The sequence below is a fragment of the Ignavibacteria bacterium genome (assembly GCA_041649015.1).
GTDB lineage: Bacteria > Bacteroidota > Ignavibacteria > Tepidaquicellales > Tepidaquicellaceae > CAIKZJ01.
Genome location: JBAZNU010000004.1, coordinates 288358 through 345154, shown reverse-complemented (window position 1 = coordinate 345154; position 56797 = coordinate 288358). Strand labels below are relative to the sequence as shown.

55 protein-coding genes and 3 tRNA genes (1 of these 58 cut by a window edge) are annotated in these 56797 nt (G+C 35.7%); 7 read left to right on the top strand and 51 right to left on the bottom strand.

The window, feature by feature from the left end:
* The 4 genes from WC644_09280 to WC644_09265 all read right to left on the bottom strand — a co-directional run.
* Positions 1-333: hypothetical protein (locus tag WC644_09280; GenBank protein MFA5012126.1), on the bottom strand; the 333-nt coding region annotated here is incomplete at its 3' end.
* 339 nt (positions 334-672) lie between these two features.
* Positions 673-1536, bottom strand: coding sequence for a transketolase (locus tag WC644_09275; GenBank protein MFA5012125.1), 864 nt, complete (start codon positions 1534-1536; stop codon positions 673-675).
* A 68-nt stretch (positions 1537-1604) separates the two neighbouring features.
* Positions 1605-2228 (bottom strand): glycerol-3-phosphate acyltransferase, encoded by a 624-nt coding sequence (locus WC644_09270; protein MFA5012124.1) that lies wholly within the window; start codon positions 2226-2228, stop codon positions 1605-1607.
* A 3-nt stretch (positions 2229-2231) separates the two neighbouring features.
* Positions 2232-3104, bottom strand: coding sequence for an N-acetylmuramoyl-L-alanine amidase-like domain-containing protein (locus tag WC644_09265; GenBank protein MFA5012123.1), 873 nt, complete (start codon positions 3102-3104; stop codon positions 2232-2234).
* Positions 3105-3155: 51 nt separating this feature from the next.
* Here WC644_09265 and WC644_09260 point away from each other — a divergent pair, with 51 nt between their 5' ends.
* On the top strand, positions 3156-3617 hold the full coding sequence (locus WC644_09260; GenBank protein MFA5012122.1) for a GNAT family N-acetyltransferase: 462 nt from the start codon (positions 3156-3158) through the stop codon (positions 3615-3617).
* Between the two features lie 12 nt (positions 3618-3629).
* Here WC644_09260 and dnaB read toward each other — a convergent pair whose 3' ends face one another.
* The 30 genes from dnaB to rpsL all read right to left on the bottom strand — a co-directional run bounded on the left by dnaB (position 3630) and on the right by rpsL (position 33821).
* Positions 3630-5090 carry a replicative DNA helicase gene (dnaB, locus tag WC644_09255; protein ID MFA5012121.1) on the bottom strand — a complete coding sequence of 487 codons (1461 nt, stop codon included), beginning with the start codon at positions 5088-5090 and terminating at the stop codon, positions 3630-3632.
* Complete coding sequence (locus WC644_09250) at positions 5062-5892, bottom strand: uracil-DNA glycosylase (GenBank protein MFA5012120.1); 831 nt, start codon at positions 5890-5892, stop codon at positions 5062-5064. The genes dnaB and WC644_09250 overlap by 29 nt, the downstream gene beginning before the upstream one ends.
* A gap of 150 nt (positions 5893-6042) precedes the next feature.
* Positions 6043-7254: a bifunctional phosphopantothenoylcysteine decarboxylase/phosphopantothenate--cysteine ligase CoaBC gene (gene coaBC, locus WC644_09245; GenBank protein MFA5012119.1), complete on the bottom strand. Its 1212-nt coding sequence runs from the start codon at positions 7252-7254 to the stop codon at positions 6043-6045.
* 17 nt (positions 7255-7271) lie between these two features.
* Positions 7272-7562 (bottom strand): DNA-directed RNA polymerase subunit omega, encoded by a 291-nt coding sequence (locus tag WC644_09240; GenBank protein MFA5012118.1) that lies wholly within the window; start codon positions 7560-7562, stop codon positions 7272-7274.
* Positions 7543-8121 carry a guanylate kinase gene (gene gmk / locus WC644_09235; protein MFA5012117.1) on the bottom strand — a complete coding sequence of 193 codons (579 nt, stop codon included), beginning with the start codon at positions 8119-8121 and terminating at the stop codon, positions 7543-7545. Before gmk ends, WC644_09240 begins: the two co-directional genes overlap by 20 nt.
* 2 nt (positions 8122-8123) lie before the next feature.
* Complete coding sequence (locus WC644_09230; protein ID MFA5012116.1) at positions 8124-9008, bottom strand: YicC/YloC family endoribonuclease; 885 nt, start codon at positions 9006-9008, stop codon at positions 8124-8126.
* Positions 9009-9014: 6 nt separating this feature from the next.
* On the bottom strand, positions 9015-9842 hold the full coding sequence (locus tag WC644_09225; GenBank protein MFA5012115.1) for a TIGR00730 family Rossman fold protein: 828 nt from the start codon (positions 9840-9842) through the stop codon (positions 9015-9017).
* Positions 9843-10583, bottom strand: coding sequence for an SDR family oxidoreductase (locus tag WC644_09220; protein ID MFA5012114.1), 741 nt, complete (start codon positions 10581-10583; stop codon positions 9843-9845).
* Positions 10584-10590: 7 nt separating this feature from the next.
* Positions 10591-10664, bottom strand: a tRNA-Arg gene (locus WC644_09215).
* A 404-nt stretch (positions 10665-11068) separates the two neighbouring features.
* Positions 11069-12136, bottom strand: coding sequence for an Omp28-related outer membrane protein (locus WC644_09210; GenBank protein MFA5012113.1), 1068 nt, complete (start codon positions 12134-12136; stop codon positions 11069-11071).
* A gap of 494 nt (positions 12137-12630) precedes the next feature.
* Positions 12631-13683: a T9SS type A sorting domain-containing protein gene (locus tag WC644_09205; protein MFA5012112.1), complete on the bottom strand. Its 1053-nt coding sequence runs from the start codon at positions 13681-13683 to the stop codon at positions 12631-12633.
* A 171-nt stretch (positions 13684-13854) separates the two neighbouring features.
* Entirely contained in the window at positions 13855-15897 is a 2043-nt protein-coding gene (locus WC644_09200; GenBank protein ID MFA5012111.1) for a T9SS type A sorting domain-containing protein, read from the bottom strand.
* 106 nt (positions 15898-16003) lie between these two features.
* Positions 16004-17038: a T9SS type A sorting domain-containing protein gene (locus WC644_09195; protein ID MFA5012110.1), complete on the bottom strand. Its 1035-nt coding sequence runs from the start codon at positions 17036-17038 to the stop codon at positions 16004-16006.
* Between the two features lie 40 nt (positions 17039-17078).
* Positions 17079-18812 (bottom strand): agmatine deiminase family protein, encoded by a 1734-nt coding sequence (locus WC644_09190; protein MFA5012109.1) that lies wholly within the window; start codon positions 18810-18812, stop codon positions 17079-17081.
* Between the two features lie 90 nt (positions 18813-18902).
* Positions 18903-19880 carry an ADP-glyceromanno-heptose 6-epimerase gene (gene rfaD, locus WC644_09185; protein ID MFA5012108.1) on the bottom strand — a complete coding sequence of 326 codons (978 nt, stop codon included), beginning with the start codon at positions 19878-19880 and terminating at the stop codon, positions 18903-18905.
* A gap of 2 nt (positions 19881-19882) precedes the next feature.
* Positions 19883-20347 (bottom strand): NUDIX domain-containing protein, encoded by a 465-nt coding sequence (locus WC644_09180; GenBank protein ID MFA5012107.1) that lies wholly within the window; start codon positions 20345-20347, stop codon positions 19883-19885.
* A gap of 17 nt (positions 20348-20364) precedes the next feature.
* Positions 20365-23232: a DNA polymerase I gene (gene polA, locus WC644_09175; protein ID MFA5012106.1), complete on the bottom strand. Its 2868-nt coding sequence runs from the start codon at positions 23230-23232 to the stop codon at positions 20365-20367.
* A gap of 3 nt (positions 23233-23235) precedes the next feature.
* Complete coding sequence (locus WC644_09170) at positions 23236-24726, bottom strand: amino acid permease (GenBank protein ID MFA5012105.1); 1491 nt, start codon at positions 24724-24726, stop codon at positions 23236-23238.
* Between the two features lie 84 nt (positions 24727-24810).
* Positions 24811-25905, bottom strand: coding sequence for a CapA family protein (locus tag WC644_09165; protein MFA5012104.1), 1095 nt, complete (start codon positions 25903-25905; stop codon positions 24811-24813).
* Positions 25906-25986: 81 nt separating this feature from the next.
* Complete coding sequence (locus WC644_09160) at positions 25987-26226, bottom strand: zinc ribbon domain-containing protein (protein MFA5012103.1); 240 nt, start codon at positions 26224-26226, stop codon at positions 25987-25989.
* A gap of 147 nt (positions 26227-26373) precedes the next feature.
* The gene (locus WC644_09155; protein ID MFA5012102.1) at positions 26374-27231 is read right to left on the bottom strand and encodes an RNA polymerase sigma factor RpoD/SigA; all 858 of its coding nucleotides are present in this window, start codon (positions 27229-27231) and stop codon (positions 26374-26376) included.
* Positions 27232-27353: 122 nt separating this feature from the next.
* Positions 27354-27656, bottom strand: coding sequence for a 50S ribosomal protein L23 (gene rplW / locus WC644_09150; GenBank protein MFA5012101.1), 303 nt, complete (start codon positions 27654-27656; stop codon positions 27354-27356).
* Positions 27657-27665: 9 nt separating this feature from the next.
* Positions 27666-28295: a 50S ribosomal protein L4 gene (gene rplD / locus WC644_09145; GenBank protein ID MFA5012100.1), complete on the bottom strand. Its 630-nt coding sequence runs from the start codon at positions 28293-28295 to the stop codon at positions 27666-27668.
* Positions 28296-28297: 2 nt separating this feature from the next.
* On the bottom strand, positions 28298-28921 hold the full coding sequence (rplC, locus tag WC644_09140) for a 50S ribosomal protein L3 (GenBank protein MFA5012099.1): 624 nt from the start codon (positions 28919-28921) through the stop codon (positions 28298-28300).
* Positions 28922-28954: 33 nt separating this feature from the next.
* A complete protein-coding gene (gene rpsJ, locus WC644_09135; GenBank protein ID MFA5012098.1) occupies positions 28955-29263 on the bottom strand; it encodes a 30S ribosomal protein S10 in 309 nt (102 codons plus the stop codon).
* 69 nt (positions 29264-29332) lie between these two features.
* The gene (tuf, locus tag WC644_09130; protein ID MFA5012097.1) at positions 29333-30541 is read right to left on the bottom strand and encodes an elongation factor Tu; all 1209 of its coding nucleotides are present in this window, start codon (positions 30539-30541) and stop codon (positions 29333-29335) included.
* A gap of 66 nt (positions 30542-30607) precedes the next feature.
* Positions 30608-30681 (bottom strand) — tRNA-Ile (locus tag WC644_09125).
* 134 nt (positions 30682-30815) lie between these two features.
* On the bottom strand, positions 30816-32906 hold the full coding sequence (fusA, locus tag WC644_09120; protein MFA5012096.1) for an elongation factor G: 2091 nt from the start codon (positions 32904-32906) through the stop codon (positions 30816-30818).
* Positions 32907-32939: 33 nt separating this feature from the next.
* Complete coding sequence (rpsG, locus tag WC644_09115; protein MFA5012095.1) at positions 32940-33407, bottom strand: 30S ribosomal protein S7; 468 nt, start codon at positions 33405-33407, stop codon at positions 32940-32942.
* A 27-nt stretch (positions 33408-33434) separates the two neighbouring features.
* Positions 33435-33821 carry a 30S ribosomal protein S12 gene (rpsL, locus tag WC644_09110; protein ID MFA5012094.1) on the bottom strand — a complete coding sequence of 129 codons (387 nt, stop codon included), beginning with the start codon at positions 33819-33821 and terminating at the stop codon, positions 33435-33437.
* 366 nt (positions 33822-34187) lie between these two features.
* Here rpsL and WC644_09105 point away from each other — a divergent pair, with 366 nt between their 5' ends.
* Complete coding sequence (locus tag WC644_09105; protein MFA5012093.1) at positions 34188-34910, top strand: hypothetical protein; 723 nt, start codon at positions 34188-34190, stop codon at positions 34908-34910.
* A 4-nt stretch (positions 34911-34914) separates the two neighbouring features.
* Here WC644_09105 and WC644_09100 read toward each other — a convergent pair whose 3' ends face one another.
* The 15 genes from WC644_09100 to WC644_09030 all read right to left on the bottom strand — a co-directional run bounded on the left by WC644_09100 (position 34915) and on the right by WC644_09030 (position 48243).
* Positions 34915-35994 carry a hypothetical protein gene (locus WC644_09100; GenBank protein ID MFA5012092.1) on the bottom strand — a complete coding sequence of 360 codons (1080 nt, stop codon included), beginning with the start codon at positions 35992-35994 and terminating at the stop codon, positions 34915-34917.
* Between the two features lie 82 nt (positions 35995-36076).
* Positions 36077-36676, bottom strand: coding sequence for a YigZ family protein (locus WC644_09095; GenBank protein MFA5012091.1), 600 nt, complete (start codon positions 36674-36676; stop codon positions 36077-36079).
* Positions 36677-36693: 17 nt separating this feature from the next.
* Positions 36694-37347, bottom strand: coding sequence for a protein-L-isoaspartate(D-aspartate) O-methyltransferase (locus tag WC644_09090; GenBank protein MFA5012090.1), 654 nt, complete (start codon positions 37345-37347; stop codon positions 36694-36696).
* A gap of 4 nt (positions 37348-37351) precedes the next feature.
* Positions 37352-38185 (bottom strand): diadenylate cyclase CdaA, encoded by an 834-nt coding sequence (gene cdaA, locus WC644_09085; protein MFA5012089.1) that lies wholly within the window; start codon positions 38183-38185, stop codon positions 37352-37354.
* Between the two features lie 89 nt (positions 38186-38274).
* Positions 38275-40335, bottom strand: a complete 2061-nt coding sequence (locus WC644_09080; protein ID MFA5012088.1) for an oligopeptide transporter, OPT family — start codon at positions 40333-40335, stop codon at positions 38275-38277.
* A gap of 153 nt (positions 40336-40488) precedes the next feature.
* Positions 40489-41214 carry a 7-carboxy-7-deazaguanine synthase QueE gene (locus WC644_09075; protein ID MFA5012087.1) on the bottom strand — a complete coding sequence of 242 codons (726 nt, stop codon included), beginning with the start codon at positions 41212-41214 and terminating at the stop codon, positions 40489-40491.
* A gap of 1 nt (position 41215) precedes the next feature.
* Positions 41216-42028: a DUF3108 domain-containing protein gene (locus tag WC644_09070; protein ID MFA5012086.1), complete on the bottom strand. Its 813-nt coding sequence runs from the start codon at positions 42026-42028 to the stop codon at positions 41216-41218.
* 59 nt (positions 42029-42087) lie between these two features.
* Positions 42088-43062, bottom strand: coding sequence for a glycosyltransferase family 9 protein (locus WC644_09065; protein MFA5012085.1), 975 nt, complete (start codon positions 43060-43062; stop codon positions 42088-42090).
* Between the two features lie 36 nt (positions 43063-43098).
* Positions 43099-43599 (bottom strand): hypothetical protein, encoded by a 501-nt coding sequence (locus tag WC644_09060; GenBank protein MFA5012084.1) that lies wholly within the window; start codon positions 43597-43599, stop codon positions 43099-43101.
* Between the two features lie 32 nt (positions 43600-43631).
* Positions 43632-44192, bottom strand: a complete 561-nt coding sequence (locus WC644_09055; GenBank protein MFA5012083.1) for a hypothetical protein — start codon at positions 44190-44192, stop codon at positions 43632-43634.
* Between the two features lie 11 nt (positions 44193-44203).
* The gene (locus WC644_09050) at positions 44204-44968 is read right to left on the bottom strand and encodes a superoxide dismutase (GenBank protein MFA5012082.1); all 765 of its coding nucleotides are present in this window, start codon (positions 44966-44968) and stop codon (positions 44204-44206) included.
* 19 nt (positions 44969-44987) lie between these two features.
* A complete protein-coding gene (gene erpA, locus WC644_09045; GenBank protein MFA5012081.1) occupies positions 44988-45353 on the bottom strand; it encodes an iron-sulfur cluster insertion protein ErpA in 366 nt (121 codons plus the stop codon).
* A gap of 92 nt (positions 45354-45445) precedes the next feature.
* Positions 45446-46573, bottom strand: coding sequence for a cysteine desulfurase family protein (locus WC644_09040; GenBank protein ID MFA5012080.1), 1128 nt, complete (start codon positions 46571-46573; stop codon positions 45446-45448).
* Between the two features lie 13 nt (positions 46574-46586).
* Positions 46587-46985 carry an Rrf2 family transcriptional regulator gene (locus WC644_09035; protein MFA5012079.1) on the bottom strand — a complete coding sequence of 133 codons (399 nt, stop codon included), beginning with the start codon at positions 46983-46985 and terminating at the stop codon, positions 46587-46589.
* A gap of 418 nt (positions 46986-47403) precedes the next feature.
* The gene (locus WC644_09030; GenBank protein ID MFA5012078.1) at positions 47404-48243 is read right to left on the bottom strand and encodes a hypothetical protein; all 840 of its coding nucleotides are present in this window, start codon (positions 48241-48243) and stop codon (positions 47404-47406) included.
* Positions 48244-48861: 618 nt separating this feature from the next.
* Here WC644_09030 and WC644_09025 point away from each other — a divergent pair.
* The 5 genes from WC644_09025 to WC644_09005 all read left to right on the top strand — a co-directional run bounded on the left by WC644_09025 (position 48862) and on the right by WC644_09005 (position 55027).
* Positions 48862-48933, top strand: a tRNA-Glu gene (locus tag WC644_09025).
* Between the two features lie 370 nt (positions 48934-49303).
* Positions 49304-52516: a PAS domain S-box protein gene (locus WC644_09020; GenBank protein ID MFA5012077.1), complete on the top strand. Its 3213-nt coding sequence runs from the start codon at positions 49304-49306 to the stop codon at positions 52514-52516.
* Positions 52517-52598: 82 nt separating this feature from the next.
* The gene (locus tag WC644_09015) at positions 52599-53039 is read left to right on the top strand and encodes a response regulator (protein MFA5012076.1); all 441 of its coding nucleotides are present in this window, start codon (positions 52599-52601) and stop codon (positions 53037-53039) included.
* Positions 53040-53072: 33 nt separating this feature from the next.
* Positions 53073-54674 carry an ATP-binding protein gene (locus tag WC644_09010; protein MFA5012075.1) on the top strand — a complete coding sequence of 534 codons (1602 nt, stop codon included), beginning with the start codon at positions 53073-53075 and terminating at the stop codon, positions 54672-54674.
* 44 nt (positions 54675-54718) lie between these two features.
* Positions 54719-55027, top strand: coding sequence for a response regulator (locus tag WC644_09005; GenBank protein MFA5012074.1), 309 nt, complete (start codon positions 54719-54721; stop codon positions 55025-55027).
* A gap of 72 nt (positions 55028-55099) precedes the next feature.
* Here WC644_09005 and WC644_09000 read toward each other — a convergent pair whose 3' ends face one another.
* Both WC644_09000 and WC644_08995 read right to left on the bottom strand, forming a co-directional pair.
* The gene (locus WC644_09000) at positions 55100-56200 is read right to left on the bottom strand and encodes a hybrid sensor histidine kinase/response regulator (GenBank protein MFA5012073.1); all 1101 of its coding nucleotides are present in this window, start codon (positions 56198-56200) and stop codon (positions 55100-55102) included.
* Positions 56200-56797, bottom strand: the end of a protein-coding gene (locus WC644_08995; GenBank protein ID MFA5012072.1) for an ATP-binding protein. 2408 nt of this gene lie beyond the right edge of the window; the window shows 598 of its 3006 coding nt (coding positions 2409-3006); its start codon lies beyond the right edge, outside the window; the stop codon is at positions 56200-56202. Before WC644_08995 ends, WC644_09000 begins: the two co-directional genes overlap by 1 nt.

Genomic DNA, 56797 nt, shown 5'->3' with positions numbered 1-56797 from the left:
GTAACCTGCATCTGTTGTGGAGAAGGTTATTGGCATTGTGTTGCCTTCGTTTGTTAAATTCGTTGGCAGTGTGAATGCGATGCTGATCTGTCTGTTTGGCTGACCTGCGAGAAGGAATTTACCTGCATTGGTGGCTCCTTTATCGACTGTTGTGGCTACACCTGCAACGATGTCGTTACCAAAATCAAGATCCTGTGTACTGGATACTGTAATGTGTGTTATTACTGTTCCCTTTGCATTAATTTGTGATGTTACGGGAACCTGCTGAGCAAAAATGTCTTTAGAGACTACTAATGCTAAGACTACTGCGATTGCTAAGAAGAACTTTTTCATTTTGTTACCTTTCAATTTATTTTTAATTTTTATTTTAATTTTAAGTGTCTACATATCACATTACAAACACCGTGCCATAAAAATACTGCGAAAATGGATAAAAATTGAGGTTTCTTATTTACGTACTATAGTCATACCACTATGTATAAAGTAAGGAGACTATGTTATGTTCAATCAGTAAAAAAATAGTAATTAAAATATGAAGATTGATATTTTTAGAAGTACGAGAAATGTCAAATTTAGGCTCTAAATCGGCAATAGATTAAGAAAGTTGAGGTGTGATAAAAAGAAAACGACCTGAGTTCAGGTCGTTTTCTTATGTAAATCAAATTATACTAACTAAACGAAGTCACCATACTTCGTTTCTATCAATTCAGTTAAAGCAATCTTACCCTGCTCGTCATTCGGCGGTACACCATGCCATCTGTAATCGTCTTCCATGAATGATACGCCGCGTCCCATTTTTGTTGTTGCGATTATTACTGACGGTTTACCTTTTACGTCTTTAGCTTTTTTAAAAGTATCAAGAATATCCTTCATATTGTGCCCGTCCATTTTAAAAACTTCCCAATTGAATGATTTAAACTTGTCCGCCATTGGGTCAAGATTCATAACCTTCTGTACTCTGTTGTCAATCTGACAGTCATTCTTATCAACAATCATAATCAGATTATCTGTTTTATGATGAGCCGCTGTCATTATTGCCTCCCAAAGCTGCCCTTCCTGAAGCTCGCCGTCGCCGTTAATGCAAACAACTTTGTTAGGTTTATTTTCCAGCTTTAAAGCTAAAGCAGTTCCTACTGCTATAGAAAGTCCCTGACCGAGAGAACCCGATGCAATTTCAATTCCAGGCAAACCGTGAGTCTTTAGAGGTGCAGGATGCCCCTGCAATCTTCCGTTTACTTTTCTTAGCGTCTTGAGCTCTTCAAGAGGATAATAACCTCTGCGTGCAAGTGCTGCATACCAAACTGGGGCTATATGCCCTATTGATAGGTAAACATAATCTCTTCCTTCAAAATAAGGATTTTCATTGTCTATGTTTAACAAGTTGAAATACAGGGCTGTGAATATATCCGTCATTCCAAGCGGCCCGCCTGAATGTCCTGATTTTGATATTAAAAGCATGTTTATAATATCACGTCTTATTTGTCGTGCCATTACATTAAGTTCATCTGTTGTCTTTAGTCTTGGATTCTTACTCATTATAAGTTTAAAATTTAATTAATTTGATTTGATTTAAAATAAATAAACCAAAAATAAGTGATATTAATTCATTTGCTTTTTTGAGATTTTGATGATTTAATAATCGCAAGAAACGGTCTTATGTGCTTAAGTAGTATTATAAGCGATAACACAATAATTAAGGTTATCATAATATTTGTATCAGAAACCGCTTTATTTATTAGAGGATTCAAAATATAATATGCGACGGGTAATAAAAGCGTAGCTGCAATATTTCCAATATGTATATTCCGTTTTACACCGTAAGAAATCATAAAAAGAACACACCAAATTAGTAGTGCCCATGGTTCAACCGCAGCACATATTCCTGCTGCTGTTGCAAGCCCCCTTCCACCTTTAAACTTAATCCAAACAGAAAAATTATGTCCGATAATAATGAGTGCTATCGGAATTAGAATTGTTTCTAAACTGTAACCTGCAACTGATAGAAAGATAAATGCCGGTATAAATCCCTTTAAAAAATCAACGGCTAAAACTATTCCGCCTGTTAATTTTGAATTTGTTACTTCGTATGAATTAAGCGCTCCAACATTTCCCGACCCCTCTTTAATTATGTTTTTTCCGTGGCTGAATTTAAGTACCAGATATGCTGTCGGAACAGAACCTATCAAATAAAACAGGATACACAAAAGAATATATTCGGGGTAATGCATTATTTATATCGGTCTGACGACGATTATCCCTGTTTGCTTCTTATTGATTTTAAGATATTCTTTCAGTTCTTCGTTTGAAATAACTATTTCACCCTTTGTTATTGAAGCATGCATAAACTTTGTCTTTCCGTCTTCTTTGAATATAAAACCTGTATGAGTAACATCAAGCCCTTCGATGTTCGTTGTCGTTGCAACTATATCACCTGTCTGAAACTTATCATAATACTTATCAACCTCACCCTTCTTAATATAATAAAGGTTTCTTTTATTCATGTTTTCTTCTATTAATTGCATCTCGTTTATATAATCGCCATTCCCTTTTAGTTGCTTATAAGCATCTGTATGTGTTGTCATGAAGTCAATTTCCTTATCGTAAGGCTCACCTCCGATTTCTTCCGTAATATCCTTTACAAGTCCCTTTTCCTGATTATCGAAAATCCAGTCAGTAAAATAATGAAGTCTTGAAGGGTAACCATTTATCTCGCCGTTTCTGTATCTTATCTTTTGGAGTTCGTTTTTATAACTTTCAAAGTTTATTGTTCCTTTCTTGATAATGTTTGATATGGCAAGCACATTTTCTACAAATGTTACACAGTCAAGCCCTGAAATCTTAATAACAAGTTTTTCATTGTTTACATCTTTGTCAAGCGTCCCTGCAGTATATTCTACACCAAGAAATGATTTTCCTACTACTGCTATTATTTCCGAAATATCTGAATTTCCCAATGAGGCGTCAAAACTATTCAGTTTCTTCTTCACTTCTTTTATCTCATAATCGTCATCCGCAACGGAATTCGAACTTAAAACAAAGACGGATGCTGTTATTATCACGCAAAAATAAAAAGTCTTTATAATGAATTCTTTTATACTTATCATATTCTTGAAATTTTACTAATTTACAAACAAACAAATTAAACTTAAATGAACATGCGCAATAATAATCTGTATATCCGTAAAGCCCAAAAATCAGATTCGAGATACATAATAAAACTTATAACCGAACTCGCCGAATTTGAGAAACTTACTCCACCGGAAAAACAGGCACAAAAACGTTTAATCTCTGATGCCTTCAAAGCAAAGCCGTTATTCAATATTCTAGTTGCAGTTGAAAAGAATGAGATTGTTGGTTATGCTTTTTATTTCTTCACTTATTCTACTTTTCTTGCTAAACCAACTTTATACCTTGAAGATATTTTTGTAAGCGAAAAATACAGGTATGAAGGAATCGGTAAAATGCTATTTGATAAATTATTAAGAATTGCAAAAAGTAAAAAATGCGGAAGACTCGAATTTACAGTCCTTGACTGGAACAAAAATGCAATTAGATTTTATAAAAATTATAACGCTAAGATAATGAAGGAGTGGTTGCCGCACAGAATCACACTGTAAAAGTTTTCTTTCTTAGAATTCGGATGCATCCCTTTGATACTGTGAAGGACTACCAATAATCGGTTCTTTTGTCAAATCCTCGAACCTCGTTATCTCCTCGAGAAATACAAGTCTGAAGTCTCCGGGAGGACCGTTCCTTTGTTTTCCTATCACTATATCTGCTCTTCTTTTTACTTCTTCATATTTAGCCATGTCATCTTTTGGTGGAGGTGAAACTAAGAATTCCCTGTGAATAAATATAACTACGTCAGCATCCTGTTCTATTGCACCGGATTCTCTCAGGTCCGAAAGTTGAGGTCTTTTTTCCTTCTTCTGTTCTATCCCCCTGTTTAGCTGAGCAGCTGCAACAACCGGTATATCAAGCTCTTTTGCAAGTGCCTTCAGACTTCTTGATACGTGAGCTACCTCAAGGTCTCGTCTTTCATACTGTCCTTCTCCTTTTAACAACTGCAGGTAGTCAACTACGACCATGTCTATTTGATGCTCATGCTTTAAGCGTCTTGCTTTTGCCCTCAGCTCAAGTACATTCATCTCGCTGGTATCATCGATGTACATTTTTACTTTAAGCTTATCCAGAGAATTTACAACCCTTGCCCACTCTTCGTTTGAAGTTCTTCCGCTTTTTAATTTCTGTCCGTCAACTCTCGATTCAACCGATATAAGCCTTGAGATAATTTCCATCTTAGTCATTTCGAGAGAGAAAAAAGCAACCTTATAACCCCTCTGAGCCGCATTTCTCGTTATGTTCAGCGCCAATGCAGTTTTTCCATGCGATGGTCTTCCCGCAATTATAATAAGCTCTGACTTTTGAAAACCAAGTGTTAAATCGTCGAGAAGTTTGTATCCTGTCGTCACACCCGGAAGATTCTTCTTGTCTCCGCCCCTTCTCGAGCCTAACTGTTCAAGTACGTTATTAATTTCTTCTTCTACTGAAACTACCCTTTTCTTCGAAAAAGATTCCGATGTGTCAAGAATATCCTTTGAAGCATTTGCAAGTATTGCATAGGGTTCTGATGATGGGTTAAAACAATTATCGAGTAATTCTTTTGCAATATTTATTAGCTCTCTTAGTACGTATTTTTCATATATAATTCTTGCATACCTTTTTGCACTCGCAGAAGATGCAATGCTTTCGGTAATTCTAAGTATGTATTCTACACCGCCCGCAGAATCGAGCTTACCCATCCTCTTGAGTTCTTCAATTACTGATAGTGCGTCAAGGTCTTCGTTTCTTGTGTCAAGGTTTACCATTGCTGAAAATATCACTCTATGTGCAGTCTTGTAAAGGTATTCTGACTTCAGTATTGATGCTATGTCTGCAAACACCATACTATCAAGCATAATGGCTCCAAGCACTTGTATCTCAAGCTCAGTTGCATTCGGAGGAAGTTTGCCCTCAAAAACTTCTACCATTGAGTCCTCAGCGGTTCTTTCCAGCTTCTTTTTATCCTGTATTATTTTTTTCCTTGTCATACTCTTTTCTGAATAATTGTACGTCTTCCCATGTCGGTTTCTTCCAGTTTGGATTTCTGAGTAGTGCAGCCGGGTGGTAAGTTACCATAGCCTTTACTTTAATATCGCCAAAAGTGAGTTTGTAGATTTTACCCCTCATTCTTCCTAGTGTCTCTTTAACCCTCAGCATCGTCTGTCCTGCAAACGTACCTACACATAGAATTAACTTTGGCTTTATAAGCTCGATTTGTTTAAGTAAATACGGCTCGCATTTTAGTATTTCCTCAGGAGTCGGATTCCTGTTTTCAGGTGGTCTGCATTTTAAAATATTGCAGATGAAAACTTCTTCTCTTGAAAAATTAATAGCTTTTAATATATCTGTCAGCAGCTTACCAGCTCTGCCTACAAAGGGTTCTCCCTTCTCGTCTTCGTCTGCACCCGGTGCCTCACCGATGACCATCACATCTGCATTCGGACTACCTGTTCCAAAAACAAAATTCTTTCTCGTTTCGCAAAGATTGCACTTTATACATTTGTTTATCAGTGAATCCAGTTCGCTGATTTTCTTTACATCCATCCATTCTTCTCTCAGTAATGTCATCGGAGATCCTTCCCTCACTATATTCTCACTTTCAACTTTTTCTTTATATTCAGTCTCGTGATTATGAACAGCAATTTTTATTTTCAGTTCTTCCACATCAGTATCCTCATCTGGTACTTCAAGGTCATACTCTTTTAGTAATTCTCTGGGAATGTGAATTTCCTTCTCGCCCTGAACATACTTCAAATAATTTATACTATCTTCTAATAATTTTCTTTTCAACTTATCTTTGTGCTTTGCTGTAAGAAATATTCTTAATTAATATATTTATTGTTCTACTTGCTCTTCTTTACGACCTTTGCGGTAAAAAATGTACTTCGAAATAATTTATTCTCTTATCCGAACAAATCAACGTTCTATAAAAATAATAATCTATCTCTTCCCAAACAAACTGTCAAGTATCTCATTCGCCAGCTCAAATTTCGTCATCTTTGCCAGCTCCTTCACCGTTGTCTTGTTAATCAACGTTGCAACATTAGTGTCCGTACCGAATCCCGCTCCCTCGACATTCGGATTGTTCAATACTATCATATCAAGATTTTTATTCTTCATTTTCTTCTTTGCATTTTCTACTCCATTATCTGTCTCGAGAGCAAATCCAACAAGTCTGTATCCTTTTTTATTCTTTCCCATATAACCTAAAATATCAGTCGTCTTTATAAGCTCAAGATTATACTCTTTTCCTGTCTCCTCTTTCTTCATCTTATGTTTCATCACAACCTTTGGTTTGAAGTCGCTGACCGCAGCTGACATTATCCCGGCAGTTATCCCTTTCATATTCTTCTTTACTGCATCAAGCATATCATCACCTGTTTCAACATCAATTCTTGTCACACCTTTCCTGTGCTGTAATGCAGATGGTCCTGTTATCAGCACAACTTCCGCTCCACGTAGATATGCTGCTTTCGCAATTTCGAAACCCATCTTACCCGAAGAGTAATTCGACAGGTAACGAACCGCATCAATCGGCTGTCTTGTAGGTCCGGCAGTTACGAGTATTTTCTTTCCCTTTAAATCTTTTTCATAAAACTGCTCTTCAACAAATTCAATAATTTGCTCAGGCTCAGGCATTTTTCCCATTCCGTATATTCCGCTCGCAAGCTCCCCTTCGACAGGTTGCATTATTCTGTAACCGTCATTTTTCAGTGACTTAATATTTCTTTGAGTTACTTTGTTGTTATACATGTCTTCATCCATTGTAGGTACTACTACAATGGGACATCTTGCGGCAAGTATTGAGGAAAGTAAAAAGTTATCAGATATTCCTGCATTTATTTTAGCAATCGTGTTTGCTGTTGCCGGAGCAAGCACAAACATGTCTGCCCAGGTTCCGTTTGTTATATGCCACGTGCCTGCGTTGACTGTTTCAACTTTTGACATGTCTCCCTCTGGAAACATATTTATTATGACGGGATTTCTTGAAAGTACTGAAAGAGTTAAAGGCGAAACAAAATTTACTGCTGATGGTGTCATTATCACTCGTACTTCCGCACCGGTTTTAATGAAAAGTCTAACCAGATTGTTTATCTTGTATGCTGCTATACCAGCACTAATGCCGACTATTATTTTCTTTCCCTTTAACAAAGTTCAATATAATATTATTACTTTAGTCCTTTGTACCTGAAGCTCAGCTTTTTACTTATCAGTTCATCAACTGCCTGAATTGTAGGTTTAATCCTTTTTTCAAACTCAAGAGATAAGTTAAGCTTGTCCTGATTCGTTCCTGAATCTTCATCTGTTTCTTTCATAAGTACAGGCTCAAGTCTCTGGCTTACTTCAATCCTGGTTTCGTCATTGATTTGTCTTGCCCTTTTTGAAGCTACTACTGTAGCTTCGTAAATATTTTCGGCACTTTTCTCGAATTTGTCTAAATCAACTGTTGTTATTGCCATTTTGTATTCCTTTATATTTTTTAATAATATTTTTTGCTTCTTCTACTGCTGTTTTTAATTCAAAATTGTCCAGCACAACATCAAACTGGTCTTTCTGCTTCATTTCAAAATCTATCCTTGCAATTCTTTTCTTGAGATATTCATCGCTTTCCGTTCCTCGGTTTATTAGTCTTTCTATTATTGTATTCTTGTCAGGTGGATTTACGAATATTAACAATGCCTTGTCTTTATAAATTCTCTTTATCGAAAGTGCACCCTTCACATCCATGTCAAAAACCATCGACTTTCCGGAAGTAAGGCATTTGTCAACTTCACTCTTTAACGTTCCGTAATAATTATTATCGTATATCAGTTCGTATTCCACAAACTCATCATTCTTAATCTTGCTTTCAAACTCTTCCTTAGTTATGAAGAAATAATCTTTCTTGTCTGTTTCGTTTTTTCTTTTCTGCCTAGTAGTTGCTGAGATTGAAAACATAAACTCTGGATATTCTTTCAGTACCTCTTTTACTATCGTTGTCTTGCCGCTTCCCGACGGTGCTGAAAATACGTATAACATATCTACTCTACATTTTGAATTTGTTCGCGTATCTTTTCAAGTTCTTCTTTCAATAATGAAACCTTTTGGGATATTACTGCATCTGATGCCTTTGACGCAATCGTGTTTATTTCCCTGTTCATTTCCTGAAGTAGAAAATTCAATCTCCGTCCTGCATTCTCTTTTGAATTAACATTTTCCCTGAAAAAATCAATATGACTGTTCAGTCTTACACATTCTTCGGTTATGTCCATTCTTTCAGTGAGTAAAGCAAGTTCAAACTCCAGCCTTTTTTCATCGATAACGTTCCTGTCGTTAAGATAATAATTCAACTTCTCATTAAAAACTCTCTTCTCTTCTGCAATCCTTTCTTTCCCCAGTTCTGATATCGTTCTTGTCTCCGAGTTTATAGAATTTATTCTTTCTAAAATATCCTTCTCTAAAAATGCACCTTCCCTTTTCTTCATTAAAAATAGGTCTTCAACTGCTTTGTTTATTAACACAGTTATAAATTTAAACTCTTCTTCATCTACCGCATTATCATTCTCCCTCAGATAATAATCAGATAGAGAAAGTATATGCTCTAATTTTATTTTTTCCTTTGAACCCGATTTCTTCTTTATATTCTTTAATATTAATATCTGTGCCTTTAGGTTCTCTTCATCAAGCATTATATCTGATATCCCTTTGCTGTCTGATGTATCTACCCCTATTAATACACTAACCTTTCCCCGAGATATTTTTTGCTTAACTATTTCACGTATTTCATATTCTTTTGTGTATATGTGTTTCGGACATTTCAGCATCACCTCCATGTACCTGCTGTTTACAGTCCTTAACTCTACAGTGTACCTCAGTCCGTTTCTTAATTCTTCGGCTTTGCCGTATCCTGTCATACTTACTAGCATATCAGTCTATTTAACGTAATTTTTAATTAATTCTCTCTTTAGATAATTGAATGCCTCATCAACGCTGTTCACAAACTTAAATAAATTCAGATCTTCTTGCGATATCATTCTCGTCCTCGCCATCTCTTCGAAATTAATTACTTTTCTCCAGAAATCTTCTCCGTATATTATTATAGTCATTTTCTTGTTAAGCTTCATCGTTTGCACTAATGTCAGTATTTCCATGAGTTCATCAAGCGTTCCGTAACCGCCCGGCATTATAACAAGCGCCTTCGCGAGATATGCAAACCAGAATTTCCTCATAAAAAAGTAATGAAACTCAAAATTCAAATGTTTGTCTATGTATGGATTTGGGTATTGTTCAAAAGGTAACGATATATTAAAACCTATTGAAAGCCCTTTCGCACGTTTAGCTCCCCTGTTCGCAGCTTCCATTATTCCCGGACCTCCACCCGAAGTTATAACAAACTTATTCCCTTTTCCTAAACCTTTTGACCACTTCGTCATCCTATAAGCTAACTCTTCTGTTTCGGTGTAGTACCTTGACATCTCAATATCAACTTCCGCTTTCTTCAAATCACTAATAATTTTCTTACCCGGCTTTTTCAACCTTGAAAGTTTCAACTTAAGTTCTTGTAGATTCTTTCTTGCTGCTTCCTCAGATAATGTTCTTGCAGACCCAAAAAAAACCACCGTATCCTTTATATCACTCGCTTTTAATCTCGAATATGGCTCTAAATATTCTGATAACAGCCTCACAGTCCTACCTGAAGGTGAATTCAGGAAATCTTGATTCTTATATGCCTTCGGTGATTTCTTAACGTGCTTTGTCATTTATAAACTTTTTCCTCCGTCAACCACAAATACATTACCGGTTGTCCATTTATTTTTAACTGCTAAATATTCTATCATTGATTTTATATCTTCTGCTTTTCCGAATCTCTTCATCGGATACATCGCTTCTTCTGTTTTTATCACAGTAGCATTCTCATCTCCTTCTATCCATATGGTTCCTGGGGCTATTGAATTTACTAATATTTCCGGAGCAAGTCTTTTCGCCGTAAGTTTTGTCAATTTTATAAGTCCGGCTTTCGCAACAGAATAAGGTATCACCGACTTCCAGTTTTCTATTCCGCCAAGAGATGAAATGTTTATTATACTGCATGGTAATTCATCATTTTCAATCATCATCTTCGCTGCCTCTTGTGTACAAAAAAAAGCATTCTTTAAATTCATACCGATAAAATTATCAAAATCCTCTTCCGTCACATCCAAAAAATCTTTTCTCTCAAATATTGCTGCATTGTTAACCAACACATCAAGTCTTTCAAACTTTTCCTTAGCCTCAGCGAATAACTTTTTAATATCAGTAACTTTTCTCAGGTCAGACTTAACACACAATACTTCAGCACCCTTTTCAATTACTTCACTCATCGTCTTCTCAACTTCTTCTTCACTTGAATTAAAATAACTTAATACTATATTAAAATTTAACTCCGCAAGTTTTATGGCAATTTCTCTGCCTAATCTCCTTACTGAACCAGTAACTAAAGCTGCCTTTTTCTTATTTTTCATATAACAGTGCCCTTGGGATGACTCGAACATCCGACACGCAGTTTAGGAAACTGCTGCTCTATCCACCTGAGCTACAAGGGCTAACATTAAATGTACGAAATTTCATTACCTTTTTCGAGTGAAAAATCACTAATTTTTTATCCATTTTCAATTTTTATCAGCACATATACCGTATTTTAAATCCATTAATACTACCCAAAATTTCCCAAAAACAAATCCTCTTTCCCACTCTGATTAAAACCTAAGAAATCCATTATATTGATAAATATGCAATTCTCCCATTAAATATCCTTTTTTTCTGTATGCCTGCGATATGTCTGCGATATGCCTGCGATATGTCTGCGATATTAAAATATCATGAAATATTGTCAAAATCCTAATACTTTATCATAACAATATCAAATAAGTATATATATTATCATATAATTAAAAAAGGGGAGCACATTTCTGCACTCCCCTTCAAGAAAAACCATTAAATTCTGCCGTTATTTGACCAGCATCATACGCTTCGTTTCAGAAAATTTATCTGAAACTAATTTATAATAATACATACCCGATGATAAGTTAGAAGCATCAAATACGATATTATATGAACCTGCATCCAAATACTGATTGAAATATGTTGTTATCTCATTCCCAAGAACATCATATACCTTCATGTACGTTTGTCCGCTCTTTGGAATTGAAAATTTAATATTCGTTACCGGATTAAAAGGATTCGGATAGTTCTGTTCAAGTGAATAGTTTGCAGCAACTTGTGTTTCGTTTCCTATACTGGTAGTTCCTTCTACCGGTGCTTTCTTCGTATTCAAAACATAACTATTCGAATTCAATGTACCGTTCACAAAATACGCAAATACTCCAATTTCACAGTTCTCCGAAGCCCACGCTGAAGGTAAAATATAATTCCACGTTTTTGTTTTCACAGTTCCTGCAGTCCATGTCCCCGAACTTAGTTCTTCCCCTAATGCACCGTTAACCATGTTTCTTACAACATGCTTGTGTACGTAATTCGATCCGCCTGTGCATGAACTGTTTCCTGTTTGAGAATAAATCAATTTGTCTTCAAGTAACACAAAGTTTATGTTCACTGTCGTATCAAGATTTCTTAATGCAGTTACATTTGCGGTCACCGAAACTTCTCTTGTTCCCATATTATAATTCTTTATCAAATCAATTTTTACATCTGGAGTAAACGTGATTTGATAACTGACCTGTCCCGACCATGATCCTCGGCTTATTGCACCTGTTCTTCTCCCTACAACACCAGTGGGATATGCAGACAACCCAAGTGCTGAAATGATTGAATTCCCGTTAAAATTGGTCCATGGATCATTTCCGGATCCTGCTGGTCCGTGATACTCAAGCACAAGTGTATTCGGATACTGTGTTAAAATTTGTTCTGCTATAACATGCCCGCATGGACACCACTGGCACCATGTTCCCGTGCAAAGCTCAAGTAGTACATTATTTGAATCTTGTGCTTGGGTCTTTTGTGTAAAAACAACTGAAATAAGAAGAATTGCGATAAAAATGTAAAGTAGTTTTTTCATGACTTTTAAGTTTAAAGATTTTACAAATACCATTTTATTTAACTATTATTATTTCGTACATTATTGATGTTTACTTTCATTTTAGCAGTATCATTCCTTTGCCATATTTAATTTCGACCTGCGAACAAGTTTATCAATACAGTCTTACCGCCAATTATTTCTATCGAGAAAATAAATCTACTTAAAAGAATTATTCTTTTATAGGGAATGAATCGATAATTCAATAACCAATCGTTCTAACTAAACTGATGCAGAACTACAATAACAAGTATTAATCCTGCACATATATTATTACCCCCTGTATGGGTAATAATATATTAAGAATAGATTTTATTGTCAATATTAATACGCATTTATTACTAGAAGGAAATCATACCTTTCCAAAACCGGAAGTGAAAAAGTGAATTATAAAATCGTACATCTTCTATCTTATTATTAAAGAAAGGGAGAGCAATTCTGCCCTCCCCTTCAGGAAAAACCAATAAAATCTGCTGTTATTTGACCAGCATCATACGTTTTGTTTCTGAAAATGAACCTGACTTTATCTGATAAAAATACAAACCAGATGACCACTCAGATCCATCGATGACTATTCTATACTTTCCTGCCTTTGTCATACCCGAATGATACGTCCCGACTTCTTTTCCTAATGAACTGAATACTTTCAATGTTGTATTATCTTCTTTTGGTAATGAAAACTCAACTGTTGTCTTTGGATTGAAAGGATTCGGGTAATTCTGTGATACTGAAAAACCCTTTGGAATTTCAGTCGAGATAGGTGCAATTGCAGTAGGTGGTGAATAAATCCCTGCTACATTATATATCTCTTTTGTATTATCTTCCTGCACAAAAGCTATTGTGTGCATATTATTAGTTTCCCATACGGGATTTAATTTATATGTAATTATATAAGTGTACGTTCCGGCTGCTACAGGATGTGATGTACCTTGACTTGTGGGATATGATGCTCTGAAAACATGGGGGAAACTTATTTCACCATTTGTTCCTGGAGGAGAACTGTATGTAATTCTATTTTCCAATGCCATCGCTCTTAAAAAATAATTACCGGCTGGCAATTCCGAAAGATTTGTTACTGTTATCGTCGCTCTAATCGAATCACCTGGAATTAAATGATTAACAACCGATATCGCGACAGGCGTCGGAATGCTTAAACGATAATTAAAATAATAATCTAATGTCGAATAATTTGAATAGGATTGGGTAAAATACAATCCTTCAATCTTTGTATACGGTACTGAGTTCACTCCATAATAATACCTCCTGTCATAATTCTGTACAGTATTGTGTAAGTACATAGGGTCATTTCCGGGAGATGGCCATCCCACGTGATATTTAACCGATACAATTGAATCACCCTTTGTTGCTAAATAACTTGCCATGTAAGGATTTTGTTGTGCACAAGGTCCACAGGTTGAACTTGTAAATCCTTCAAAGAAAATCGTACGAGTTGTTGTCTGGGAAAATGCAGCAGTGCTTATTAATGCAAAAACTGCAAACACAAAAAGTTTTAATGTGAATTTTTTCATGATTTATTATTAAATATTTTATAAACCCAATTAATCAAAATTATAATAATTTTCTTTACGATACAATACAATACTGAATCATAAAGATATGAATTATAATAATAATATTTACATAAAGAAAAGGGAGAGCAATTCTGCCCTCCCTCATTAATCAAATCATCTTTTATTCTCTTATTTAATCATCGACATCTTTCTTACTTCCTTATAATCATCAGCTTCAAGCTTATAGAAATAAACTCCGCTCGCAAGCTTTGAACCGTCAAACTGCGTCAGGTAAATTCCGGCGTTCTGATTTCCTTCGTACAATGTCGATATCAATTGACCCTTTATATCATACACCTTTAATGATACTTTCGAACTCCTCGGTATCATATAAGAAATATTTGTAACCGGATTAAACGGATTTGGATAATTCTGATTTAAGGCATATTTAGTCGGAGTCTCTATTCCAATCTGCTGAATGGAAACTATAAAACTGCTTACTGCTACAGAAAATCTTCCCCATTGGCTGTCACCATTTGGTACGAAGGCACTCGTAGTCGAGGGTGCTGTAGCTAACGTTGTACCGGCTTTATCAAATATCGTAAATGGGAATGTTGACCCTCCGTTCGTTGATACTTGCACCTGTAATCTGTCATTATATGCTGCACTGTAATTAGAATGAGCCCAGTTAAATCTAATTGAGTCAGTTAAATCTACATTGTTAAATACAGGTGATCTCAAATAATCAATATGTCCGACATCACTGTAATTGTAACACGCAAGTCTTGCTGACCTTGTTCCTGAAAATAATGGCCCGCTCGCGCCTGAAAATCCATCCCAGGTTAAACTCCCGGCATTTGGATTTATCACCTGCCAACCTGACGGCGGGAAACCTGATTCAAATACTTCATAATTAAAACCTGAGTTTATTGAATAGGTCTGTGAACCGGTTATTATCTCATTGTTGTTATTCACAAAACTCGGTAATGGCATTGGTTTTGTATCATATGGAGTAACATTCTTTACATATCTCTCAGCAGTTACAACATGAGGTGCTTTACCTGCATTTATGATTTCCTTGTTAGCATCATTCTGTACAAATGCTGCTGTGTAATATGACGTATCCGTTGCACCCGCGAAAGGTGTAAGTTTATAAATAAATTCATAGTTGTATGTCCCTGGTGTCGTCGGTATGGTTGTACCGCTCATATCGGGATATGCAAATCTGAATACATCTTTAAATTCTCTTTCTCCATTTGTACCTGGAGGCGATGGATAAGTTACCTTCGTGGAAATCGAGTTAACCCTAAGTTTATAATTTCCCGCTGGTAAAGGAGAAAGGACCGTTACTGTCACGTTTGTCTTTATCGAGTCTCCAATTTTTGTATCTATAACATTTACCGATAAAGGCGAACCCTTCAACATCCTCGTAGTATATGGTGTCAACAAATTGCTCAAAGTAGAATATCCGCTTACCTGTTTAAAAATTCCGTCAACAATAAGAGTAGGTACCGAATTCACAGCGTAATATGTCTGTACTCTTGGTTGTATCTGTGTAGAATTAGCTGTATACATCGGGTCATTTCCGGGTGACGGCCACCATACATGTGTTTTTATTGGTACCAATGAATCAATTCGCTCTGAGATAAAAGCATCAAGTGATGGATTTTGTGACGCGCAAGGACCGCATGTAGAAGCGGTAAATGCTTCAAAGACTACTTTCCGTTGTGCTCCCGGCATGTAAAATGTATATTGCTTCAATGTATCATTCAATCTGTTCTCGTCCGCAACCCATGTAGAATAAGTTTTTATATTAATCGCTGTATTCGGAACTATTTGCATTGAGTCAAATTCAATTACAGCACTATCGCCCGATGAAATCGTTGGAGCTGGCTTTGTGCTAGTATATGAACCTACTGAAAGAACTAAATTAAACGAACTTGCAGAAGTAGTACCTATGTTTGTTAAAGTTACTGTAGGTAATACTTTAAAAGTATTCGTTCCGTTGGTTGAATAACTTGAATCCTTCGGAATATTTATCGATGATACTGCAATGTCATTCTGATATTGAGTTCCAAGTGAGAAGTTATCAACGTAAATATTATTCCCGTAAGCGTTTGTTGATACAAACTGAACGACAATATCGTTTAACATTGATTGTTGTGTTGTCTGGAAATTGAATGCCATTACACCAATTGCCAGAACTAATGTAAAGAGAAATACTTTCTTCATGTCTTAAAAAATAAGTTTATAAAATGAGTTAGATGCATAAAATCTTAATATAAAAATAATATAACCATGTTAAATTTTCAAGTGTAAGTTACATTATCATTCTTGCTTATTTAATCAACATCAACTTCTTGACAGCAGAATAATCACCTGAAAGTAGTTTATAATAATATACACCGCTTGATAAACCTGAAGCATTAAATTCTACTTCGTACTTTCCCGCCCGAAGTTGTTTATATACCCGTGTTGCTACTTCCCTGCCCATGGAATCATAAACTTTTAAACTTGTAAATCCAGATTTAGGTAAAGCAAATCTAATCTTAGTCACAGGATTGAACGGATTTGGATAATTCTGCTCAAGGTTGTACTTGTTCGGTACTTCATTCGATATATTATTTATTCCGGTTGGCATAAATGTACCTTTATTAGCATTAAGCACTTCTTTGTTCACATCATTTTGAACAAAGGCTACCGTCACAATGCTTGTATCCTGCCAGGCTGTCTCGCGTTTGTATGTGTAAGTATAATTATAAGTTCCAATTGTTGTTGGAATGTCAACTCCTGTCGTATTTGGATAAGCCCTTCTAAATACAGTATGAAACACAGTCTCACCATTTGAACCCGGAGGAGTTGTATATGTTATCAGTTTCTCGACAGCCATAACTCTTAGTTTATAAGTTCCGGCAGGTAAATTTGTGCTTACTACAAGTGTAATAGTTGATTTTATCGAATCACCCTGTATCCTCTCATCAACAACATCTATCGAAAGTGGTGGAGTTACTGCAAGCCTCGTATTCAAAGCATTATCAAAAGCTGCTGATGTAAAAGGCCATATATCATAAATAATACCATCAACATTGCACGTTGGCACTGCCGTAATGTTATTGTATTGTATCCTTTCTGTACTCTGAGTCGGATTCGCTTGATACATTGGATCAACTCCCGGCCAGGATGCATGGTACATTATCGATATGGCTTGTGCTTGATGATTCTGAAGCCATGATATCAATATTGGATTGCTCGCAGCACATGGTCCGCATGATGCGTTTGTTCCTTCTTCAAAAAGAACTCTGCGTGTCGGCTGAGCATAAACGGTCGCAATAACCGTTAATACAATTAGAAATGAGTAAATAATTTTCTTCATAATATTATTTTAGTTAAATAGTAAAAGTTACGATTATTTTCTATTTTATTAACATGAGTTTCTTTATATCCGTAAATCCTCCCGAAGTCAACTTATAGAAATATATTCCGCTCGATAATTCCGAACCAAGGAATTCAACCTCATAGACTCCCGCTTCTACTTTCTTATCATATAATCTTTCAACCTCTCGACCCATCACATCATATACTATTAATGATGTATAACCCGAGTTAGGAATTTCAAATTTAATCTTTGTCACAGGATTAAACGGATTCGGATAGTTCTGATATAATTTGTACTGTCTTACATTCCCTATTTCATTATTAATAGCTGTCGGTGTTGTAACCATAAACTTAAAATAACCTAATGGTGCGGTATATGGTTTTGTAATTGTTTTGTTGTTATTCGATGTTGCTGATACGTAATAGTAAACCGTTTTATTCAAAGATTGTGCTGGTATGTAAGCCTTAAAAGTATCTGCTGCGTTGGTCATATTTAATTCGGTATAAGATAAAGTTGTATCCGTCCTCCAATAAACTTTTGCGTTTTGAATACCCGCTTTAGATTTTATACTTGCTTTCACCTCATAAGGAGTCGTCGTATTGTCAGTGTTTCTTAAACCCGAATGTGAAATAAATAGTGGATCAAATACTCCTATTTCTTTCGTTATACAGTGCACAGCACCGCTTGCCGAAATCATTCCGCTGCAGTTTATTCCTACAACCCTATATCCCGGCATCGCTTCCCTATAAATCCTTAATGCTGTAGTATCCAATGAAAATCCATATATCGGTACTATGACAGTTTTATTTACTATCAATGAATTTGTATATGTATAATAACTTGAGTTAGGCGGGTACTGACCCGATGAACTTGGCGGCATAGGTATTCTTACTACCTTATATGGCTTACCGAAACAAGTTTGGAAATTACTTAAAACATAATTCAGGTTATACTCAATCTGCGGACCGTCCGACACTCCGTTGGGATACTGTCCAACAAGTATAGTTTCTTCATCAAGCAATTTCATGTGCATATCTATGTGATGTATTCCGTCATACGGCAAAGTATTCATCTTAACATACCTGCTAAGTCCCATATACTTCTTTGCTATTGTATCAATTTGTGCTTCAGTTTTTCCCGGATTCTCATTCAATATTAGTTTTGATGAAAATCCCGTTCCATGCCCGTCAACCATGAAGTTTCCGCCTGTCGCAGTAAAATCATACGGAGATACTATCGCCTGATGGAGCGGAGTATTATACATTTGTGCTATATATACCGGTATTTGATCGTCAAGAGGTCTCGGTCTATTATAAACCCAGTCAACCATTTTCAGTGAATCAATATCATACGTATATACATTCCATTGACCGTAATCCCTGCACCATACTGAATTGAATGACCTTATTAAAAATCGCAGATTGACAAGAGGTACTCCGTAAGACGTGAGCTGAGATTTTACACTATTTGAATCTGAACACACAATCACGCACACACACTCATCTTGCACATAATCGACAATTTGAGCTAATATGGATGTGTAAGATGTCCATGTTACCATTATAGCCTGAACCTCTTCCCATTCAGCAGTTGTCCTTACAGGAGAAAAAGGCGGATTTGTTTCTTCAGTACTAAATCCCGGTGGTGTATAGCTTTTGTAAATCCTTTGCTCTTCTTCTGTCATATAATGTGGCAGGTTTTGAGCGAGGGAATTATTGAATGTAATCAAAACGAAAATTGTAAACGAAATTAGGGAAATGAAATTTTTCATATTTTTAATTAAATATTTCTAAAATTATTACCATTACTAAAATACTTTTGTTTTGTTCTTATTAATATTAGATTAGAAAACAAAGATTTCTCAACTTAAAAAAGGAAAATCCGTATTAAGATAGTTACTTACGTAATCCATCACTGCATCTTCAAGCTTGTGATATTTTCCGCCGTATCCTGCATTTCTAATCTTCTTCATGTTAGCCTTAGTGTAATCCTGATACCGTCCTTTTAATACTTCGGGCATCTCAAAGTACTCAATATTCTCTTTCACATTTAAAGCTTTAAATATCGGCTTGACAAATGAATTAAAAGTATTTGCTTGTCCAGTTCCAACATTGTATATACCATTAACAATTTTGTTCTCACCGAAAAATATTGTCATTTCAACAGCATCCTTAACATATATAAAATCACGTTTTTGCTCACCATCACCATATTCTTTTGAATAAGATTTAAACAATTTAATCCTGCCTGTTTCCTTTACTTGCTTGTAAGCTTTGCTAACAATACTCTGCATATCTCCTTTATGATATTCATTTGGTCCGAAAACATTAAAATATTTAAGCCCTGCAATCCTATCAAGATAACCTTCTCTTTTTGCCCATTGGTCAAACATCTGTTTCGAATACCCATATGGATTGAGAGGTCTTAATGTATCAATTTTATCCTCTTCGTCATCGTATCCTCGTTTACCGTCGCCGTACGTAGCTGCAGACGAAGCATAAACGAATCTAACATTATTTTCTAATGAATGCCCGCAAAGAAATTTTGTGTATTCGAAATTATTACGTAATAGAAAATTCATGTCAAGCTGTGTAGTTGAACTGCATGCTCCCAAATGATATAAAGTCTCTATCTTATTCTTTTTAAGAAATCCGTCATGTACCATTTGACCAAAATCATCTTTATCAAATACATCAAGAAATTTTAACGCTATTAAATTCTTAAATTTGTCGTTTACCCCAAAATGGTCAACAATAATAATATCTTCACGTCCTTTTTTATTGAGCGCCCAAACCAATGCACTTCCAATAAATCCTGCTCCTCCGGTTACTATTATCATAACTATATTTTAATTTCAGTAAATGTTTTAAGTCTTTCTTTTGTTCTTAAGTTTTGTTCTATAAATTTAACGTTTTCTTTCTGGCTTTTAAAGTACAACTTCTGTGATGCCTTATTGGGATTTAACCACAAATAATCACTGTGTTCATCTGAAATTGTAACCATCTTACCCTTAACTAAACATACGAAGAGAGGAATTAAACTTATCTCATCTGTCCGCGGTGAATAAAATGTCGTCGTATGCGGCAAAACAAAAAGCCTGAAGGGCGTGAGCCCGGATTCTTCTCTAACTTCTCTTAATGCTGTTTCGAATGCTTTTTCATTCTTCTCAATTTTACCGGTAATTATCTGCCATATTCCGGGATATAATTTTTCACATTCAACTCTTTTAAGCAGTAAAAACTTATAGCCCTCTTTGAACTTTCTTGCAACATAACACTCAATATATATTGAATTAATTTTAGGCAATAGCAGATGTATTATAATTAATGTGCCTCATACCAGTTTTTACCCGTTCCGATTTCAACTTCGACCGGAACATCCAGCTTAATGGCGTTTTTCATTTCCCTTAAAACTATTTTCTTAACTTCTTCAATTTCAGGTTTATAAACCTCAAACACAAGTTCATCATGTACTTGCAGTAGCATCTTAGACTTAAATTTTTTCTCCTTAAATACATTATGAATCTCAATCATAGCAATTTTTATCATGTCTGCCGCTGTTCCTTGAATGGGCATGTTTATAGCCATTCTCTCGGCTTCACTCCTTACAGCATTATTGTTGTTGTTTATTTGCGGTAGATACCTTCTTCTCCCTTTCAGAGTTGTTACATAACCATTGTCTCTTGCAAACTTTCTTGTTCTTTCCAAATATTCATAAACCTTTGGAAACTCTGTAAAATATCTGTCAATGATTTCTTTAGCTTCTGAATTCTTAATTTCAAGTCTTGTTGCAAGTCCGAATGCTCCTATTCCATATATAATCCCGAAATTAACTTCCTTAGCTTTTCTTCTTCTATTTGGAGTAACTTCATCCTTCGATTTAAGTTTAAATACTCTCATCGCAGTTTCAGTATGTATGTCCCTGTTTTTCTTAAATGCACTTATAAAATTCTCATCCCCTGAATAATGAGCCATAACCCTCAGCTCTATCTGTGAATAATCCGCAGATAGTATTTCGTATTCATCATTTTTCGGTACAAATGCTTTCCTTATGTTCCTTCCAGCTTCTGTTCTTATAGGTATGTTCTGCAGATTTGGATTAACACTCGAAAGCCTTCCAGTAGCAGCCCTTATCTGATTAAATGAAGTATGTACCCTTCCCGTTCTTTTACTTATAGATTTCATAAGTCCGTCAATGTATGTCGATTTCAGTTTTGTCATCATTCTGTATTCAAGGATGCTCGCTGCTATTGGATGTTTGTATCTGAGTTCTTCTAATACACTTGAATCGGTTGAGTAACCTGTCTTTGTTTTCTTTGTAAGCCCTAAATGAAGTTTTTCTGTTAATATTTTTGCTAATTGAGCGGGTGAATTTATATTAAACTTCTCTCCTGCTTCATCGTATATCTTTCCTTCATATTTTTCTATGTAATTCTGAATCTCTTTATCCAGTATTTTTAAAACTTTTCCATCTACACTTATTCCCTCGAACTCCATATCTCCAAGTACTTTTATCAGCGGAAACTCGATTTCTTCGCAAAGTTTTGTTTGATTCAGTTTTGCAAGTTCATAATTAATTCTGTGGTAAAGCTGTAAAGTAACATCTGCATCTTCAGACGCATATTCGCTCACAAGTTCAACATCAACTTCGTCCATTGTTTTCTCATCTTTTCCTTTACCTATCAACTCCTTAATCGAAATCGGTCTGTATTTCAACCATTTCTCGGATAAAGAATCCATGCTATGATCAACGGATGCATCAAGTATATATGAACCCACCATAGTATCAAAATGTATATTATTCATTTCAACCCCGTATCTTTTCATAAGCAGATAATCGAACTTAATATTTTGACCGATTAATTTAATTTTCCTACTCTCTAAAACAGGCTTTATCTTATTTATTGCAATGTTAATTTCTACTCCAATATTCTTTCTGACTTTATCAGAAGAAAACAAATCGTTTGAACTCCTTACCTCTTCATCAAATTCACCAAATACGGGGAGATAAAACCCCTGATTCTCTTGATAGGAAAATGACATTCCTACGAGTTTCGCATCATTAAAATCAAGTCCCGTTGTTTCTGTGTCAAATGATACAAATTCCTCGGAAATTAATTTTTTTACAAGCTTATCAAGTGATGCTTCATTTTTAATCGTATAGTAATCATGTTTGACATCTTTTATTGTCTTAATCTCCTGAATATTCTGCTCAATTTTCTCACCTTGAATTGTTATCCTTAATGGTAAATCATTGTCTGATCCCTCATCGGCTTTTTCAATCGTTTCAATGGGTTCTCCAAATCGAAGTCCCGCACTGTATTTCCTAGCAAACGTTTTCATATTAAGCTCTTCAAACCTTGTATAAAGAGCAGATTTATCAGGTTCTTTCCTTATAAGATCATGGAAATTAATATGTAGTGGAACATCAGTTTTAATCGTAACTAATCTTTTTGCAAGAAAAGCATTTTCTTTATCTCTGATTAGTATTTCTTTCAGTTTTGGCTTAGAAATCTTCTCTATACTTTTATATAAGTCTTCTATACTGCCGTACTCTTGAATCAAAGCAATTGCTGTTTTTTCACCAACACCTTTAACTCCAGGAATATTGTCAGCAGAATCACCCATTAAGCCGAGTATATCTATAACTTTGTCAGGTGTAACTCCAAACTTGGCTTTTACACCGTCTGTTCCAACGAATTCGAGTCCGCTAGTGCTTCCGGCTGATGTTTTCGATGGTCTAAAAATAAAACTTATATCGGATACCAGCTGCATATAATCTTTATCAGGTGTCACCATATAACTATGCACACCTTCTTTTTCTGCTTGTTTTACTAACGTACCAATTATGTCATCAGCTTCAAATCCTTCAACTTCTATCATTGGAATATTGTACAGCCTTACAATGTCTTTCACTTCATTTATTTGCCAGGGCATATCATCAGGAATCTCAGCCCTTTGTGCTTTATACTGTGGAAATTCTTTATGTCGAAATGTTGGCTTTTCTGTATCAAAACATACAGCTATGTGATCGGGAATCTCTTCTTCAAGTATTCTTAACATTGCATTAACAAAACCATAAATTGCGGATACATTATTTCCCTTTCCATCTTTCAAAGGTCGGCCTATCATCGCAAAATAAGCTCGGTAAATCATTGCCATCGCATCTATTAGAAAGAGTTTTTCTGCCATATTCTATTGCTTGTTATTTGGATTCATAATACTATGTCTTCTGCTGTAAGTGAAATAAATCACCATCCCTATTCCCAGCCAAAGCAAAAGTCTCCACCAGTTCTCAAGCGGTAATGAAAACATTAATAAGATACAAATTAACATCCCGAGTAGAGGTGTAATTGGATAGAATGGAGCCTTAAATGGTCGTTCAGCATTTGGATTTGTTTTACGCATAATCAGTACTGCTGTACAGACAATAGTAAATGCAAAGAGTGTACCAATACTGACTAATTCTGCTAATATCCTTAGCGGTAAGAAACCCGTTAAAATACTCACAAAAATTCCTGTTAAAATTGTAGTTTTATATGGTGTTTTAAATTTTTGATGCACTGCACCAAAAAAATTCTTAGGTATCATACCGTCTCTTGCCATTGCAAGCATTATCCTTGGTTGGCTGAGAAGTAGAACTAACAATACTGATGTTATACCCGCGATCGCTCCGAGTGATATGATAAAATTTGCCCATGTTATTCCAATGCTTTGAAACGCTTCTGAAACCGGTGCATCGATATTTATCTGATCATGTGGGACCATACCTGTTAATACAATTGCTACGAGTACATACAATATTGTACAGATAATCAGAGAATATATAATTCCCTTGGGTACGTCTTTGCTCGGTACTTTTGCTTCTTCTGCGTGTGTCGAAACGGAATCAAAACCGATATAAGCATAAAATATAACAGCTGCACCTGCAATCATTCCGAGCGGTGCTCCATTATTTCCAACCATTCCCCAAACTGTGTTCCCAAAGAAACTCACTCCTCCCCATCCATACGGTGCAAAATTATCCCAGTTATTTGTATCTATAAAAAATGCTCCTACTATTATTACAAACAAAACTATAGCCACTTTTAATATAACCATTGCAGTATTAAAACCTGCACTTTCACGGATACCTTTTACTAGTATTGCTGTAAGTATTAATGTTATTAAAACAGCGGGCAAGTCAACAATGGACCCTGTTAAAATAAGGTGGCCTGTTTCAAAACTGTAGTCAAATGGTGCTCGTGAAAGCAATGAAGGAATATTTATATCAAATATTTGAAGAAAACCCTGAAAATAATGAGACCACCCGTGTGCTACTGATGCCGATCCCACTGCATATTCAAGAACAAGATCCCAGCCTATTATCCAGGCTAATAACTCTCCCATTGTTGCATATGCATAAGTATAAGCTGAACCCGCTATCGGTACCATTGATGCCAATTCTGCATAACACATTGCAGCAAATACACACGCAAGACCTGCCACAAGAAATGATACAATTATTGCAGGTCCTGTTTTATCATGAGCAACAATACCTGTGAGCACAAATATACCCGTGCCGATTATTGCACCAACTCCAAGACTGGTTAATGCCAGAGGACCTAAAATACGGCGCAATCGGTTCTCGCCTTTCATTTCCTCCTTTATCATCGCAAGCGATTTCTTTGCAAAAAATTGATTCATCTTATATGTTTTCAGAAGAATTACAAATATTATTCAATTTAAAGATAGTATTCTATATATGAAATGAATTAAGTATACTTAATTTCATTTGCTCGAATTAGTTACAATATTACCATCAAATTTGACAGCATTTTTCCCAAAGTTTTTTTCGGTCAGTCTTATAATTGTCTTCAAAGCCGTCTCATTTTCATCAATCGTTGGAAAACCTCTTCTAATTTGTTTTATTGATGTTATTTCTGATTTAATAAACACTCCTTTTTTTGTCAAGAACACTTTTATTATAGGAGCAATCCCCTGAACACCCGCTAAAGAAAACTTCCCGTAAGTGCAGAAATTCCCGAGACTGTATGCTATAAACTTTCCTTTGTAAATTTCTACTGCTCTCGTTACATGAGGACCATGCCCGAAAACTAAATCCGCACCATAATCAATCGCGCTGTGAGCAAAATCATAAACATCTCCCCTGTCCTCACCCAGAAAAATTTCGTTTCTCATCGGGATATTCTGAGCTCCGGCACCCTCCGCACCGCTATGAAACATTACAACTAAAATATCGCATTCAGACTTTAACTCCTTAATCGTTTTTTCTATTAATTCCTCATTGTTAATGTTAATCGTCCCTCTGTTTGGTGCAAATCCTGCAAATCCAATCTTTTGTCCCTTTACTTCCTTAATGGCAGTTGGGTAATCTGTTGTTCCTGCATAAAGTATTTCATTGCTTTCTAGTACATTATAAGTAACCTCTCTTCCTTTTGTACCCATGTCAAATGCATGGTTATTTGCCAGATTCATATAATCAAAACCGGCATCAGACAAATATTCTGCGTATCTTTCAGGCATTCGGAATGAATAGCATCTTTCCGGGGTTTCGCATTCTTTCGGAGTCCCGCCTGAATTGAGGAACGGTCCCTCCAGGTTTCCCATAGTTATATCAGCATTTCGTAAAATATCTTTAACGTCGTTATATAAATCTTTTCCGTCATTAGGAGGAAGATCAGAATAAGGATATGTAGTACCCATCATAATATCACCTACACCAATTATTGTAATTGTATCATCTACAAATTTAGTGAGCGTATCATTTTCAGAAGCTGAATTTCCGGATTCTTTAATACTATTCTTGTCACAAGAAGACAGAATTACTAATACAGGTATAAGAAGAAGGTATATGTATTTCATGTGTAAATATAGCAATAGTCTTATAAATAAAAAAGGGTTTGCGATTAGTATCACAAACCCTTGTTAATAATAAAACGAATTTTAGTTTAAGCCACACAAACCATTAGCGCATCCACCTCCATAAGAAGGCATTCCGCACGAACCTCCTTCACATACAGCAGAATTACCCGATGACATTACTGATGAGAAGGTTGACATCATTTTAATATGACTTTTTGATTTGCATGAAGGACATACAACATCCTTCACATTCTCTTTCGTCTTATGAAATACTTCATAATTCGAGTTGCATTCCGTGCATTTATATTCAAATACTGGCATACTTAATTCCTTTTAGATTTAGAATATTATTTTTAATTGCTAATGGCAAATATATTTAATCGATACAATAAAATCAATGATTTTCCCTAATTAAAAACTGCCTTCCTGAATGCTACAGGAAGGCAGTATCTTAAAACCTGATAATAATTATTGACCTAAATAAGCTTTAAGTGATTTGCTTCGTGAAGCCTGTCTCAACCTTCTTATTGCTTTTTCTTTTATCTGTCTGACACGCTCTCGAGTTAGTTTGTACTTATCGCCTATTTCTTCCAGTGTTAACGGATTCTCTTTCTCAAGACCATAATAAAGCTTCACAACTTCTTTTTCCCTCTGTGAAAGTGTATCCAATGCTCTTTCAATTTCTATCCTCAGAGAATCTTTCAACAATCCCTGATCAGGCATCCTCTCGGCTTTATCCGGCATTATGTCAATTAACTTAGTGTCTTCTCCATGTATGCTCGGTGCGTCCATTGAGACATGTCCGCTTGAATTCTTCAAAGTTTCCTGAACCTCATAAATACTCATATCGAGTTTCTCGGCAATCTCAAGTACATTTGGTGCACGCTCATTACTTTGCTCAAGCTCGCTTATAGTCTTCGAAATCTTGCTCTTTTGCTGAACGATATTCAGAGGTAGTCTTACTACTCTTGATTGTTCAGCTAAAGCCTGTAATATGGATTGTCTAATCCACCATACAGCATACGATATAAATTTAAAGCCCCTTGTTTCATCAAATTTCTTTGCTGCTTTTATCAGCCCGAGATTACCTTCATTTATAAGGTCATTCAGCGATAATCCCTGATTCTGATATTGCTTTGCGACACTTACAACAAAACGAAGATTTGCTCTGACTAATGTGTCTAAAGCTTTCTTTTCGCCTTTCTTGATTCGCTTTGCGCAGTCAATTTCATCAGCAACACTTAATGGGGTTGTTTTACTGATTTCCTTCAGATATATATCGGTCGATTGATTTTCGCGGCTTGTATATTGTTTTCCTAATTTCATATCCTTTTAAATTGCAAAATTTATCTGCACTTAATTAAACTGCAAAAATAGGAACTTAGTTTCATTAGAAACTAAATCCCTATTTATCTTTCATATCTTAAAATATCCCAATATTGATTTTATTATTCTGTCGGATTTCCGCCAATTAAATCTATCTTATCTTCCTTGTGTAAAGTAACAATTGCTTTCTTTCTGTCTGCTCTAAATCCTGAGAATTTGCCTTTTTTAGTCATAGCTGATTTCAGCTTTCCCTTCATAACCAAGGTTCTTACATTCGTTACCCGTACTTTGAACTTCTTCTCAACAGCACCGGCTATTTCAATTTTATTTGCATCTATTCCAACTTCAAAAGCATACTGGTTTCTCATTTCCTGTAAACCTGTATTTTTCTCAGTTATTAACGGTCTGATTATTATTCTTTTCATTTTTCTAATTTATGATAATAAAGGTTTGCATAATTTCTCTACTGCTGACTTCTGTATTAATAACATCTTGTTGTTCAGTAAATCATAAGTTGCAGCCTGGTCCGAAATCAATACATTTAACTTTGGAAGATTCCTGCCTGATTTATACAGATTCTCATTTTTTTCAGAAACTAACAAAAGAGTCTTAACCGCGTCCAGTTTCAATGATTTTACCACTTCAATCATATCCTTTGTCCTTGGCTTTTCGAAATTGAAATCCTCAACAACTGTAATTTCATTTTCTTTTGCTTTTAAGCTTAAAGCGCTTTTTCTCGCAAGCCTTGCTGCCTTCTTAGGAATATCAAGGTAATACCTGTGAGGTTTAGGTCCGAATATCGTACCGCCGCCAACCATTACTGGTGAACGACTTGTACCTCTTCTTGCATTACCGGTACCTTTTTGCCTGTATGGTTTCTTTCCGCCACCTCTGACTTCTTTTCTTTCTTTAGTCTTGTGTGTACCCTGTCTTCTGTTCGATAAATATGTTCTTACTGCCTGATAAATTAAATGTGTATTGGGTTCAATTCCGAATATTTCATCAGGTAGATTGACTTTTTCACCGCTGTCAGTTCCGTTTATTTTTAATACTTTAAGTTCCATCGTTAATTTTTATAAATTTCAACTAATCCGGAATTTGCTCCCGGTACAGCGCCTTTAATTAATATAAGGTTTGAATCTGGAATTATCTTTACAACTTTAAGATTTCGAACTGTTACTTGATCTCCGCCCATTCTTCCAGCCATTCTCTGTCCTCTCCAAACTCTGGAAGGATAAGATGATGCTCCGATTGATCCGGGCGCTCTCTGTCTGTCACTTTGACCGTGTGTTCTCACACCACCGCCAAAGCCGTGTCTTTTCATGACACCCTGAAATCCCTTGCCTTTTGAGGTTCCTGTGACTTTTACCTTATCGCCGATTTTAAATACTACATCTACTTTTATCTCATCGCCAACTTTTAAATCTGTTATGGGATAATCCCTTAACTCTTTCACGTAGCGAGGAGGTGCTATTTTTAAATCCTGATAACCTTTTCTTTGAGGTTTGTTGACATTCTTTTCTTTCTTTGTCTGAAATCCTACTTTTACTGCTTCATATCCATCCTTCTCTTTCGTCTTTATCTGTGTCACAACGCAAGGACCGGCTTCAATTACTGTGCAGGGAACTGCATTACCGGTCTCCTCAAAGAATGTTGTCATCCCGATTTTTTTTCCTAATATACCTAACATTTCCGTTTAAGTTTTATTTAATAAATCTTACTCTTACACCTTTATTTCAATGTCAACACCACCCGGAGGATCCAGCTTGGTCAAAGCATCAACAGTCTTGTTGGAAGAATTTAAAATATCAATCAGTCTCTTGTGTGAGCGTGTTTCAAACTGTTCACGTGACTTTTTGTCTACATGAGGTGATCTTAGTACTGTATATACGTTCTTCTTTACCGGTAAAGGTATTGGTCCGCTTACAATAGCACCTGTCTGCTTGATTGTCTTTATTATTCTTTCAGTCCACTTGTCCAGCAGGTTGTGGTCGTAAGATTTTAATTTAATCCTGATTTTTTGTGTTGCCAATTTTTTATGGTTTTGTATTTTTACATTGAAAGAGCGGTGTGTCCGCTCTTTCGTATGAAATAAAATATTTTATTTGATTATCTTTGTAACAACTCCTGAACCTACTGTTCTGCCGCCTTCTCTGATAGCAAATCTTAATTTATCTTCCATTGCTATCGGTGCAATCAGAACTACTTTCAATCCGTCTAAGTTATCTCCCGGCATAACCATCTGTACATTTTCTGGTAAGGTTACAACCCCTGTTACGTCAGTCGTTCTGAAATAGAACTGAGGTCTGTAGTTGTTTGAAAAAGGTGTATGTCTTCCGCCTTCTTCTTTCGACAATACGTAAACCTGTGCTTCGAATTCTGTGTGAGGAGTTACTGATCCTGTTTTTGCAAGTACCATTCCTCTTTCGATTTCTTTCTTGTCAACACCTCTTAAAAGAAGTCCGCAGTTATATCCTGCTACTGCTTCGGTTAAGACTTTATTGAACATTTCAGCACCAGTTACAACTGTTTTCTTGTGTGCACCAAGTCCAACCAATTCAACTTCATCACCAACTTTTACTCTGCCTCTTTCAACTCTTCCCGTTGCTACTGTTCCGCGTCCAGTGATTGAGAATACGTCTTCAACCGACATTAAGAACGGTTTGTCGTTTTCTCTCGGCGGCTCAGGAATGTAAGAATCAACTGCATCCATTAAATCCCATATACACTGGAATCTCGGATCATCAATACCTATTGAATCATCAAGACCGGCCTCCATAGCCTTTAATGCTGAACCTCTTATTATCGGAATATCGTCACCAGGGAATTCATACTTTGAAAGTAATTCTCTGATTTCCATTTCAACGAGTTCAAGTAATTCAGGGTCTGCTGCGTCAACTTTGTTTAAGAATACGACCATTGCTGGAACACCAACCTGACGTGCAAGAAGGATGTGCTCTCTTGTTTGAGGCATAGGACCGTCTGTTGCGGCCACTACGAGAATGGCGCCGTCCATCTGTGCAGCACCGGTAATCATATTTTTTACGTAGTCAGCGTGTCCCGGACAGTCTACGTGTGCATAATGTCTTCTTTCTGTCTGATATTCAACGTGAGCAGTTGCAATCGTAATACCTCTCGCCTTTTCTTCAGGTGCCTTATCAATTTCATCAAATTTCTTTACTTTTGCTGAGCCTTTTCTTGCTAAGCACATTGTGATGGCAGCGGTTAACGTGGTTTTTCCGTGGTCAACATGCCCGATGGTTCCAATATTAACGTGTGGTTTCGACACGTCATATGTTTCTTTTGCCATTTCTCTTAATCTCCTATATAGAAGTTATTTAAAGTTAGTTAATAAAAATTTTTTAAAAAAATCTTGTGGGTCAGGGAGGAATTGAACCTCCCACCTCGTGCTTATAAGGCACGCGCTCTAACCAACTGAGCTACTGACCCAGCTTTGTCCTTGCGGACGGAAACCCTCCAACACTATCCGCGGAGTGGTGTTCGGGTTTTATAGAGCTTTTCCCGTGTCTAATCGACGAGTTCTATTCTTCCTTAAAAGAACTGACCCAATATTGTTTAAAGAACTATTTCTTTCTTGATCCCGTGTAATTTTCTATTATCTTTTCAGATACAGATTTTGGTGCTTCATCATAATGAGAGAATTGCATCGTGTAAATTGCTCTTCCCTGCGTCATTGATCTTAATGTTGTTGCATACCCGAACATTTCGGATAGTGGTACCATTGCTCTTATTACCTGTGCATCACTTCTCTGACTTTGTCCTTCAATTCTGCCTCTTCTCGAACTTAAATCTCCCATTACCGAGCCCATGTAATCCTCAGGTGTTACTACTTCAACATCCATGATTGGTTCAAGTAATACAGGATTTGCTTTCCTTGCTGCTTCTTTGAAAGCCATCGATCCTGCAATCTTAAACGCCATTTCCGACGAATCAACATCATGATATGATCCATCAAACAATGTAACCTTAACGTCCTCAACTGGGTAACCTGCTAGTACGCCATTCTTCAGTGCTTCTTCAATTCCTTTCTCAACAGCAGGTATGTACTCTCTTGGTATTACACCTCCTACTATCTTATTCTCAAAAATAAATCCTTTTCCTTTTTCATTTGGTTCTAAATCTATCCATACGTGACCAAACTGTCCTTTACCGCCCGATTGTCTAACAAACTTATGCTCCTGAGTAACTTTCTTCCTTATTGTCTCTTTGTATGCAACCTGAGGCTTGCCAACATTTGCATCTACTTTAAACTCTCTCTTTAATCTATCAACAATTATTTCAAGATGAAGTTCACCCATTCCTGATATCAGCGTCTGCCCCGTTTCTTCGTCAGAACTAACTCTGAATGTTGGATCCTCATCCGAAAGTTTTGAGAGTGATTCACCAAGCTTATCCTGATCAGCCTTTGTTTTAGGTTCGATAGCAATCTGTATAACAGGCTCTGGAAATGTCATTCTCTCGAGTATTATCTGGTCATCTTCTGTGCACAATGTATCACCTGTCTTTGTATGTTTCAAACCAACTGCTGCTGCTATATCACCCGTGTATACTTCTTTTATATCTTCTCTATGATTAGCATGCATCTGTAAAATTCTGCCGAGTCTTTCCTTCTTTCCCGAAACAGAATTATAGATATAACTTCCCGCTTCGGCTTTCCCGGAATAAACTCTAAAGAAACATAACTTTCCTACATACGGATCAGTCATAATCTTAAATGCTAATGCAGAAAACTTTTCTTCATCCGATATTTGTCTAATCACCTGGTCATCTTTATGATAATGGTGAGCAGTAATTTCCTTTAAGTCTAAAGGAGTTGGCAAAAGCTCAATTATCATATCCAGTAAATTCTGAATGCCCTTATTTTTAAACGATGATCCGCAAAGTACAGGTATTATCTTAACCTGTAAAGTTGCTTCTCTCAAAACTCTGATTATTTCCTTTTCAGTAATTTCTTTCCCTTCAAGAAATTTCTCCAGCAATGTATCATCAACATCAGAAACCGCTTCAAGAAGTTTCTGTCTGTATTCATTTGCAAGAGTTGTCATTGAAGATGGTATTTCAATATCTTCAAAAGTTGAACCTAATGTATCTTCATTAAACATCCTCGCTTTCATTGTAATAAGATCAATAACGCCCTTAAACATATCCCCCTGACCCACAGGCAAAAGTATCGGAACCGCATTTGCTTTGAGTCTGTCCTTCATCATATTAATCGCATGAAAGAAATCCGCACCTGTTCTGTCCATCTTATTCACAAAAGCAATTCTTGGTACTCCGTATTTATCAGCCTGACGCCATACTGTCTCTGACTGCGGTTCTACACCTCCTACTGCACAAAATAATGCAACTGCGCCGTCAAGTACTCTTAAAGAACGCTCAACTTCTGCTGTAAAGTCTACGTGCCCTGGAGTATCAATAATATTAATTCTATGATTTTTCCAGCTGCATGTTGTTGCAGCTGATGTTATTGTAATACCTCTTTCCTTTTCCTGTTCCATCCAATCCATCGTAGCTCCTCCCTCATGAACTTCGCCCATTCGGTGAAGCCTACCGGTATAATACAAAATTCTTTCTGTTGTTGTTGTCTTTCCGGCGTCAATGTGCGCCATAATACCAATGTTTCTTGTTCTTTCTAAAGGTACCTGTCTAGGCATCTTTTAAATTTCCCTCTCCTTATAATTTATAATTTACCATCTAAAATGTGCAAACGCTTTGTTAGCTTCTGCCATCCTGTGAACATCCTCTTTCTTCTTCACTGAGCTGCCTTCACCAACGGAAGCTGCCATTAATTCATTCGCAAGCCTCTGAGCCATTGTCTTTTCACTTCTTGCGTTTGAATATGTTAATAACCATTTTATTCCAAGTGCAATCCTTCTGTCAGGTCTAACTTCAGTAGGAATCTGGTAGTTTGAACCACCGACTCGACGTGAACGAACCTCTATTGAAGGCATTACATTGTTTACTGCTTTATTGAATACTTCCAGAGGATTTCCTTTCGTTTTTTCCTCAATAATATCAAAAGCTTTATACAATATTTTCTGGGCGACAAGTTTTTTGCCGTCCTGCATGATTGAATTTATGAATCTCCCGACAAGTATATCATTATACTTAAAATCAGGAATTCTGATTCTTTTCTCTGCTCTTTTTCTTCTCATTAAAAAAGATATTTTATGTTAGAAAATTTATTTAGCGGCTGCTTCTTTAACTCTCTTTGCGCCGTATTTTGATCTTGACTTCTTTCTGTTGGCAACGCCAGCGGTATCTATTGCACCACGAATGATGTGATACCTAACGCCCGGAAGGTCTTTTACTCTTCCGCCACGGATTAATACTATGGAGTGTTCCTGTAGATTGTGACCCTCACCCGGTATGTAAGCAGTTACTTCGATACCGTTCGTCAACCTTACTCTGGCTACTTTTCTGAGTGCAGAATTCGGTTTCTTCGGAGTGGTCGTGTACACACGAGTGCATACACCCCTCTTCTGAGGACATGCATCCATCGCAGGAGCCTTGCTCTTATAGACCTTATCCTTACGTCCTTTGCGAACTAATTGATTTAATGTTGGCAATCGAATCTATTTTTAAATTACAAAATAATTGGAAACCTTTAAAATACTAATTTTATTCCATTTAGTCAACTCAATTTAGCATATTACCACTCACTTCTTTCATTTTCGACAATTTTGCTTTTTCTTTATAACTTGCCTCTAATTAGTCTCTAATTAGTCTTTAATTAGGTACATGTGTACTCTTAATAAACCCTTAAAAATGCAAAATTTCGCAGGTTTTACTAATCACACCATTATTCCAAAACTCTTGATAAAACATATATTTATAAAATTGAGGGCAATACCATATTTTGCCATTTTTCATAACACAATATTTTGTTAATTTTTCATAACTAATATTCCCCATAAACTTAAATTTATGATATTATGAAAAATTTAATTGTTCTGTTTTTATTACTTCCTTCAATTATTTCTATTAGCTGTAACACAGATAATACAACAAATTCAGCCGACCCAAATGAAATTTTATTGCAGCAATTCCGAAATGCAATCGCTGATGCATCAAAACCTCTGACTAAAAGCGGAATTGATACAACCCTTACGTCTATTATAAACACAAACACACAACTTCAGTGGGATCAAGCAAATGTTCTTTGTGTAACATGGACAAGTACTACTTATTTTGACGACAAAATTGATTCAACAATTGTCACTGCAAGTGATATGTGGGTCACCGTTGTCCCCGTCGTGAAAGTCATGATGGGTCATTTTGTTATGGAAACAATCAATCCCGAACTTCGAATGAAACAACTTCTTGGTATGTGGCCAGATAAACCAAGAACAAGGTTTGTTGAGGTTTGGGCGGATACAAACACAATGTTCAGACCCTGTCCTGACCCTGAAATCTGGGATTGCAAATGTGATACTGTATTTCCTGCTAACGTTAGCACAGCACACATCCAGTGGTTTAATAACGAAATCATAAACAAATACGGCCCAGATGGTTACCCGTGGACAAGACAGGGCTATACCTATGACTGGGGCGGTAGAACAAAATTCGGATTAAGCGAATTTGTAATTAAAAAAGGAGTACCCGTAAAGATTAAAAGCGTCACAACTCCGTCAACTTTGTACACAATGTATAAATAATCTGTTAAAAGTCTAACTTAATACCGAATGAAAGATTGTCTGGAATACTTCCGCCTTCAGAAGTAACGGATCTGTCAATTGCACCTTCAATATAAAGCAATAAATTTTTTACAGGTTCAAACTGCAAACCGTAAAAATAAATAAGTCTGCAAAAATTCTTGTTTATCAGAGCATCCACATTCTGCGGCTGTTTATAATTCACACCGCCTAAGATACCCCATTTTTTGAAAGGTACCCACTTCGCTGCAATTTCGACACCATAACCTGAATAAACAACCGTTGAATCATGTGAAGTCGCTATATCGCCATTTTCCTGATAAGCGTATGTTACTCCTAAAAATACATCGTCTGTCGAATAATTTAAACATGCGGCTGCATATATTGGATTTCCATGAAGACCGCGAATCCTTTTGCCCGCATTCGGATCCAGAAAAACATTATTAAATGCTGCACCTAAATTAATATTAAAAGGTAATTTGTATATCACAGATCCGCCTATACTATTAAATACACTATTAAACTTCTCTTCAGACAATTTAAACTGGGCTGCTAACGCTACATTAAAATTGCCAAGTGAATTTTTGTAAAGTACTGAATTAGACGCTCTTCCTGTTCCGGTTGCTCCCCCGTCTGTACCGTCCGGAGTATAAACATAAGAAGCATAACCGCTATTATTTTCCGAAATATCAGTAATAGAAGCAACTTCGTAGTATGCGCTCGTTTGTTTTCCGAGTGAAACTACACCATATTCATTGAAATCCGCTCCGACAAATCCTTTCCTTATCCCAAATACATTAGCGGGATCAGAAGAACTGACATTAAGAAATCCCGTTGAACTCCCGTTATCCGGTGAGAGAAGAAATTTATCATTCGAGTTGAGCAATACTGATAACTCAATACCTCCGAATATTCTTATACCGGGATTTATTTTTTTACTGACTTTTAATCCAAGCCTCGAACCTCCGTCAACAATCCCAATGTTCTTATCCGTTGTAATCATCATTATTGTAAACCTACCCCAAGGATTGAGCTCTGTCTTTGAATCATCCTGAGAAATAAGATTTCCAAACGGGGAAAAAATCATAAGTAAAAAAACAACAAAATTAACATGGTAACGTTTCTGTCCCATTTTCAATATTATGTTTTATTCTAAAATGATACTACAGTTAATATATTAAAATTGTACCTTTAGTTATATCAAATAATTCGGTATTAAATTTATCAAGTAAGCTTATTCTTACTTCGCAAACAAGAATCACCTTATCAGTTGAGTTATTTTCAACAATAGTTATTAAGTTCGTTTCAATAAATTTCATAACAGCACTAATGTAGCTGTAATTAAATTGAATAATCTTCCTTTCTGTCAAAATTACCTGTCTCTTGTCCGATATTCTCAGACATTCATCAGCCGCATTAAAATAAGCTCTTTTCAGCCCTCCGACTCCGAGTTTTATCCCACCGAAATATCTAGTAACAACTATAAGGACGTTTTTCAACCCATGTTTGTTGATTGCATCATAGATGGGTTTTCCCGAAGAGCCTGCAGGTTCACCATCGTCATTATATCTGAAATTGCCTTTTTCGAAAAGAACATAAGCAAAAGGATGGTGTCTGGCGTCAAAATATTCTTTTCGTATCTGATTTAATATATTTGAACTTTCTTCCGGATTACTTAAAGGATAAGCATTAGCAATAAATTTTGAGCGTTGAATTTTTAGTTCAATTTTTGTTTGATGTGATAGGGTTATGTAACTATCTTGTTCCAAGATAAATTCTCATTCCTTTACCAACCTTCTTTTCCTATTAATGGCACGAACTTAAAGTATTTATGTTTGAAAATATCAAGGTGTTCGTTCTCTTTATCATCCTTAACACGAATTACCTGCCATATCTCCTGAGTATCCCTGTCACCAATCGGAATTATAAGTCTCCCGCCCACAGCAAGCTGTTTAACGAGTGTATCTGGCAACTCAGGACTTCCTGCAGTAACTACAATACCGTCATAAGGGGCATGCTCACTCCAGCCAAGTGTCCCGTCTGTACACTTTAATCTAACCTTGTATCTGTTATCATGCAGAACTTTTTTTGCTTTTTGATAAAGATGTTCAATCCTTTCAATTGAATAGACCTCAGCTCCGAGTTCGCATAAAATGGCTGCCTGATATCCCGAACCAGTTCCGATTTCGAGAACCTTACTGTCTTTTTTAATGTCAAGAAGTTGAGTCATGAAAGCAACAGTATATGGTTGTGATATTGTCTGATTGTGACTTATTGGTAAAGCGCTGTTGTCATAGGCAAACCTTTTAAGTTCAGGAGTTACAAAATATTCTCTGCGCACTTTCTTAAATGCATTAATAACATTTTCATCTCTAATACCCGATTTTTTCAGTACTTTTATCAGCTCTTCGCGCTTTACGTCATAGTAAGAAAATCCCATTCTATTATTCTGTATCCTTAACTCTATTTGATTTTGTTGACTCAAAAATTGTTTTCAACGAATTAGCTACATTAGTAGTGCCCATAGCTTCTTTAAGTTTTTCCTTAAGTTCTTCTACATCTTTACATAATTGTAGTTTACCGTCTTCAGCAATTGATATCCTTGAAGTTTCTTCAGAAACGATTACTGCCAATGCGTCGGATTGTTCTGATATCCCAAGTCCTGCACGATGCCTTGTTCCTATGCTTCTGTTAAAAGCAAACTGTGTTTCGGACAAAGGCAAAACGCATCTTGCCGCTTCAATCTTATTGTTATTAATTATTACAGCCCCGTCGTGCAATGGTGAACGCGGATAAAAAATAGAGATAAGCAGTTCTTTACTTATTCTAGCTTCAATTCTTTCACCTCGTTCGACATAATTCTGCAAACCCGTAGCTCTTGTGACTACAATCAAAGCTCCCCAATTGTTACGCTGAATTTCACGGCAAGCCTCAGCTACCTCTGTAACATTTTCGTTCATGTCGAGACGCATGAAAAGTCTTGCAATTCTTGTTCTTCCGATAATTATCAATATTCTCCTAATTTCGGGTTGGAAAAGAATGATAAGAGCAATAACCCAAATGTCAGTCAATCTGCTTAACAACCAGCTTAGAACCTGCAGGTTCAAAATCTGTGCGAGGAGTGAAACACCTAAAATCAGAAGCAAGGAAATGAATATCTGAAAAGCAATAGTACCGCGCATAAGCTTATAAAGCTTAAAGAAAATGTATGTCACTATAATAAGGTCAATGACATCGACTAACCTGACGGGTACAAAACCGATTTTGAACAACTCCATTTATTAATTTAGTTAAATTCAGTAACTAATAAAATGTCAATAAAAAAGGGGATATAAATCCCCTTTAAATTAAAATATAAAGTTACAAATTACATCCCTGAGCTTGGAGGAGCCGGTTCATCGGCTTTACCCGCATTTCTTAAAGGTATATAAATTAGAATTAATCCTATTATTGCAAGAATAACAAATCCAATTAATAAAGGCGGTTCTGCAAATATCTGAGGAATTTTCATCTCGGCAATCTTAAACGGAGCAAATCCGAGTCCGGTCAAAGCTTCACCTGCAATGAAACCGGATGCGAGCAGAATACCTACATTTTCAATTCTAACTTTCTGAGCTTCGTTTAATTTTCTCTTTTTGACCATGATATCAAGAATTCCTTTAATAATACCGCCAATAAAAATTGCAAAGGTTGTTTCAAGCGGTAGGTACATTCCAACTGAAACGAGCATCGGGCTTTTCACCTGCATCATAATGAATGCAATTCCCATTAACAGACCAACTATGATTAATGACCATGCCATTTTTCCACCAACAATACCCTGCGAAAGCATAGCCATCAGACCAGCCTGTGGAGCTGAAAGATTCTTGCTTCCAAAACCACCCTGATAGTTTTGCTGAATACCCTGTGCAATATCAGCCTGATTCAAAAGATTTAAAACATAGAACATTACAAGACCTGAAACAACAACACCAATGATATCACCAACCTGCATTTTCCATGGAGTACCGCCGAGAATATGTCCTGCTTTTAAATCCTGAAGCATCTCACCTGCTACTGCTGCTGCAACACAAACGATTGCTGCTACACCAAGAACTGCCGCAACGCCCCCGTGCTGTGCATCAACACCAATAACAACGAGTATCAAAGCTGTTGTAACAAGAGCAGTTAAGGTCAAACCGCTTATAGGATTGTTAGATGAACCAATAATACCAACCAGATAACCTGAAATTGCTGCGAAGAAAAACGCTAATATGATCAGGATTGTTGCTGATGCTAAAGCAGGAGCCAACCCAGTACCAAATACAAAATAAGTAATCAGAAATGTTACTACTGCAACAGCAATTATTCCGATTAATACATAAGAGAAAGGTAAATCTTTTTCAGTTCTCTCAATGTTATGATGTGTACCGGCAGCAGCTTTCTTGACATCACCTACAGAACGTTTCAAGCCCGCAAACAGAGACTTACGCATATTGAATAAAGTATATAATGCGCCCATAAGCATTCCGCCAATTGCGATAGGTCTTACGATATATCTCCAGACCTGATTAATCTGGAAACCCTGATTGGAAAGAGTTTCAGCACTCTTGCCCGACATAGCAGCCCACTCATTAATAAAATTGATATCGCTAATATACGGATAAATGAAATAATAAATTATAGGTGTTAAAAGACCCCAAGCGAGAAGACCACCGCTAAAGTTTAGAGACGCATATTTAGGTCCTATAATATAACCGACACCCATGTATGCAGGACTAATACCCGGAGAACTAACAAGCATTCCACCCTGAGCGTTTATGTTTGTACCAGGGATTTTTACTTTATCGAAGAAGGCGTAGAATTTTTCCCAACTTGCAGCAAAGAAATTGATTTGCCCAAGGAACTGAATAACAGCACCGAGTCCCATCGCACTAAAGAGGAATTTGGAACCACCACCGCCGCCTTGTCCAGATTTATGGATTTCAGCAGCTGCTGTAGATTCAGGAAATAACAAATCCCTGTCTTCAACCATAACCCTTCTTAATAGAGCAACGAACATAATACCAAGAATACCACCGGCTATTAAGATTACAGTTGCCGTAGCATAATTTGCACCTGAGATATTCATTGGGTCCCAAATACCCGCTATAAAGAATGCCGGCAATGTGAAGATAGCACCTGCAGCAACAGACTCTCCGATAGAACCAACAGTTCTAACGAAGTTTTCTTCGAGTATATTACCCTTAAAAACTTTTAAAATTGCCATTCCAAGCACAGCAGCGGGATAAGTAGCGGCTATAGTCATACCCGCTTTTAATCCTAAATATGCGTTAGCTGCACCAAGAACGACTGCCAATATCAAACCGATAATTAATCCGCGAATTGTGAACTCAGCAAGATTTGTCTCGGCAGATATAAACGGAACAAATTTCTTTTGTTCTGACATAATTCTTTAATTTAAGTTAAAAGTATAATTTTATATAATTTTGACTATATTGTATGAAAATATTATGTAAGTTATACAATTAAAATTTAAGTTTCAATTCTACAAATTCTAACTTGAGGATAGGAATTATTACGTTGTTTAATAAAAATTTATTTATATACCTCTTTTACTGCCCCAGATAAGAATATGCAGACGTTCAGTATAATTGAAATGATATTTCTTGCAAATCTCGGCAAGTTCTTTTCTTTTAAGTGAAATATCAAGGTCTGTTAATCCCTCCGGCATAAGGTAAACATCTTTATTAACGAAACCAATTTCCTTCTGAAGCAAAAGAATCTCTTCAATGTCATTTATACTGCAATATACAAACTTCCATTGAATTTCTTTATTACGGTTAATAGTAATATCCTGATATACTTTCAGAACATCAAGATTAATTCTGTTCTGTTTGTGCATCTTTTCATGTTTAGTATCGAATGGAATTGAGGATTTCAGTTTAGGACTCACACTGATTAAATCAATGTATTCCAAAAATTGACCAGTGCGAGTACCGTTTGTTTCAAGTGTTACATATGCATCCAAGACTTTAAGTTTAGAGCACAAATCAGCAAGCTCATCGTGTTGAAGAGCCGGTTCTCCGCCGGTTATAACTACGTCGACAGCACCGCTGTTTTTATATTCACTAATAATGTCATCAACGCTGAATTCACCGATATTATGTTCATCTTCAGGATTCCAGCTTGTGTAGGGAGTATCGCACAAATTTCCACCGGAGAACTTACATCTAAGATTACAACCATTAGTTCTAATGAAAAAAGAAGGGACGCCGATACGCTTCCCTTCTCCTTGCACTGAATAGAATAACTCTGAAATCTTCATGTTATTTCTTTGAATCTAACGGACCAGACAGATTCTTGTAAGAAATCAATTCAGCTTTAACAGAGCCTACTATGATATCAAGTTTTACCATGACTGGAATCTTTCTGTCATCTCTTGAAATCCAAACAGCAATATTTTCGGCTTTCTTTATGAGAGCACCTTCTTCGGCAACGGGCTGCACGATAACGCATCTGAAATCACCAGCCGGAACATCGACATCTTCTTTATCAAGAACTTTCACTTTAAGGTCATAGTTTTTATCGTCGTAGAAACTATTCAGAGTAATAATCTCGCCGTTGTTCATGTTCTGAACATTCATAGTTCTCGCATAATAGAAGGCACTGATAATATCGAGTGAATAAGGTTTAATATCAAACTCGCCGTCGGGTTCCTTCTTACCCTTAGTAATGTTTGTAGTTCTTGCTTTATTATTCACGTTATCGAAGATAACCGTAAAATCTTTTGAGTAATCGCCTTCTCTTATGTACTGTTCAAACTTCCAAGGGAATAGACCTTCGGCATCAAGATAGCACTTGTACTTATCCTGAAGTTTATACACCCATTCAAAACTTGAAGCTGAATTTAGAGTAGCAGTAATATCGTAACAATTTCTGCCATTCATAACAACAAAGTTAGGCGCTATTTCAAAGACTACGTACCCGGCAGTCAGGAATCCATAACTGATTTCAAATTCAAGTCTCTCTCCAAGTCCAAAAGCATTATGGCTTACTTTTCTGTATTCCTTTTCCTGTGCATTAACAAAGTTTAATGACAGAACTAATAAAATAATAACTCCTGCGATAATGTTTTTCATAATATTATTATGTTTACTTAATATTGTAACCTAAAATTTAATAAAATGTTTCAAATAAATCATATTCTTAAAAGCTCATCAACAGCCTCAGCTGCCCGTGTGTCATTAATTGTACTCATATCGTCTCCTTTTTCCGGACTTATGATTACAGCCTGATTAGATAATGGTTTCCATCTAATTGCGTTCATTGGAGCAGAATTCGGATAGAAACCAATTATTTTTCTATTTAATGCTCCTGCAATGTGAATAGGTCCTGTAGAGTTTGAAACAAATAACTCACATCTATCGATAAGTATCATCATTTCCCTCAAGTCTAACATTCCAGTTAAATTAATAATATCGCCGCCTAACTTCAGGGGGAATAATGACGTTACATTACTTTCCCGATCTAAACCTGTAACTAAAATCTTAAAGAATGGATATGTCGTTTTTATGTATTCAGCTAATTTAATGAGTTTGTATACGGGTAAATCGACTGCCGACCCTTTGCTGCCAGGATGAATGATAATGTATTTAGAATCTAAGTTAAAATGTATGTTCAGTTTATTTTTAAAGTAGTTGTATTCAGAATCAGTATAACTTAAATGGAATATTTTTTCTAAGGATATTTCTTTTTTCAGAAAACTTAATAAGTTAAGATTGTATTCGGACTCATGTTTAACAGCATACTTTCTGTGTTCTTTTATTCTCTCGTTAAACAAGAAAGAATAGAATCTGTAAGCGGTACCAACTCGTGTCTGAATTCCCGCACGGAATGAAGCGACTGCAATATCTTTTCTCGGGAATACGTTGATTATTGTATCAAAATCATTTGATTTGAAAAAGTCGAGAAGATTATCAGAAACATCTTCATAATAGAAGATATTGTCAACACCTTCGTATCCGTTCAGAAGGTTTCCGAGTTTATTACTAATGAAAAGCGAAATTTCAGACGAGGGAGAAAGTCTTTTAATTTCAGGAATCATAGGAAGCGTGAGAATCACATCTCCAATCTTATCAGTACGGCTTAAAAGAATATGTTTTAATGCTCCCAAGCAATAATCTTCTGAGATTAAAATTCCAGTATAATGCTACTTCTTTTCCTTGTACGACAAAACTATATCTGTTGAGTTTGATTCTGAATTAAAACTCATCATTAATTCTACATCTCTTTCAGCTTTACTCCATTTGAGCATCCCGCCTTTTTCATTAATCAAATCTTCCATCCCCGGTTCCGATTTAAAGCCATTTTTCTTCAACTCTTCTTTATAGAAGGATGCGATATCCAAAACTTTTGCATTTGAGGAAAAAGTTACTGTTGTACCTTCAGTCTGGTTAACGATAGAGCCAACGCAGTTTGAATTAGGGGGTTGAGGAACATCTTTGGGAAAATCCTTCGGAAGTCCTACCTGGAGACCGAGTTCATTACCGGTTGTGCTAACTTCTTTGTTGTCCTGTGAGTTCAGCTTTGCAGAATCAGTACTGACTTCTGTTTTACCTGAAGAATTTTGTTCCGGTTTTTGTTCATTCTTTCCGCAGCTATAAAGAACAAACATTAAAAGAATAAGAACATGTAAAATTGTATACTTCATTTTTTATAATATGCGAATTATGATTATTAAAATCAGTTGTTACAAACAATAGCTTCGAATCTGCCAGCAATCCAGCTTTTCTTCTCGTCTTTAAAACACATAGCAATTCTACCTTTTACTACGTCATCATTCATCTCTGTGATTAATAAAGATGCATTCCAGCTTGCGTTGATTTTCCTCATATCATCATTTTCGGTGACATGAAAATCAGCTGAATACCCTTCTAAACTTTTGACGAAAGAATCCTTAACAAACTCACCGACTTTGAACTCCGAGCCAATTTTAGTCAATTGATAACCGTTATAATTTTCTATAAAGCCGCATTTATTTTTAGGAGCTTTATCACTAAAAGCCAGGACGTTATCGTTTGAGCCTCTCCATTTTTCGAAGACTATATAAACCGGATTAAAATCCTTGCCTTCAATTTTACCTTTAAGAGGGGCATCGGGTATATCTTTAACAGAAATCGATTCTTTCCAGACAAACTCACCGGATGATGAGTTTTGCTGATTAGTGCTTTCCTCTTTTTTATTGCAAGAGGAAAGCAAAATCAGACTTAATAGAAATATTGTTACTTTAATGTATCTTTGCAATTCTAAATAATTTATTTACAGAACTTTGTAAATCTATCATTTATTCTTGACCAGTGCAAGTTATTAATGAAGTTATCAATATACTTGACTCTTCCCGGACCGTCCTTGTGGTAATAGGCATGTTCGAAAACGTCGCACGCAATAAGAGGAACACCGCCCCAGATAGCGCCGTAGTGATGCTCATCGACAAGAACATTTAAAAGCCTACCGCTGTAAAGTCTATCATATACAAGTACGCCCCAGCCAGAGAGTTTAGCAGCTGTTGCAGTTGCTTTGAAATCTTCTTTCCATTTATCGATGCTGCCGAATTCTTTAACGATTGCGTCATAGATATCTTTACCCTTTGATGCATCACCGTCACCACCGAGTACTTCCCAATAAACATCGTGAAGCACAGTACCGCCGTGGTTCCAAGTCATTCTTCTTTTGAGTTCACCGACCAAAGAGTAATTGCCGTTGGCTTTTGCTCTATCCGCGGATTCAAGTTCTTTTTCGATGTTGTTAAGAAATGTAACATAACCCTTGTGGTGAGTGTTGTAATGCCAATCGCTAGTTTCGGGTGATACAACATCTTTCAAGAGTGTTTTAGCCTCCTCGTCAGAGTAAGGTCTTGCATTGAATTTCCATTCGTATGCCATTTTTGAAATATCTCCTTTCAAATTTATATTGTTTTTATTGTTATTATTATTTAATAAGAAACCCGGTAAAAATGATAGTGAAAGAGCACCTAAAGATGAATTGTAAATAAATTTTCTTCTTGAAATATCTTTTCTCATAAATTGTCTTTTGGTTAAATTATACTCCGAAAGAGCTGCCGCAGCCGCATGTTTTTTTTGCGTTAGGATTATTGAAAACGAAACCCTTACCAGACAGACCATCGGTATAATCCACTTCAGTACCTGTTAAATAAAGGAAACTTTTCATATCGATAAATACCTGAATACCATCTTTTTCTATGATTGTATCGGTTGGTTTAGATTCACCGTCGAAGCCGAGTGAATAAGAGAATCCTGAACAGCCGCCTCCTTTGACGCCGATTCTAAGTCCAAAATTTTCGGGAACATTATTTTCTTTCATTATTCTTTTAACTTCGCTGATAGCTTTATCCGTTATGTTTACGTCTTCCGTAACACCCGGAATGAATTTTGTTTCTTCTGACATATCTTTTTAGTTTATAATTGTTAGTTTATAGTTTATGATTTATAGTTTATAATTATTTGTCATGCAGACAATAAACTTATTGTTTATAGCATTTATTTCAATCTTAGTTTATTGACGGATTCTATTACTTTTTCTATAACATACATAATTTCTTCATTTGTGGTTTTTCTTCCCAAACTAAACCTAATCGCAGACTTAATCAACGAATCAGTTTTACCTATTGCCTTTAACACATAAGAAGGTCCTAAAGTTGCGGAACTGCAAGCGCTGCCTGTTGATAAAGCGATATTTTTTAAATTGCTTATCACGACTGATGAATCAACGCCCTCGAAGCTAATGTTTACGTTATTCGGCAAACGTTTTTCTCTGCTTCCGTTTAAGAATGAACAAGGAATTCTGTTTAAAAGATTCTGCATTAGAATATCACGCTGAACAATTTCCTTTTGAAAATCATCAAACATTCTCACTGATGATATTTCAGCGGCTTTACCGAAACCGACAATTCCCGGTACGTTTAAAGTTCCGCTTCTAAGTCCTCTTTCATGACCCCCTCCGTTTAACTGTGTTGAGATTTTATCAGCTGAAGTATTTCTAACATACAAAGCACCGACACCTTTAGGACCGTACATTTTATGAGCGCTGATGCTCATCAAATCAATTTTATATTCATTAACATCGACAGGCAATTTACCGAATGCCTGAACAGCGTCAGTATGGAATAATACGTTTTGAATCCGGCATATCTGAGCAATCTCAGGAACCGGCTGAATAGTACCGATTTCATTATTAGCGGTCATTATTGAAACAAGAACAGTATTTTCATCGATGTTTTCTTCAACATCTTTAGGAACAATTAATCCATAACTATCCGGCTTTACATACCTGATTTCCACACCCGACTTTTCGAGAGCCTTTACTGTATCGAGGACTGAGGTATGCTCTATTTCACTTGTTACGATATTAATGCCTTCTTTATAATTATTCTCAACGACACCTTTGATTGCTAAGTTATTTGATTCAGTAGCTCCGCTTGTGAAAATGATTTCATCAGGATTACAATTAACCAAAGCACTAATTTGTTTACGAGCGTATTCAACGGCAACGTTAGCTTCGTTTCCAAAGTGATGCCTCGATGAAGGATTACCGAACTTCCCGCTGAAATACGGTAACATAGCATCCAATACTTCCTTATCAACCGGAGTTGTTGAATTATAATCCATGAATATAAATTTCTCAGACAAAATCGGACACCATTTTTGTTCTTAAAAGATTTTCAAATTCAGACTGCATCTTGCTCAAAGGGATTTTGATAGAGCAGTTATTGCTTACATCACAGTTAGACACATCATCATGCATACACTCAACAATGTTTGTATTGGATTCAATTAAACCGAACAGTTCCATTAACGGAATATCCGAAAGTTTTCGTGACAACTTATAACCCCCATTTACTCCCTGAACAGACTCAAGAATACCTTCCTTTTTCAGTTTTTGTAGGATTTTAGCGAGTAAATCGTGAGGAATACTATATTTCTCGGAAATATCACGTACTTTCGTCACATCGCTTTGCGATTGCGAAAGGTGGTTCAATGCAATTAACGAATATTCTAGTTTTTTTGAAAATTTTACCATTTATTTAATAAAGACATTAAAATAGGACTATTATAGTCGTATTTAATAACAACGGATTTTGAAAATAAATTCCACACAATTTATAAAGAAAAATAAAAGATTAAGATTCCCCGCTATAAGCACGGAGATTCTTAAGACATACATTATTTCATATCGAACTTTTTATGTTTTAAACACTTTAATTTCACTGCGGGGAGCAATGAATTGATCCGTTAGCTATCAAATTATGTTTGCGAGTGAATTAATTAAATAAATAACGTTGCGAAGAAGTTATTTTTAAACAAAGTCCCCGAGAAATCAGTATAAATGCCTGCCATTGTCTTTGTGATTTTCTGTGCAACCAAGCCTTGGGATTGTAACAAGCTGGTTACTTACGAATCATATTCAGTTTGGGAGATTATTAAGCGGAAAATTATATTCAGACGATTACAGTTTGGGAATCGGGATTTTCCCGAGCTTTTTCTTTTTTAATTTGCTTCTTTGTTTTAATGCTTTTTATTCTTGCATGCTCATTCACGTCTGCTTCATGAAGGTCCATGCCTTTAAGTATGAAACCTCCGGCGTTTGCGCATAAGATTGGGGAATTGACTTCGTACGAAACGATTGAAAAGAATATCATTGCTTTATTAAAGTCATCAAAAACTTTTTTACACTGAGAGTTAAAATTAAATGAGAATGTATTTCCTTTATCACTGAATGTGATGGATTTCCCGGACTTCTTAAGAATTATAAATTTATGATTATGTTTAATCTTATTAAAACTTTTTTCAAGCGGGTGCGAAAGATGAATCATGAGAAAGAATTCGCAATGCGGATTAATTTTTTTAAGCAGAATGTCTTTTACATCGAATTCAATTGTAAGGGTTTCCGAATCAATTACAATATTTGACACAAAGATACTACATCCCATTACGGGTGTTAGCATAGTATCGGTTGTGAGAAAATTAGTAGCAGCATAAGGATAGTTTACGGCGATAATTCTTTGAAAAGGTTCATTATCAAACTTTTCTGAAAAACTAAAATGAACCCCATAATAATTATTCCATAAATCTTTCAATTTGTTTATTTGGCATACTGCAGAAGCAAACCTTGACAGTATTCCCATACGTGTCATAGTAGCAGATTCGGGTTCTGTTTTCTCCTTTTTCCTTTTCCGGGGTACAGATGCAGCAATTGTTTTCCCCTTTCTTATCTTAAAAACACTCGAACCCATTTTGCCCTGAAGTGCTCCTAAATGATTGTCCCTTACTTTTGCCATGTGGTAAAAGTAAACAATTAAAACAAAAAATGAAGCACATTTAATTAAGGCTTAATATCCGATTTACCAGTGTTGCCCAAGGGCTTAATGAGGGCTAAATAGGATCTTAGGTTGAGTTTAGATGAAAGTTAGAAGGTAATTAGGAGATTAATAGGTTTTTGTTAGGAAATAGATAGGCTTCTAATAGGTAACCTATATTTAAGTTATTGTTTTTACAAAATAATATCTTATTTCAATTATCAGCTAATTTTTAAATTTCGGACTCAAAAACGGCATATTTTCGAAGTCTTTAGGTAATATCAGCTCAATCGGTAACGTAAAACAATATCCTAATTGATTCAATTATAATAGAAATATTATACAAAAAAGTCAAGATAAAAACAGAGAATGTCGAATATTTTTTTGAATGAATATTCATTATGAAAAAATTAGTATTTTGTTAAAGACCGAAACATATCAACAGATAAGGACACAAAAAGAGATTAATTCTTATTTTAGGAATCTGATGAAGTTACAGAGACGTACCGGAGAGAACTGAGAATTTTTAGAAAAGGTTATTTAATTTCGCTCTTGAAATAAATTCATTAAATTAGTATCTTTATTGTTTATGTAAAATCCGCTCCCATCGTCTAGGGGTTAGGACACCACTCTTTCACAGTGAAAACACGAGTTCGATTCTCGTTGGGAGCGCAAAGCAGAAGCCCTGCAAGATAATTACTTGCAGGGCTTTTTTATTAGGTGTGAAAACATCCCGTGAGAAAGGTATTTCTCATTGGGAGCAAGAAGCAGAAGCCATGCAGGATAATTACATGCAGGGCTTTTTTATTTTAGAACAATTAGGCTTTGATTTTTAATATTATTTGAAATCCTCAGTAAAATAGAATATGAGAAAATTTAATTTAATTGAATCACTTACTGACACAAAAAAAGGGATTAATGCACAATAAAAAATCCCTTTAATAATTAAGAAATATTTAGTATTGTACATATATCTCCATAAAGTTGTAATTTTAGTAATTTAAATTAACAAGCCTTTTTTAATTTTACATTAAAAATTGACATGGCTAAGACAAAAGATACTATCAAACAAGCAAATCAAGGTACAAAGGCATCGGGAAGCAGAAATAAATCAAAATCCATTCTTAATTATCAACATATACTGAATAATTTCGAGAGCGGATATGCTTATCAAAAAATAATAGTTGACAGTAGAGGCAAACCGATAGATTTTGAGTATATAGAGGTAAATCCGGCATTCGAAAGTTTGATGGGTCTTAAGGCAAAGGATATTTTGGGAAAAAGGGTTACGGAAGTGATACCTGATTTCAAACTGAAGAAAAAAGACTGGATTGAATATTACGGAGAAGTAGCATTAAATGGAAAGAATAAGTCGATAGATTTTTATTCAAAAACCAGAAATAAATGGCTGCATATAAGGTCTCACAGTCCTACCAAAGGATACTTTATAACAGAAGTACATGATATTACAAAACGTAAAGAAGCGGAAATGCTGATAGAAAAATCAAATCAGCAGCTTAATGAGATTGTTGAAAGTATTTCTGATGCATTTGTAACACTGGATAAAAACTGGTGTTATACATACATGAACAAACGCGCTGGTGAAATCTTTGCAAGAGATCCGAAGAAAATAATCGGGAAGCACATTTGGACAGAATTTCCTGAAGGAGTTGGGCAGCTATTTCACCAGGCTTACGAAAAAGCTTTTAGAGAGCAAACATTTGTAAAACTGGAAGAATATTATCCACCATACGATAAATGGTTTGAGAACAGAATATATCCCACGAAAGAGGGCTTATCAATATTTTTTCACGACATTACCGAGCGTAAAAAAGCACTGCATGAATTAGAAAAAGTAAACAGAACATACGTTGTTATAAGTCAAATAAATCAATTGATAGTAAGGGAAAGCGACATTAATGAAATATTCAGGAAAACGTGTAAGATTGCGATTGAACACGGTAAGTTTAGAATGGCCTGGATTGGAATAGTAGATGAAAACACTCGAATAGTGAATCCAAAGTTTTGGGACGGACACGAGGATGGATATCTTTCGAGTATTATGAAGATAGCATTAGATAATGAATTAGTCGGAACAGGACCAACAGCTGCTGCAATAAACAAAGGCAGTCACTATTTTTGCAATGATATAGCAAACGACCCGATAATTGAACCATGGAGGGAGGAGGCATTGAAACGGGGTTACCGTTCATCGATAGCATTACCACTTAAATTACATGACAAAATAATTGGTTCGTTTAATTTATATTCAGAAAATCCAAATTTCTTCAACGAGAACGAAATAAGTCTGCTGCTTGAAGTTGCTGACAACATATCTTATGCAATCGAAAATATAGAAAACGCCGGAATAAAGAAAAAAGCAGAAGATGATTTGAAGGAAAGTGAAAGATTATTAATATCTATTGTGGATAATATTCCTAACATGATATTTTTAAAAGATGCCAAGGAGCTGCGATTTTTCAGATTAAACAAAGCTGGAGAAAGGCTTTTAGGATATACAAGGCAAGAATTAGAGGGAAAGAATGATTATGACTTTTTCCCAAAAGAACAGGCTGATAAATTTACCTCAAAAGACAAGGAGGTAATTGAATCCGGTAAACCCATGAACATACCACAGGAAAAGATAAACACAAAATCGGGAACAAAGATATTACACACTCAAAAGATTGCAATCAACGACATACATGGAAATCCACTTTATCTTCTTGGGATTTCGGAAGATATTACTGAAAGGATTGAAGCAGAACAAAAAATTATAGAGAGCGAGCATTATTACAGGACAATATTTGAAACGACAGGAAATGCTACGGCAATAATAAATGAAGACACGACATATTCACAGGTTAATTCAAAGTTCGTAGAGATCTCGGGATTTAAGAAAGAAGAAATTGAGGGTAAAATGCACTGGGAGAAATTTGTACATAAAGATGATATTGAATTAATGAAAGAGAAGCATAGATTGAGGAGAACTGACCCATCAAAAGCGGAAAGGAATTATGAATTTAGGTTCGTGGATAAAACGGGGAATATTAGAAACGTGCTGATAACGATTGATATGATACCAGGAACAAAGAAAAGTGTCGCTTCATTACTTGATATTACAGAAAGAAAATTAGCTGAAAAGAAAGTTCAGGAATCGGAAAAAAGGTACAGAATGCTGTTTGAGTACAATCCCGTTCCGATGCTGATTTACGAACGAGTTACTCTACAGCTGATAGCAGTGAATGAAGCATTTCTCAAACATTACGGATACAATAAAGAGCAGATTACTGAGATGATATTACCAGACCTTTATCCCGATGAGCAGCAAGTTCCTATAACAGATCTTGCAATGAATTTAAAGGGTCACAATTATGCGGGTGAATGGAAGCACAAGAAAGCAGACGGTACGTTAATCGATATTTTTGCGACTTCACATGACATAATCTTCAAAGGAAAAGATTGCCGGATAGCCGTCGTAAATGATATAACAGAACGAAAAGCGATGGAAAACATGATAAGGAGAATAAATGAAGAGCTTGAAGTACGGGTTACAGAGAGGACATTCCAACTTGAAGAATCGAACAAAGAATTGGAGGCTTTTTCATATTCGGTATCGCACGACCTTCGTGCACCTTTAAGAGCGATATCCGGGTTTTCGAAATTACTGAAGGAAGATTATTATGAGAAACTTGATGATGAAGGAAAAGATTACCTGGAAGATATAATGAAGAATTCAGAAAGAATGGCAATACTGATAGATGATCTGCTTGAACTTTCAAGATACGGCAGAAAGAAGATGGACATGTATGAGATTAAAATGAAAGAGCTATTTAAGAGTATTATTAATGAGCAAAAAGAATATGCTGAGAATAAGAATACAGTTTTTAATATTAAAGAAATACCAAATATAAAGGGTGATTATTCACTAATTAAGCAGGTTGTAATAAACCTGATTTCAAACGCTATAAAATATTCATCGAAGACACCGAAACCAGTTATAGAAGTTGGATCAACGGATAAGGAGACAGAAGTAGTTTACTATGTAAAGGACAATGGTGTTGGTTTTGACATGAAATATGTACATAAACTATTTGGAGTATTTCAAAGGCTGCACAGTGTTGAGGAGTATGAGGGAACAGGCGTAGGATTAGCGATTATACAGAGAATTATTGCTAAACATAACGGTAAAGCATGGGCAGAAAGCAATCCGGGGAAAGAAACGGTGTTTTATTTCTCATTGCCAAAGATATAGAGTAAATATAATGTAAAATTATTATATTAAACATAAAATTGATTATCTAGAATTTAAAATTTTATAAAATCAGAAATAGATTATGAATTCCACACCAGTAGAAATACTCTTGATTGAAGACAATCCAAGCGACGTTAAATTGACGTTGAAAGCACTTCAGAAACACAACCTTGCCAACAAGGTAACAGTCATTAAAGACGGTGCAGCGGCATTAGATTTTTTATTTGCACAGGGCGTGTACTCAGACAGAAATTTCAAGGTAGTGCCAAAAGTGATTTTTTTAGATTTAAAACTTCCGCTTGTTGACGGAATTGAGGTACTCAGAAAAATAAAGTCAGAAGATATTACGAAGAGGATACCGGTAGTAGTGCTTACTTCATCAAAGGAAAGCAGAGACATTGAAGAATGTTATAAATTAGGAGTTAACAGCTATGTTGTAAAACCTTTAGATTTTGAAAAGTTTCTGGATGCGGTTTCAAATTTAGGATTATACTGGGTATTGATGAATGAGCCACCAGTATAGAAAAATATAATATAAACCTCAAAAGTTTAATTTATGGACGACACAATTAAGATACTATTAGCTGAAGATAACATTAATGATGTAAAACTGCTTGAAAAAGAATTCTCAAAAAACAGTATGAAATTCAGTATACACGTTGTTGATACTGAAAATGAATACAGGAAAGCTTTAATAGAAATTAATCCGGACATTATTTTATCGGATTATACAATGCCGGTATTTGACGGACTGACAGCTCTCAGGATAAGAATGGAAACAGCCCCAATGGTTCCATTTATAATTGTAACGGGATCGATAGACGAAATAACCGCTGTTGATTGCATAAAAGCGGGTGCGGATGACTATGTACTTAAAGAGCAAATACACAGGATTTATCCTGCGGTTAAATCAGCATTAAGAACAAGAGATTTGAATATAGAAAAAGAGAAAGCACAAAAAGCATTAATCGAGAGCGAATATAAATACAGAACTCTAATTGAAAATCTTGCAGTAGGTGTTTATCAAGTAGAGCCCAGCGGAAAGTTACTTCAAGTAAATCCTGCATTTTTAAAAATAATGGGATATTATAATACAGATATAGAATTATCCGAAGAAATGTCGAAAATCTCAGCATGGGATTTTTACCCAGATCCAAAAGTACGAAAAGATTTCTTGACAGCAGTAAAAGAAAACAGAGAAGTAAAGAATATTGAGATGCAGATGTACAATTATACAAAAAAATTAATCTGGGTAAACGTCGCAGCAAAGGGAAGGTTTGATAATGACGGTAATTTACTATGGGTTGACGGTGTACTCGAGGATATATCAATAAGAAAAGCAGCAGAGATTCAACTAATAGAAGCAAAGGAGAAGGCAGAAGAAGCGAGCAGAGTTAAATCAAGCTTTCTAGCAAACATGAGCCATGAAATAAGAACCCCTTTAAACGGAATACTTGGATTTACTGAGATACTAAAGGATGATATTAATGATAAAGAACAGCTACACTGTGTAAATGTGATAGAGAAAAGCGGAAAAAGGCTGCTGGAAACACTTGACCTGTTATTAAATTTCTCAAAACTTGAAGCAGAGAGTGTGACTGCTCTGTATAAAGAAGTTAATATTATTAATATTGTAAATAATGTTGTGAATAGATTCGAAGTGATGGCAAAAAGTAAAGAATTATACATCCAAAAAGAAATATTAGTTAACAAACTAACGGCTCATATTGACGAGAGATTTTTAATGCATGTATTAAACAATTTGTTGAAGAATGCTATTGTATACACGAAAAAAGGAGGTATTACACTTACACTTGACGCTAATATCGAGAATATGGTATTCAAGGTTAAAGATACGGGTATAGGAATAGTAAAAGAGAAACAGAAAATAATATTTGAACCGTTCAGACAGGAAAGCGAAGGGTACGGAAGGAATTTCGAAGGAACGGGTTTAGGATTATCCATAGCAAAAAGATTTATAGAATTGATGAAGGGAAGCATTGAGGTTGAAAGCGAAATTGGAAAAGGCTCAACATTTACGGTAACCATTCCGCTTACAAATAAAGAAGAACCGAACAAAAAAGATAATATAGAATATAAAGAGGAATTAAAGATATCGCCCCAGATAACCTCTAAACAAAAAAAGGGGAAATATTAATAGTAGAGAATGATGAAGACAATCTTCTTTTTACTGTATCAGTATTGAAGAAGCATTACGACACTGATTCAGCAGTTAACGGGTATGAAGCAATTGAAAGGGTAAAGAATAAATTTTATGACATTATTTTAATGGATATAAATTTGGGGAAAGGGATAGATGGAATACAGACAGTAAAAGAAATCAGAAAATTAAAAGGACATGAAGCAATACCGATTGTAGCCCTGACGGCTTATACACGATATGGGGATAAAGAAGAGTTTCTTGAAGGAGGGTGTACACATTATCTTGGAAAGCCGTTTAGTTCAAAGCAATTACTGGATTTATGCGAAAACATAATAAAAAGTGAGTAATTATAATTAAAGAAATATTCAAATTCCAGACATATTATCTTAATAAGGAAGTGAAATACAATCAACAAGTATTTACTTCGAAACATAGGGAAAAGATACAAAGAAAGTAGATCCCTTGTCTATTTCAGATTCAAACCATATTTTACCGTTATTCATTTCTACAAGGTCTTTGCAAAGAATGAGCCCCAGTCCAGTGCTTTCCTCTCCCGATGTCCCCTTTCGGGAGACAGATTCAGATAGTTTAAATATTTTACTTTTTAAAGATTCAGACATACCGATTCCTGAATCCTTTATAGAAATTATCACTTCACCATCTCTAATTTCAGAGCTGACATGAATATTACCGCCAGTGTTTGTAAACTTAATAGCGTTGCTAATCAAGTTTCTTAAAACAGTTTCAAGCATATCAACATCATAAACAAATCCCAAGTCTCCTGGAATATCGATAACAGTATGTATTTTCTTTTCATCGAGATTATTTCTAAGATAATAGAAAGCTTTTTCAACACAGTTGAAAAAATTGTTGTATGAAGGTTTAAACTTAATATTACCCATTTGTAGCCTTGCCCATTCGAGTAAATTTTTAAGAAGTTTATGCAATTGATTTGCAGAGGAGTTCATCATGTCCATAAAATTCTTCAACTCTTCGGGAGAAAACTTTTCTATTTTATCACGCACCATAGCAGTAAGAGCGATGAATCCGTTAAAGGGATTATTCAGGTCATGAGCTATTATTGAGAAGAATCTATCTTTTTCATAGTTGCGTCTTTTAAGTTCATCGACTGCTTCTTTGAGTTTCAGGTGAGTGGAAACGCGAATCAATACTTCTTCACTTTTAAAAGGTTTAGTTATGTAATCAACAGCACCGAGCGAAAAACCCGTTACGATATCATCTGATTCATTTTTTGCCGTGAGGAAAATTATTGGTATTCCCACTGTTTCAGAATCAGATTTCAAAATCTCACATACTTCAAAACCTGACAGAACCGGCATCATAATATCAAGCAAAATTAAATCAGGTTTCTTATCTAATGCAATTTTTATTGCTTTTTCACCGCTATCGGCAACATAAAGATTGTAATGATTCCTAAGAAGTGTACCTATAAGCTGTATATTCTGCGGTTGATCATCGACTATTAATATTGAATATTTGTGCAAATTATTACTAATCATTATTCATTATATTTTGATTTGAGATTTCTTAATAACAGAGGCAAAGAATTGAGATTTTGTTTTAAAGAATTTATATCAAAATTGTTGTAATCATTTCGCAGACTTTCGATATATTTATCAAACATATTAATATGGTTATCGGAACAGATTGATTTAAAGTCGTTAATAAAATTCCCGATTTCATCAAAATCCATGTATTCCAGTAAATTCTGGCTTCTCTCACTTAAAGAATCAGAAACTATTTCAGCATGTTTTAAGATAGTTTCTTTTGGCAAATTACTCAAGATTAATCTTTTTAAATGATCTTTGTTGTCGGTTTCATCTTCAGAGACCTTAGAGTATTTTAGAAATTTCATTAATTCTTTTATCAGTTCATTTTTAAGTATTGGTTTTCTGAGGAATCCTTCAAATTCTCTGACAATTTTTGCTTCATCACTTTGCATAGAGGAAGCAGTAAAAGCAATAACCGGAATTTTGGAAAAATCCGGGTTCATTTTGATGATAGCATTAGCTTCATATCCGCTAACTTCAGGCATTCTCAGGTCCATAAGAATAATGTCGGGTTTAAAAACTTTAACGAAATCCTCAATCTTCTCT

What these genes read in the sequence shown, in the direction of transcription:
- WC644_09275 (MFA5012125.1), bottom strand. Translation starts at nt 1,536, where the DNA reads ATGAGTAAGAATCCAAGACTAAAGACAACAGATGAACTTAATGTAATG.
- WC644_09270 (MFA5012124.1), bottom strand. Translation starts at nt 2,228, where the DNA reads ATGCATTACCCCGAATATATTCTTTTGTGTATCCTGTTTTATTTGATA.
- WC644_09265 (MFA5012123.1), bottom strand. Translation starts at nt 3,104, where the DNA reads ATGATAAGTATAAAAGAATTCATTATAAAGACTTTTTATTTTTGCGTG.
- WC644_09260 (MFA5012122.1), top strand. Translation starts at nt 3,156, where the DNA reads ATGCGCAATAATAATCTGTATATCCGTAAAGCCCAAAAATCAGATTCG.
- dnaB (MFA5012121.1), bottom strand. Translation starts at nt 5,090, where the DNA reads ATGACAAGGAAAAAAATAATACAGGATAAAAAGAAGCTGGAAAGAACC.
- WC644_09240 (MFA5012118.1), bottom strand. Translation starts at nt 7,562, where the DNA reads ATGGCAATAACAACAGTTGATTTAGACAAATTCGAGAAAAGTGCCGAA.
- gmk (MFA5012117.1), bottom strand. Translation starts at nt 8,121, where the DNA reads ATGTTATACGTATTTTCAGCACCGTCGGGAAGCGGCAAGACAACGATA.
- WC644_09230 (MFA5012116.1), bottom strand. Translation starts at nt 9,008, where the DNA reads ATGCTAGTAAGTATGACAGGATACGGCAAAGCCGAAGAATTAAGAAAC.
- WC644_09225 (MFA5012115.1), bottom strand. Translation starts at nt 9,842, where the DNA reads ATGACAAAGCACGTTAAGAAATCACCGAAGGCATATAAGAATCAAGAT.
- WC644_09220 (MFA5012114.1), bottom strand. Translation starts at nt 10,583, where the DNA reads ATGAAAAATAAGAAAAAGGCAGCTTTAGTTACTGGTTCAGTAAGGAGA.
- WC644_09210 (MFA5012113.1), bottom strand. Translation starts at nt 12,136, where the DNA reads ATGAAAAAACTACTTTACATTTTTATCGCAATTCTTCTTATTTCAGTT.
- WC644_09205 (MFA5012112.1), bottom strand. Translation starts at nt 13,683, where the DNA reads ATGAAAAAATTCACATTAAAACTTTTTGTGTTTGCAGTTTTTGCATTA.
- WC644_09200 (MFA5012111.1), bottom strand. Translation starts at nt 15,897, where the DNA reads ATGAAGAAAGTATTTCTCTTTACATTAGTTCTGGCAATTGGTGTAATG.
- WC644_09195 (MFA5012110.1), bottom strand. Translation starts at nt 17,038, where the DNA reads ATGAAGAAAATTATTTACTCATTTCTAATTGTATTAACGGTTATTGCG.
- WC644_09190 (MFA5012109.1), bottom strand. Translation starts at nt 18,812, where the DNA reads ATGAAAAATTTCATTTCCCTAATTTCGTTTACAATTTTCGTTTTGATT.
- rfaD (MFA5012108.1), bottom strand. Translation starts at nt 19,880, where the DNA reads ATGATAATAGTAACCGGAGGAGCAGGATTTATTGGAAGTGCATTGGTT.
- polA (MFA5012106.1), bottom strand. Translation starts at nt 23,232, where the DNA reads ATGGCAGAAAAACTCTTTCTAATAGATGCGATGGCAATGATTTACCGA.
- WC644_09170 (MFA5012105.1), bottom strand. Translation starts at nt 24,726, where the DNA reads ATGAATCAATTTTTTGCAAAGAAATCGCTTGCGATGATAAAGGAGGAA.
- WC644_09165 (MFA5012104.1), bottom strand. Translation starts at nt 25,905, where the DNA reads ATGAAATACATATACCTTCTTCTTATACCTGTATTAGTAATTCTGTCT.
- WC644_09160 (MFA5012103.1), bottom strand. Translation starts at nt 26,226, where the DNA reads ATGCCAGTATTTGAATATAAATGCACGGAATGCAACTCGAATTATGAA.
- WC644_09155 (MFA5012102.1), bottom strand. Translation starts at nt 27,231, where the DNA reads ATGAAATTAGGAAAACAATATACAAGCCGCGAAAATCAATCGACCGAT.
- rplW (MFA5012101.1), bottom strand. Translation starts at nt 27,656, where the DNA reads ATGAAAAGAATAATAATCAGACCGTTAATAACTGAGAAAAATACAGGT.
- rplD (MFA5012100.1), bottom strand. Translation starts at nt 28,295, where the DNA reads ATGGAACTTAAAGTATTAAAAATAAACGGAACTGACAGCGGTGAAAAA.
- rplC (MFA5012099.1), bottom strand. Translation starts at nt 28,921, where the DNA reads ATGTTAGGTATATTAGGAAAAAAAATCGGGATGACAACATTCTTTGAG.
- tuf (MFA5012097.1), bottom strand. Translation starts at nt 30,541, where the DNA reads ATGGCAAAAGAAACATATGACGTGTCGAAACCACACGTTAATATTGGA.
- fusA (MFA5012096.1), bottom strand. Translation starts at nt 32,906, where the DNA reads ATGCCTAGACAGGTACCTTTAGAAAGAACAAGAAACATTGGTATTATG.
- rpsG (MFA5012095.1), bottom strand. Translation starts at nt 33,407, where the DNA reads ATGAGAAGAAAAAGAGCAGAGAAAAGAATCAGAATTCCTGATTTTAAG.
- WC644_09105 (MFA5012093.1), top strand. Translation starts at nt 34,188, where the DNA reads ATGAAAAATTTAATTGTTCTGTTTTTATTACTTCCTTCAATTATTTCT.
- WC644_09100 (MFA5012092.1), bottom strand. Translation starts at nt 35,994, where the DNA reads ATGATTTTTTCCCCGTTTGGAAATCTTATTTCTCAGGATGATTCAAAG.
- WC644_09090 (MFA5012090.1), bottom strand. Translation starts at nt 37,347, where the DNA reads ATGGGATTTTCTTACTATGACGTAAAGCGCGAAGAGCTGATAAAAGTA.
- cdaA (MFA5012089.1), bottom strand. Translation starts at nt 38,185, where the DNA reads ATGGAGTTGTTCAAAATCGGTTTTGTACCCGTCAGGTTAGTCGATGTC.
- WC644_09080 (MFA5012088.1), bottom strand. Translation starts at nt 40,335, where the DNA reads ATGTCAGAACAAAAGAAATTTGTTCCGTTTATATCTGCCGAGACAAAT.
- WC644_09075 (MFA5012087.1), bottom strand. Translation starts at nt 41,214, where the DNA reads ATGAAGATTTCAGAGTTATTCTATTCAGTGCAAGGAGAAGGGAAGCGT.
- WC644_09070 (MFA5012086.1), bottom strand. Translation starts at nt 42,028, where the DNA reads ATGAAAAACATTATCGCAGGAGTTATTATTTTATTAGTTCTGTCATTA.
- WC644_09060 (MFA5012084.1), bottom strand. Translation starts at nt 43,599, where the DNA reads ATGAAGTATACAATTTTACATGTTCTTATTCTTTTAATGTTTGTTCTT.
- WC644_09050 (MFA5012082.1), bottom strand. Translation starts at nt 44,968, where the DNA reads ATGAGAAAAGATATTTCAAGAAGAAAATTTATTTACAATTCATCTTTA.
- erpA (MFA5012081.1), bottom strand. Translation starts at nt 45,353, where the DNA reads ATGTCAGAAGAAACAAAATTCATTCCGGGTGTTACGGAAGACGTAAAC.
- WC644_09040 (MFA5012080.1), bottom strand. Translation starts at nt 46,573, where the DNA reads ATGGATTATAATTCAACAACTCCGGTTGATAAGGAAGTATTGGATGCT.
- WC644_09035 (MFA5012079.1), bottom strand. Translation starts at nt 46,985, where the DNA reads ATGGTAAAATTTTCAAAAAAACTAGAATATTCGTTAATTGCATTGAAC.
- WC644_09030 (MFA5012078.1), bottom strand. Translation starts at nt 48,243, where the DNA reads ATGGCAAAAGTAAGGGACAATCATTTAGGAGCACTTCAGGGCAAAATG.
- WC644_09020 (MFA5012077.1), top strand. Translation starts at nt 49,304, where the DNA reads ATGGCTAAGACAAAAGATACTATCAAACAAGCAAATCAAGGTACAAAG.
- WC644_09015 (MFA5012076.1), top strand. Translation starts at nt 52,599, where the DNA reads ATGAATTCCACACCAGTAGAAATACTCTTGATTGAAGACAATCCAAGC.
- WC644_09010 (MFA5012075.1), top strand. Translation starts at nt 53,073, where the DNA reads ATGGACGACACAATTAAGATACTATTAGCTGAAGATAACATTAATGAT.
- WC644_09000 (MFA5012073.1), bottom strand. Translation starts at nt 56,200, where the DNA reads ATGATTAGTAATAATTTGCACAAATATTCAATATTAATAGTCGATGAT.